Source organism: Acidovorax sp. JHL-9 (assembly GCF_000426205.1).
Classification (GTDB): domain Bacteria; phylum Pseudomonadota; class Gammaproteobacteria; order Burkholderiales; family Burkholderiaceae_C; genus Acidovorax; species Acidovorax soli.
This window is the reverse complement of sequence record NZ_AUEX01000001.1, coordinates 283235-336709: the sequence shown is the minus strand read 5'-3', so window position 1 is coordinate 336709 and position 53475 is coordinate 283235. Positions and strand designations below refer to the sequence as shown.

64 protein-coding genes (1 of these 64 running past the window's edge) are annotated in these 53475 nt (G+C 66.1%); 43 read left to right on the top strand and 21 right to left on the bottom strand.

The window, feature by feature from the left end:
* The 11 genes in view from trbB to K225_RS0101525 are tightly spaced (at most 30 nt apart) and all read left to right on the top strand, a layout consistent with a single transcriptional unit that may run on beyond the window.
* Positions 1-525, top strand: partial view of a P-type conjugative transfer ATPase TrbB gene (gene trbB / locus K225_RS0101575; protein ID WP_026434774.1) — the 3' end only. Its footprint begins 528 nt before the window's first position; the window shows 525 of its 1053 coding nt (coding positions 529-1053); the start codon falls outside the window, past its left edge; it ends in the stop codon at positions 523-525.
* A complete protein-coding gene (locus tag K225_RS0101570) occupies positions 522-914 on the top strand; it encodes a TrbC/VirB2 family protein (protein ID WP_026434773.1) in 393 nt (130 codons plus the stop codon). Before trbB ends, K225_RS0101570 begins: the two co-directional genes overlap by 4 nt.
* Entirely contained in the window at positions 911-1207 is a 297-nt protein-coding gene (locus K225_RS0101565) for a VirB3 family type IV secretion system protein (RefSeq protein WP_026434772.1), read from the top strand. Before K225_RS0101570 ends, K225_RS0101565 begins: the two co-directional genes overlap by 4 nt.
* Positions 1208-1219: 12 nt before the next feature.
* Positions 1220-3706, top strand: coding sequence for a conjugal transfer protein TrbE (trbE, locus tag K225_RS0101560; protein WP_026434771.1), 2487 nt, complete (start codon positions 1220-1222; stop codon positions 3704-3706).
* Positions 3703-4458 (top strand): P-type conjugative transfer protein TrbJ, encoded by a 756-nt coding sequence (gene trbJ / locus K225_RS0101555; protein ID WP_026434770.1) that lies wholly within the window; start codon positions 3703-3705, stop codon positions 4456-4458. The genes trbE and trbJ overlap by 4 nt, the downstream gene beginning before the upstream one ends.
* A gap of 11 nt (positions 4459-4469) precedes the next feature.
* Positions 4470-4769 (top strand): hypothetical protein, encoded by a 300-nt coding sequence (locus K225_RS0101550; protein WP_026434769.1) that lies wholly within the window; start codon positions 4470-4472, stop codon positions 4767-4769.
* The gene (gene trbL / locus K225_RS0101545; protein ID WP_026434768.1) at positions 4766-6115 is read left to right on the top strand and encodes a P-type conjugative transfer protein TrbL; all 1350 of its coding nucleotides are present in this window, start codon (positions 4766-4768) and stop codon (positions 6113-6115) included. The genes K225_RS0101550 and trbL overlap by 4 nt, the downstream gene beginning before the upstream one ends.
* Positions 6116-6145: 30 nt before the next feature.
* Positions 6146-6850, top strand: coding sequence for a conjugal transfer protein TrbF (trbF, locus tag K225_RS0101540; RefSeq protein WP_026434767.1), 705 nt, complete (start codon positions 6146-6148; stop codon positions 6848-6850).
* Positions 6847-7851: a P-type conjugative transfer protein TrbG gene (gene trbG, locus K225_RS0101535; protein ID WP_026434766.1), complete on the top strand. Its 1005-nt coding sequence runs from the start codon at positions 6847-6849 to the stop codon at positions 7849-7851. Before trbF ends, trbG begins: the two co-directional genes overlap by 4 nt.
* Before the next feature lie 2 nt (positions 7852-7853).
* Positions 7854-9110, top strand: coding sequence for a TrbI/VirB10 family protein (locus K225_RS0101530; protein ID WP_026434765.1), 1257 nt, complete (start codon positions 7854-7856; stop codon positions 9108-9110).
* Entirely contained in the window at positions 9107-9352 is a 246-nt protein-coding gene (locus tag K225_RS0101525; RefSeq protein ID WP_026434764.1) for a DUF2274 domain-containing protein, read from the top strand. The genes K225_RS0101530 and K225_RS0101525 overlap by 4 nt, the downstream gene beginning before the upstream one ends.
* A 446-nt stretch (positions 9353-9798) precedes the next feature.
* On the opposite strand, the gene K225_RS0101520 is transcribed toward K225_RS0101525, so the two are convergent.
* Positions 9799-10233, bottom strand: coding sequence for a DUF1841 family protein (locus K225_RS0101520; protein WP_026434763.1), 435 nt, complete (start codon positions 10231-10233; stop codon positions 9799-9801).
* 172 nt (positions 10234-10405) lie between these two features.
* Here K225_RS0101520 and K225_RS0101515 point away from each other — a divergent pair, with 172 nt between their 5' ends.
* Positions 10406-10627: a hypothetical protein gene (locus K225_RS0101515; RefSeq protein WP_026434762.1), complete on the top strand. Its 222-nt coding sequence runs from the start codon at positions 10406-10408 to the stop codon at positions 10625-10627.
* Between the two features lie 36 nt (positions 10628-10663).
* Here K225_RS0101515 and K225_RS0101510 read toward each other — a convergent pair whose 3' ends face one another.
* A complete protein-coding gene (locus K225_RS0101510; protein ID WP_026434761.1) occupies positions 10664-11461 on the bottom strand; it encodes an IclR family transcriptional regulator C-terminal domain-containing protein in 798 nt (265 codons plus the stop codon).
* Positions 11462-11553: 92 nt separating this feature from the next.
* On the opposite strand from K225_RS0101510, the gene K225_RS0101505 reads away from it, so the two are divergent.
* From K225_RS0101505 to K225_RS0101475, 6 genes are all read left to right on the top strand, one after another.
* Complete coding sequence (locus K225_RS0101505) at positions 11554-12255, top strand: 3-oxoacid CoA-transferase subunit A (RefSeq protein WP_026434760.1); 702 nt, start codon at positions 11554-11556, stop codon at positions 12253-12255.
* Positions 12256-12284: 29 nt separating this feature from the next.
* Complete coding sequence (locus tag K225_RS0101500; protein WP_026434759.1) at positions 12285-12929, top strand: 3-oxoacid CoA-transferase subunit B; 645 nt, start codon at positions 12285-12287, stop codon at positions 12927-12929.
* 29 nt (positions 12930-12958) lie between these two features.
* Positions 12959-14161: a 3-oxoadipyl-CoA thiolase gene (gene pcaF / locus K225_RS0101495; RefSeq protein ID WP_026434758.1), complete on the top strand. Its 1203-nt coding sequence runs from the start codon at positions 12959-12961 to the stop codon at positions 14159-14161.
* A 10-nt stretch (positions 14162-14171) separates the two neighbouring features.
* A complete protein-coding gene (gene pcaD, locus K225_RS0101490; protein WP_369794829.1) occupies positions 14172-14966 on the top strand; it encodes a 3-oxoadipate enol-lactonase in 795 nt (264 codons plus the stop codon).
* 34 nt (positions 14967-15000) lie between these two features.
* The gene (locus K225_RS0101485; RefSeq protein WP_034711491.1) at positions 15001-15741 is read left to right on the top strand and encodes an SDR family oxidoreductase; all 741 of its coding nucleotides are present in this window, start codon (positions 15001-15003) and stop codon (positions 15739-15741) included.
* 196 nt (positions 15742-15937) lie between these two features.
* Positions 15938-16948 carry a tripartite tricarboxylate transporter substrate binding protein gene (locus tag K225_RS0101475; RefSeq protein ID WP_026434755.1) on the top strand — a complete coding sequence of 337 codons (1011 nt, stop codon included), beginning with the start codon at positions 15938-15940 and terminating at the stop codon, positions 16946-16948.
* A gap of 100 nt (positions 16949-17048) precedes the next feature.
* Here the strand turns inward: K225_RS0101475 and K225_RS0101470 are convergent, their stop codons facing one another.
* Positions 17049-17690: a trimeric intracellular cation channel family protein gene (locus K225_RS0101470; protein WP_026434754.1), complete on the bottom strand. Its 642-nt coding sequence runs from the start codon at positions 17688-17690 to the stop codon at positions 17049-17051.
* Between the two features lie 73 nt (positions 17691-17763).
* Positions 17764-19635, bottom strand: coding sequence for a glutathione-regulated potassium-efflux system protein KefC (gene kefC, locus K225_RS20135; protein ID WP_051248563.1), 1872 nt, complete (start codon positions 19633-19635; stop codon positions 17764-17766).
* A gap of 205 nt (positions 19636-19840) precedes the next feature.
* On the opposite strand from kefC, the gene K225_RS0101460 reads away from it, so the two are divergent.
* From K225_RS0101460 to K225_RS0101450, 3 genes are all read left to right on the top strand, one after another.
* Positions 19841-20479 carry a LysE family transporter gene (locus K225_RS0101460; RefSeq protein WP_026434753.1) on the top strand — a complete coding sequence of 213 codons (639 nt, stop codon included), beginning with the start codon at positions 19841-19843 and terminating at the stop codon, positions 20477-20479.
* 103 nt (positions 20480-20582) lie between these two features.
* A complete protein-coding gene (locus K225_RS0101455) occupies positions 20583-21200 on the top strand; it encodes a ParA family protein (RefSeq protein WP_026434752.1) in 618 nt (205 codons plus the stop codon).
* A gap of 78 nt (positions 21201-21278) precedes the next feature.
* Positions 21279-21743: a MaoC family dehydratase gene (locus K225_RS0101450; protein WP_026434751.1), complete on the top strand. Its 465-nt coding sequence runs from the start codon at positions 21279-21281 to the stop codon at positions 21741-21743.
* Positions 21744-21909: 166 nt separating this feature from the next.
* Here K225_RS0101450 and K225_RS0101445 read toward each other — a convergent pair whose 3' ends face one another.
* The gene (locus K225_RS0101445; protein ID WP_026434750.1) at positions 21910-22209 is read right to left on the bottom strand and encodes a DUF4148 domain-containing protein; all 300 of its coding nucleotides are present in this window, start codon (positions 22207-22209) and stop codon (positions 21910-21912) included.
* A 209-nt stretch (positions 22210-22418) separates the two neighbouring features.
* On the opposite strand from K225_RS0101445, the gene K225_RS0101440 reads away from it, so the two are divergent.
* The gene (locus K225_RS0101440; protein WP_026434749.1) at positions 22419-23372 is read left to right on the top strand and encodes a LysR family transcriptional regulator; all 954 of its coding nucleotides are present in this window, start codon (positions 22419-22421) and stop codon (positions 23370-23372) included.
* On the opposite strand, the gene K225_RS20130 is transcribed toward K225_RS0101440, so the two are convergent.
* The gene (locus K225_RS20130) at positions 23361-23864 is read right to left on the bottom strand and encodes a tRNA (cytidine(34)-2'-O)-methyltransferase (protein WP_034711488.1); all 504 of its coding nucleotides are present in this window, start codon (positions 23862-23864) and stop codon (positions 23361-23363) included. The two genes, K225_RS0101440 and K225_RS20130, sit on opposite strands and share 12 nt — an antisense overlap.
* 57 nt (positions 23865-23921) lie before the next feature.
* Positions 23922-24644, bottom strand: a complete 723-nt coding sequence (locus K225_RS0101430; RefSeq protein ID WP_026434748.1) for a ComF family protein — start codon at positions 24642-24644, stop codon at positions 23922-23924.
* Positions 24645-24679: 35 nt separating this feature from the next.
* On the opposite strand from K225_RS0101430, the gene K225_RS0101425 reads away from it, so the two are divergent.
* The 8 genes from K225_RS0101425 to K225_RS0101390 all read left to right on the top strand — a co-directional run bounded on the left by K225_RS0101425 (position 24680) and on the right by K225_RS0101390 (position 30937).
* Positions 24680-25582, top strand: coding sequence for a hypothetical protein (locus tag K225_RS0101425; protein ID WP_026434747.1), 903 nt, complete (start codon positions 24680-24682; stop codon positions 25580-25582).
* 69 nt (positions 25583-25651) lie between these two features.
* Positions 25652-26158 carry a DUF2244 domain-containing protein gene (locus K225_RS0101420; protein WP_238323157.1) on the top strand — a complete coding sequence of 169 codons (507 nt, stop codon included), beginning with the start codon at positions 25652-25654 and terminating at the stop codon, positions 26156-26158.
* A gap of 58 nt (positions 26159-26216) precedes the next feature.
* On the top strand, positions 26217-27386 hold the full coding sequence (gene coxB, locus K225_RS0101415) for a cytochrome c oxidase subunit II (RefSeq protein WP_026434745.1): 1170 nt from the start codon (positions 26217-26219) through the stop codon (positions 27384-27386).
* 30 nt (positions 27387-27416) lie between these two features.
* Complete coding sequence (gene ctaD, locus K225_RS0101410; RefSeq protein WP_026434744.1) at positions 27417-29036, top strand: cytochrome c oxidase subunit I; 1620 nt, start codon at positions 27417-27419, stop codon at positions 29034-29036.
* 11 nt (positions 29037-29047) lie between these two features.
* Positions 29048-29158, top strand: a complete 111-nt coding sequence (locus tag K225_RS22505) for a cytochrome oxidase small assembly protein (RefSeq protein WP_208859679.1) — start codon at positions 29048-29050, stop codon at positions 29156-29158.
* A gap of 10 nt (positions 29159-29168) precedes the next feature.
* Positions 29169-29786, top strand: a complete 618-nt coding sequence (locus K225_RS0101400; RefSeq protein WP_026434743.1) for a cytochrome c oxidase assembly protein — start codon at positions 29169-29171, stop codon at positions 29784-29786.
* Positions 29783-30001: a DUF2970 domain-containing protein gene (locus K225_RS0101395; protein WP_026434742.1), complete on the top strand. Its 219-nt coding sequence runs from the start codon at positions 29783-29785 to the stop codon at positions 29999-30001. The genes K225_RS0101400 and K225_RS0101395 overlap by 4 nt, the downstream gene beginning before the upstream one ends.
* Before the next feature lie 54 nt (positions 30002-30055).
* On the top strand, positions 30056-30937 hold the full coding sequence (locus tag K225_RS0101390; RefSeq protein ID WP_026434741.1) for a cytochrome c oxidase subunit 3: 882 nt from the start codon (positions 30056-30058) through the stop codon (positions 30935-30937).
* Between the two features lie 62 nt (positions 30938-30999).
* Here K225_RS0101390 and K225_RS0101385 read toward each other — a convergent pair whose 3' ends face one another.
* On the bottom strand, positions 31000-31221 hold the full coding sequence (locus tag K225_RS0101385) for a twin transmembrane helix small protein (protein WP_026434740.1): 222 nt from the start codon (positions 31219-31221) through the stop codon (positions 31000-31002).
* Between the two features lie 15 nt (positions 31222-31236).
* Between K225_RS0101385 and K225_RS0101380 the strand changes: the two genes are divergently transcribed.
* Genes K225_RS0101380 through K225_RS0101360 form a run of 5 tightly spaced genes read left to right on the top strand, consistent with a single transcriptional unit; the run spans position 31237 to position 35383 of the window.
* Complete coding sequence (locus K225_RS0101380) at positions 31237-32007, top strand: SURF1 family protein (RefSeq protein WP_026434739.1); 771 nt, start codon at positions 31237-31239, stop codon at positions 32005-32007.
* Positions 31949-32692 carry a hypothetical protein gene (locus tag K225_RS0101375; RefSeq protein ID WP_034711485.1) on the top strand — a complete coding sequence of 248 codons (744 nt, stop codon included), beginning with the start codon at positions 31949-31951 and terminating at the stop codon, positions 32690-32692. Before K225_RS0101380 ends, K225_RS0101375 begins: the two co-directional genes overlap by 59 nt.
* The gene (locus K225_RS0101370; protein WP_026434737.1) at positions 32692-33873 is read left to right on the top strand and encodes a heme A synthase; all 1182 of its coding nucleotides are present in this window, start codon (positions 32692-32694) and stop codon (positions 33871-33873) included. The genes K225_RS0101375 and K225_RS0101370 overlap by 1 nt, the downstream gene beginning before the upstream one ends.
* Complete coding sequence (gene cyoE, locus K225_RS0101365) at positions 33870-34766, top strand: heme o synthase (protein ID WP_026434736.1); 897 nt, start codon at positions 33870-33872, stop codon at positions 34764-34766. The genes K225_RS0101370 and cyoE overlap by 4 nt, the downstream gene beginning before the upstream one ends.
* Positions 34767-34771: 5 nt before the next feature.
* Entirely contained in the window at positions 34772-35383 is a 612-nt protein-coding gene (locus K225_RS0101360) for an SCO family protein (protein ID WP_081679572.1), read from the top strand.
* Positions 35384-35427: 44 nt separating this feature from the next.
* Here the strand turns inward: K225_RS0101360 and K225_RS0101355 are convergent, their stop codons facing one another.
* Together K225_RS0101355 and rpoH are read right to left on the bottom strand one after the other, a co-directional pair.
* Positions 35428-36423, bottom strand: a complete 996-nt coding sequence (locus K225_RS0101355; RefSeq protein ID WP_026434734.1) for a tripartite tricarboxylate transporter substrate binding protein — start codon at positions 36421-36423, stop codon at positions 35428-35430.
* A 118-nt stretch (positions 36424-36541) separates the two neighbouring features.
* On the bottom strand, positions 36542-37483 hold the full coding sequence (rpoH, locus tag K225_RS0101350) for an RNA polymerase sigma factor RpoH (RefSeq protein ID WP_026434733.1): 942 nt from the start codon (positions 37481-37483) through the stop codon (positions 36542-36544).
* Positions 37484-37702: 219 nt separating this feature from the next.
* On the opposite strand from rpoH, the gene cutA reads away from it, so the two are divergent.
* The gene (gene cutA, locus K225_RS0101345; RefSeq protein ID WP_026434732.1) at positions 37703-38041 is read left to right on the top strand and encodes a divalent-cation tolerance protein CutA; all 339 of its coding nucleotides are present in this window, start codon (positions 37703-37705) and stop codon (positions 38039-38041) included.
* A gap of 3 nt (positions 38042-38044) precedes the next feature.
* On the opposite strand, the gene ftsY is transcribed toward cutA, so the two are convergent.
* Complete coding sequence (ftsY, locus tag K225_RS0101340; RefSeq protein WP_026434731.1) at positions 38045-39373, bottom strand: signal recognition particle-docking protein FtsY; 1329 nt, start codon at positions 39371-39373, stop codon at positions 38045-38047.
* A 28-nt stretch (positions 39374-39401) separates the two neighbouring features.
* On the opposite strand from ftsY, the gene K225_RS0101335 reads away from it, so the two are divergent.
* The 4 genes from K225_RS0101335 to coaD all read left to right on the top strand — a co-directional run bounded on the left by K225_RS0101335 (position 39402) and on the right by coaD (position 43656).
* The gene (locus tag K225_RS0101335; protein WP_026434730.1) at positions 39402-40850 is read left to right on the top strand and encodes a pitrilysin family protein; all 1449 of its coding nucleotides are present in this window, start codon (positions 39402-39404) and stop codon (positions 40848-40850) included.
* Between the two features lie 21 nt (positions 40851-40871).
* Entirely contained in the window at positions 40872-42245 is a 1374-nt protein-coding gene (locus K225_RS0101330) for a pitrilysin family protein (RefSeq protein WP_026434729.1), read from the top strand.
* Positions 42242-42952 carry a 16S rRNA (guanine(966)-N(2))-methyltransferase RsmD gene (gene rsmD / locus K225_RS0101325; protein ID WP_026434728.1) on the top strand — a complete coding sequence of 237 codons (711 nt, stop codon included), beginning with the start codon at positions 42242-42244 and terminating at the stop codon, positions 42950-42952. Before K225_RS0101330 ends, rsmD begins: the two co-directional genes overlap by 4 nt.
* Before the next feature lie 203 nt (positions 42953-43155).
* Positions 43156-43656, top strand: a complete 501-nt coding sequence (gene coaD, locus K225_RS0101320; RefSeq protein ID WP_026434727.1) for a pantetheine-phosphate adenylyltransferase — start codon at positions 43156-43158, stop codon at positions 43654-43656.
* Between the two features lie 5 nt (positions 43657-43661).
* Here coaD and K225_RS0101315 read toward each other — a convergent pair whose 3' ends face one another.
* From K225_RS0101315 to K225_RS0101290, 6 genes are all read right to left on the bottom strand, one after another.
* On the bottom strand, positions 43662-44744 hold the full coding sequence (locus K225_RS0101315) for a putative zinc-binding metallopeptidase (protein WP_026434726.1): 1083 nt from the start codon (positions 44742-44744) through the stop codon (positions 43662-43664).
* Positions 44745-44917: 173 nt separating this feature from the next.
* The gene (locus K225_RS0101310; protein WP_026434725.1) at positions 44918-45235 is read right to left on the bottom strand and encodes a BON domain-containing protein; all 318 of its coding nucleotides are present in this window, start codon (positions 45233-45235) and stop codon (positions 44918-44920) included.
* A gap of 105 nt (positions 45236-45340) precedes the next feature.
* Positions 45341-45895, bottom strand: coding sequence for a bacterioferritin (locus K225_RS0101305; protein WP_026434724.1), 555 nt, complete (start codon positions 45893-45895; stop codon positions 45341-45343).
* A 38-nt stretch (positions 45896-45933) separates the two neighbouring features.
* Positions 45934-46323, bottom strand: coding sequence for a hypothetical protein (locus tag K225_RS0101300; protein ID WP_026434723.1), 390 nt, complete (start codon positions 46321-46323; stop codon positions 45934-45936).
* 68 nt (positions 46324-46391) lie between these two features.
* The gene (locus K225_RS21530) at positions 46392-46556 is read right to left on the bottom strand and encodes a DUF1328 domain-containing protein (protein ID WP_026434722.1); all 165 of its coding nucleotides are present in this window, start codon (positions 46554-46556) and stop codon (positions 46392-46394) included.
* A gap of 220 nt (positions 46557-46776) precedes the next feature.
* A complete protein-coding gene (locus K225_RS0101290) occupies positions 46777-48141 on the bottom strand; it encodes a CHASE3 domain-containing protein (RefSeq protein ID WP_026434721.1) in 1365 nt (454 codons plus the stop codon).
* A gap of 120 nt (positions 48142-48261) precedes the next feature.
* Here K225_RS0101290 and K225_RS0101285 point away from each other — a divergent pair, with 120 nt between their 5' ends.
* The gene (locus K225_RS0101285) at positions 48262-48894 is read left to right on the top strand and encodes a response regulator transcription factor (protein WP_026434720.1); all 633 of its coding nucleotides are present in this window, start codon (positions 48262-48264) and stop codon (positions 48892-48894) included.
* A gap of 95 nt (positions 48895-48989) precedes the next feature.
* Here K225_RS0101285 and K225_RS0101280 read toward each other — a convergent pair whose 3' ends face one another.
* From K225_RS0101280 to gpmA, 4 genes are all read right to left on the bottom strand, one after another.
* Entirely contained in the window at positions 48990-49406 is a 417-nt protein-coding gene (locus K225_RS0101280; protein ID WP_026434719.1) for a response regulator, read from the bottom strand.
* Positions 49407-49520: 114 nt separating this feature from the next.
* Positions 49521-50273 carry a HesA/MoeB/ThiF family protein gene (locus tag K225_RS0101275; RefSeq protein ID WP_026434718.1) on the bottom strand — a complete coding sequence of 251 codons (753 nt, stop codon included), beginning with the start codon at positions 50271-50273 and terminating at the stop codon, positions 49521-49523.
* A gap of 76 nt (positions 50274-50349) precedes the next feature.
* Entirely contained in the window at positions 50350-51786 is a 1437-nt protein-coding gene (locus K225_RS0101270; protein ID WP_026434717.1) for a S41 family peptidase, read from the bottom strand.
* A gap of 121 nt (positions 51787-51907) precedes the next feature.
* Positions 51908-52651 carry a 2,3-diphosphoglycerate-dependent phosphoglycerate mutase gene (gene gpmA / locus K225_RS0101265; protein WP_026434716.1) on the bottom strand — a complete coding sequence of 248 codons (744 nt, stop codon included), beginning with the start codon at positions 52649-52651 and terminating at the stop codon, positions 51908-51910.
* Between the two features lie 72 nt (positions 52652-52723).
* Between gpmA and K225_RS0101260 the strand changes: the two genes are divergently transcribed.
* Together K225_RS0101260 and grxC are read left to right on the top strand one after the other, a co-directional pair.
* The gene (locus K225_RS0101260) at positions 52724-53131 is read left to right on the top strand and encodes a rhodanese-like domain-containing protein (protein WP_026434715.1); all 408 of its coding nucleotides are present in this window, start codon (positions 52724-52726) and stop codon (positions 53129-53131) included.
* A 78-nt stretch (positions 53132-53209) separates the two neighbouring features.
* Positions 53210-53470, top strand: a complete 261-nt coding sequence (gene grxC / locus K225_RS0101255) for a glutaredoxin 3 (protein ID WP_026434714.1) — start codon at positions 53210-53212, stop codon at positions 53468-53470.
* The last annotated feature ends 5 nt before the right edge of the window (positions 53471-53475 follow it).

The following is a 53475-nucleotide window of genomic DNA, read 5'->3' as shown; positions in this document are numbered from 1 at the left end:
GCCACCGGCGACCGGGTGCTGGTGCTCGAAGACACGGTGGAGCTGCAATGCGCGGCCCGCGACCACGTACCGCTGCGCACGCGCCAGGGCGTGGTGTCCATGACAGAGCTGGTGCGCTCCTCCATGCGCCTGCGGCCCGACCGCGTGGTGGTCGGCGAAGTGCGTGGGGCCGAGGCGCTGGATCTCATCAAGGTGTGGGGCACCGGCCATCCCGGCGGCATCGCCACGATCCACGCCGGCTCCGCCCTGGGCGCGCTGCTGCGCCTGGAGCAATTGATTCTCGAAGTGGCGGTGAACCCACCCCGTGCGCTGATCGCCGAGGCGGTCAACGTGGTCATCCACATCGCCGGGCGTGGGCGCAAGCGCCGCATCGAGAGCATCGCCCGCGTCGTCGGCTTCGACGGCGCGGGCTACCACTTGGTGGACGCGCTGGAAACGCCGTTTCCGGAGCTACCGCCGGTGTCCCCCGCAGCGCCTGCCGCTGCGTCTTCCCCATCCCTTGACCAACCTGGAGAACTGCCATGACGCAGATGATCGTTCCTGCTTTCCGTATTTACGCAAATCCGCTTCGCCGCCGTTCCAGCACTACACGGCTGGACAGCCTGGCTCGCCCAGCCCTGCAGGGCCTGATGCTTGCGGCGCTGATGCTGCTGCTCGCGGGCACCGCGCAGGCCGCGGGCTCCTCGATGCCGTGGGAAGGCCCCTTGCAGTCCATCTTGGAGTCAATCCAAGGGCCGGTGGCACGCATCGTGGCCGTCATCATCATCATTGCCACGGGCCTCGCGCTTGCGTTCGGCGACACGAGCGGGGGCTTTCGCAAGCTGATTCAGATCGTGTTCGGTCTGTCCATCGCCTTCGCGGCTTCGAGCTTCTTCCTGTCCTTCTTCAGCTTCTCGGGCGGGGCCGTCGTATGAACGCGGCCCACGATGGAATGCAGGGCTCCGCCGCTGGCTTTGCCAGCGGCTTCGAGATTCCGCTGCATCGGTCTTTGACCGAACCGATTCTGCTGGGCGGCGCGCCGCGCACCGAGGCGATTGCCAACGGCACGCTGGCCGCTGCCGTGGGCCTGGGCCTGCAACTGTGGATTCCGGGCGTGGTGCTCTGGATCGCCGGCCATGCGCTGGCGGTCTGGGGCGCGCGCGTCGATCCGCAGTTCATGCAGGTCTTCGCCCGCCACATCAAGCACCGACCGCTGCTGGACGTGTAGGGGAATGCCGTCATGCTGAACCTTGCTGAATACCGCCAGCGGCCCGCGCTGCTGGCCGACTGGCTACCGTGGGCCGGGCTGGTCGCGCCGGGCGTCGTCTTGAACAAGGACGGCAGCTTCCAGCGCACGGCGCGGTTCCGCGGGCCTGACCTCGACAGCGCCACGCAGGGCGAGCTGATCGCCACGTCGGCGCGCTTGAACAACGCGCTGCGTCGGCTGGGCTCGGGCTGGGCCTTGTTCATCGAGGCCGAGCGCCGGCCTGCCGCTGACTATCCGCACTCGGATTTCCCGGAACCCTTGTCCTGGCTGGTGGACGAGGAACGCCGGGCCGCCTTCGAGGAATCGGGCAACCACTTCGAGAGCAGCTACCACCTGACGCTGCAATACCTGCCTGCGGAGGAATCCCGCGCCCGCGCGGCGGGCCTGCTGTACGAGAACAAGCCGACCGAAGGCGTGGACTGGCGTGAGCGCCTAACGGCCTTCACCGCGGAAACGGATCGCGTCTTCGACTTGCTCGATGGCGTGATGCCGGAGATCGCGTGGCTCGATGACGGCCAAACGTTGACCTACTTGCACGCAACGGTTTCCACGCGGCGCTATCGCGTGGCCGTGCCGGAAGTGCCGTTCCACCTCGACGCGTTGCTGGCCGATGCGCCGTTGATCGGCGGCCTGGCGCCGATGCTGGGCGACCAGCACCTGCGCGTGGCAACGGTGCGGGGCTTCCCGACCTCGACCTGGCCGGGGATTCTGGACGACCTCAACCACCTCGGCTTTGCCTATCGCTGGTCAACCCGGTTCCTGTGCCTCGACAAATCCGAGGCGGAGCGGGAGTTGGGGCGTTTGCGCCGCCAGTGGTTCGCCAAGCGCAAGAACGTCATCGCGCTGCTGCGCGAAACCATCTTCCAGCAGGAAAGCCCGTTGGTCGATACCGACGCCAGCAACAAGGCGACCGACGCCGATGCCGCCCTGCAGGAGCTGGGAAGCGATCAGGTGGCCTTCGGCTATCTGACGGCGACCGTGGTCGTCATGGACGCGGATGCGGCTGTGGCCGACGAGAAGCTGCGCATGGTGGAGCGTGTGATCCAGGGGCGTGGCTTCGTCACCATTTCTGAAACGCTCAACGCCGTGGATGCCTGGCTCTCGTCCATTCCGGGCCACGCCTACGCGAACGTGCGCCAGCCCATCGTCTCGACGCTGAACCTGGCGCACCTGATGCCGGTGTCCGCCGTGTGGGCAGGGCCGGAGAAGAACGCGCACCTCGACGGCTCGCCGCTGATTGTGACCCGCACCGAAGGCGCGACGCCGTTCCGGTTGGTCACGCATATTGGCGACGTGGGCCACACGCTGGTGGCCGGCCCGACTGGCATGGGCAAGTCGGTCTTGCTCGCCACCTTGGCCATGCAGTTCCGGCGCTATCGCGGTTCGCGCATCTTCGCCTTCGACATGGGGCGCTCCATGCGCGCCACGGTCCTCGGACTGAGTGGCGAGCACTACGACCTGGGCAAGAGTGTGGAGGAGGGGGGCGACATCGCCTTCCAGCCGCTCGCCCGCATCGACCGCGAGGGCTACCGCACCTGGGCCGCCGAATGGATCGAGGGCCGCTTGCGCCATGAAGGGGTGGCCGTTGGCCCCGAAGAGAAGGTCGCGATCTGGTCGGCACTCGGGAGCCTGGCTGGTGCCCCCGTTGAGCAGCGAACGATGACCGGTCTGTCGGTGCTGCTGCAGTCGAATGCACTGCGCCAGGCGCTGGCGCCCTATGTGCTCGGCGGCGCGAACGGCAAGCTGCTGGACGCGGACCACGACCGTCTGGGCATGGCCGACGTGCAGTGCTTCGAGATGGAAGAGCTGATGCACAGCAAGGCTGCCGTCATGGCCGTGCTGCATTACCTCTTTGCGCGCTTCGAGGATCGATTCGACGGTGCGCCCACGCTGCTGATCCTCGATGAAGCCTGGCTGTTCCTGGATGACCCGGTGTTTGCCGCGCGTATCCGCCAGTGGCTCAAGACGCTGCGCAAGAAGAACGTCAGCGTCATCTTCGCCACGCAGTCGCTGGCCGACATCAAGGATTCGAGCATCGCGCCCGCGATCATCGAGAGCTGCGCAAGCCGCATCTTCCTGCCGAACCCACAGGCGACCGAGCCGCAGATTCGCACGATCTACGAAGGCTTCGGCCTCAACAGCCGCCAGATCGAGATCGTCGCCACCGCGCAGCCCAAGCGCGACTACTACTACCAATCCCGTCTCGGCAACCGCTTGTTCGACCTTGACCTGGGGCCGGCGACGCTGGCCTTCGCGGGCGCTTCCACGCCGCAAGACCAGCGCGACATGGACGCGGTGCTCGCCGCAGTCGATGCCAGCTCCGCAGCGTCTTCCCCGTTCGCAGCCGCCTGGCTGCGTCATCGCGGCCTCGATTGGGCGGCCGACCTGCTGCCCTCATTCCCCGGCCTCGCGCCGGGCTCCGTCCGTACCGCCAACCACTCACAGGAGAACCAGCCATGAAACTGCATACCCCCAAGCTCGCCGCATTGACCGCAGCCTGCGTGCTCGCCTTCGGCATCGCCCAGCCCGCGCACGCGCTGTTCGGCGTCGGCGACATCGTGCTCGACCCGACCAATCTGGTGCAGAACACGCTCACTGCCGTTCGCACCTTGGAACAGATCAACAACCAGATCCGCCAGCTCCAGAACGAAGCGCAGATGCTCATCAACCAGGCGCGAAACCTAGCCAGCCTGCCGTCCAGCGTAGTGGGCCAGTTGCGCGCGAACCTGGCGACCACCCAGCGGCTTATCGCGCAGGCCAAGGGCCTGGCCTACGACGTGACGAGCATCGACCGCGAGTTTGCGCGCCTGTATCCCGAGAAGTACGCCGCCACGGTGAGCGGCAATCAGATGTACCTCGATGCGCAGGAGCGTTGGAAGAACACGCTCAACGGCTTGCAGACCACCATGCAGATGCAGGCCCAGGCATCGCAGAACCTGAGCGACGACGAAAGCGTGCTGGCCGACCTCGTGGGCAAGAGCCAGTCGGCGGAAGGCGCGTTGCAGGCGATGCAGGCCATGAACCAGTTGCTCGCCTTGCAGGCCAAGCAGTCGATCCAGACGCAGCGGCTCCAGATCACGCAAGACCGGGCCGCTTCGCTGGAGTTGGCGCGGCAGGCCGCGGCCACGGAACGCGGACGCGAGGTGACGCGCCGCTTCGTGGGTGACGGCACGCCGTACACGCCGCAGCCCGTCAACTTCTACAACCGCTGACGGGGACGGCCATGAAGAACGCGCCCGTCCTGTTCGCTCTCACGTCCCTGTTGGCCGGCTGCGACCGGCCGCCTGCGGTGGATACGCTGGCCGCCGATCCGTCCCGGCTGCACACGCTGCGCGCGCAGTGCCGTGCGGGCGAGCACGGCGGCGCGTTCTGCGCGCAGGTGGCGCAAGCCGACCTGCGCCGCTTTCTCTCTGGCAAGGCCGGCCCCGGCGAATACCAGACGCTCGCCGACCTGCCGCCGATTCCGCCCAGCTTCGATGAGCCCGCCGATGACAACGGGCCTGGGCAGGAGGACTCGCCATGAATGACGTAACCATCATTGACCGCTTCCTCGATACGTTCTCGCGCTACATCGACTCGGGCTTTGGCCTGCTGCATGGCGAGGTGGCGTTTCTCACGGCCACGCTGATCGTCATCGACATGACGATCGCCGGCCTGTTCTGGGCGATGGGCCACGCCACCGGCCAGGGCGAGGACGTGATCGCCAAGCTGATCCGCAAGGTGCTGTACGTCGGCGCCTTCGCCTACATCATCGGCAACTTCAACTGGCTGGCCGGCATCGTGTTCCGTTCGTTCGCGGGCCTGGGCCTGACGGCCAGCGGCTCGACCTTGAGCATGGAGAACTTCCTGCAACCGGGCAGGCTGGCCAAGGTCGGCATCGACGCCGGGGCGCCAATCCTCAAGCAGATCGGCGACATGGCGGGATTCCCCGAGGTGTTCGTGAACATCACGCCCATCGTCGTGATGTTCCTCGCCTGGCTGATCGTCCTGCTGTGCTTCTTCGTGCTGGCGATCCAGCTTTTTATCACGCTGATCGAGTTCAAGCTGACGACGCTCGCGGGCTTCGTGCTGGTGCCGTTCGCGCTGTGGAACAAGACGGCGTTTCTCGCTGAGAAGGTGCTGGGCAACGTGGTGTCGTCAGGCATCAAGGTGCTGGTGCTGGCCGTCATCGTGGGCATCGGCTCGGGCCTGTTTGCCGAGTTCCAGGTACAGCCGGCCGAGCCGTCCATCGACCATTCGGTCGTCGTCATGCTGACCTCGCTGACCCTGCTGGCGCTGGGCATCTTCGGGCCGGGCATTGCGACCGGGCTGGTGTCGGGCGGCCCGCAGCTCGGCGCGGGCGCGATGGCCGGTGCCGCGCTGGGCGCGGCCGGCGCTGCGGTTGCCGTGGGCGCGGCGGCCACGGGCGTCGGTGGCGCCGTCGCTGCCGGCGCGCGCATGGCCCCTGCTGCGGCCAAGCTGGCCGGCAGCGGTGCGCGTGCCGCTGCCGGGGCGGCCAGCAGCGCGAAGTCGGCGTTCCAAGCCGGCTCCGCGTCCGCTGGCGGTGGCCTCAAAGGCGCAGCCGCCGGAGTGGGCAACGTCGCTAAGACCGGCGCGCAGGCGGCCGGGCAGAAGGTGGCGCAAGGCGCACGCTCGATCCGCGAACGCGCTACCGCAGCGTTCAGCGCTGACGCGCCCGCATCCGCAGGTGGCGGCACCCCCAGCGGCGATGCGCCTCCCGCCGCTCCGCAGGAGCAACCGGCCTGGGCCAAGCGCCTGCACCGACGACAGCAGCTCACCCACGCTGCGACGACCGCCGCCCACACGCTGCGCGGTGGTGATGGCGGCGGCTCGGGCCAAGGGCCGAGCCTGCGCAACCCCGATGAATGAAGCGATTCCTGATCCTCAAGGAGAACACCCATGCGATTCAAACGCCCGCAGGTGCGCTATGCCGACACCCCGCAGCCTGCTACCCCTTATCAATCTGCAGCCCAAGTGTGGGACGAGCGCATCGGCTCGTCCCGCGTGCAGGCGAAGAACTGGCGCTTGATGGCCTTCGGCTGCCTCGCGCTCGCGTTGCTGATGGCCGGCGGCCTGGTCTGGCGCTCGGCGCAATCCATCGTCACGCCCTACGTGGTGGAGGTGGACAACGCGGGCCAGGTGCGCGCCGTGGGCGAAGCCGCCACGCCATACCGGCCCAGCGATGCCCAGGTGGCCTACCACCTGGGCCGCTTCATCGGCCTGGTGCGCTCGCTGTCCATCGACCCCATCGTGGTGCGGCAGAACTGGCTAGATGCCTACGACTACACCACCGACAAGGGCGCGGTGGTGCTCAACGACTACGCCCGCGTGAACGATCCATTCGCGCGCATCGGCAAGGAGTCGGTGACGGTGCAGATCATTTCCGTTACCCGCGCCAGCGACACGTCTTTCAACGTGCGCTGGACGGAGACGCGCTACGTCAACGGCGCACTGGATCGCACCGAACGCTGGAACGCAGTGATTTCCATCGTGCAGCAGACCCCGCGCACCGAGCAGCGCCTGCGCAAGAACCCCTTGGGCATCTACGTCAACGGACTGTCGTGGAGCCGCGAACTGGAAGGAAACGAAGGAGCAAAACCATGAATGCGATTTTCCGTAAATCCGTCTTACCGGTGATCCTGCTGGCATCCAGCGTTTTGTTCTCGGGCTGCGCCACGCAGGGCAAGCCGCCGCCGGCCATCTCGCTCGACGAGCCTGTGCAAGCTCAGCTGCTGCCCGAGGCGCCGAAGCCGGTGGAGGTCGTGACCGTGCCCGAGGTGCTGCCGATGCCGGCGCAGATGAAGCCTTTACCGGACGCCAAGCCTGCGGCGGAACCCGCCGATGAAACGGTGCGCGTGGCACGCGCCAATGCCGAGGCGCGCATCGCGCCCACGCGCGAGGGCTACGTCAACGCGATCCAAGTCTGGCCTTTCACCGATGGCGCGCTGTATCAGGTCTATGCGGCCGTGGGCCGCGTGACCGTGATCGCGCTCCAGCCCGGCGAGGAGCTGGTGACGGTCGCCGCTGGCGACACTGTGCGCTGGATCGTCGGCGACACATCGAGCGGCAGCGGCGAGGCGCTGCGCGTCAATGTGATGGTCAAGCCCATCCGCTCGGGCTTGAAAACCAATCTGGTCATCACCACGAACCGGCGTACCTATCTGCTGGAGCTGACCTCGACCGAGAAGACGTGGATGGCTTCCGTGTCGTGGGAATACCCGAAGGACGAGATGCTGGCCCTGCAGCGCCAGGCGCAGGCGGCGAGCAGCGCGGCACCCGTCGATACCGGGCTATCGCTGGAGAAGATCCGTTTCCGCTACGCGGTCAGCGGCAGCAATCCGCCGTGGAAGCCGCTGCGCGCCTTCGATGACGGCGAAAAGGTCTACATCCAGTTCCCGCCGGGCATTGCCCAAGGCGAGCTGCCGCCGCTGTTCGTGATCGGCGCGCAGGGTGACGGGCAGTTGGTGAACTACCGATTCCGCTCCCCGTACTACATCGTGGATCGGCTGTTCGGCGCTGCCGAACTGCGCTTGGGTGGTGACAAGGGCGACGTGGTGCGGATCGAGCGCACCGACGGGGTTTCGGGTGGCACGCGGAGGAACTGACCATGAGCCAGGACGATATTTCCGACCATGCCGCGCCGCAGGCTGGCAAGGTGGCGCCTGAGACGATGGCGCTGCGCGCGCAGCCGCGCCCGGTCACGCGCCTGAACCGGCGCACGCTGGCCATCCTCACCGGCGGCCTGTCGGTCGCCGTACTCGGCGCCACGATCTGGTCGTTGCAGCCGCACCGGCGCGGCGCGGGCGAGCAGACCGAGCTTTACAACGTCGATCGCGTGAGCAAGTCTGAAGGGCTGGACGGCCTGCCGGCCGACTACTCCAAGCTGCAGGTGCCCGAGCTGGGGCCGCCGCTGCCGGGCGATCTTGGCCCGGCCATCGTGAACTCGCAGCAGCCGATGACACCGACCTATGCGCCGCCTGGGCATGACCCCGAGGACGCCTTGCGCAAAGAGGCGGACGCGGCGGCGGCCTCGGCGGTGTTCTTCCGCTCGGGTCAGCAGGGCAAGGCCGCAGCGCCTGCCACAGCCCAAGCCGCTGCGGCTGCGCCGGGCAGCGCCTTCGACCCACTGGCGGCCGGGCCGGCCTCGACGGCGGCCCAGCCTGCCGACCCGACCGCGACGCAGAACCGGCAAGACCAGAAGGAGGCGTTCCTGAAAGGCGGTTCCACGGAAACCCGCAATTCCGGCAGCTTGCAGATGCCGGCCTCGCCGTATCAAGTCATGGCCGGCACGGTGATCGCCGGGGCGCTCGTCACGGGCATCAAGTCGGACTTGCCGGGCGACGTGATCGCCACGGTGACGGAGCCGGTCTATGACTCGGCCACGGGCAAGTTCCTGCTGATCCCGCAAGGCTCGCGCATCCTCGGCAAATACAACAGCCAGGTCAGCTACGGGCAGAGCCGGGTTCAAGTGGTATGGAACCGGATCATCCTGCCGGACACGTCTTCGCTGACCATCGACAACCTTGTGGGCACCGACCCGGCCGGCTATTCCGGCCTCGAAGATGGCGTGGACTACCACTGGGGCCGTATCGTCGCCGGCGCGGCGCTGACGACGCTGCTGGGCGTGGGTGCCGAGCTGGCCGCGCCAGAGAACCGGCAGGACGGCAACCGCATCGTGATCGCGGGGCGCGACAGCGCGCAGGACAGCATCAATCAGGTCGGCCAGGAGATCACCAGGCGCAACATGAACATCCAGCCGACCTTGACCGAACGGCCCGGACTGCCGGTTCGCATCATCGTCAACCGCGATTTAGTGCTGCGGCCGTACCAGCCGCTTTTCTTCAACAGGGGAGCGATGCGATGAGCACGATCAAGAAACTGCGGCTGGGGCCGCTGCCAAAGCTGGAGTCCACGAAGCTGACCTTCGCGTGTCCGGCCAGCTTGAAAGCCGATCTCGACCGCTACGCCGCGCTGCACGCGCAGACCTACGGCGAGGCGGTCGATGCGGCGACGCTGATTCCGCACATGCTGGAGGCATTCATGGCGGGGGATCGGGGATTCAGGAAAGGAACGAGCGCCAAGGTCGTCCCGCAGAAACAGACCTGACGATCTTGCCGCGACTTCAACGACAAAGCGCAGCCCGAGGCTGCGCTTTGTCGTTCCGGGGGCAGTTGGGCTACTATGGAGAAAGGCAAGTCGGCCTGCTGTTGGGAAACGTACCCGATGCAACGCGCCCCGGCTTTCTCCCTCGTCGCTCTTATGTGGCACCTAGCCCAGAACGCAGCAGTCAATCCAAACTGCCCGAAACAGAGCTAACCTAGCGTCCCATATAGAGTTTCAAGCCCTGGGCAATTTTCACCCAGGGCTTGACACGAGCAATTTTTTGTTTCTGCCGGCAGGCCTGGCGTTGGCCACAGCAGGTGCCGGCTTATCTGGCCCGCTGTGCGGGAGCGCGCGCGCCGCAAGATGCTGCCGCTGGCCACCGCTTGTGGACGGGCGGCGCCCAAGTGTGCGGTTTCCGATGTGTCTGCCTGGCGCCTTGGCTGGCGCGCTCAGTCCCGCGTGGCGCGGCGCTGCACGCAGGCGATGTAGGCATCGCCGTCCGGCGGGCGGCCGGCGCGCTGGCTTTCCCACAGCATCTGGCCCAGGCAGTCCATGGTGGCGTGGTGGGCGTCGTGCAGGGAATCCAGCCGTGCTGTGAGCAGCTCGACCGCCTGGCGGATGCCGCGCGGCTGGTCGATGCTGCACTGCTCGCTGATCGACAGGTGCATCGACAGGTGCAGGAACGGGTTGGTCTGCTCAGGTGTCTCGTCGTAGTTGCGGGCCACGGCGGCGTCGGCATCGGCCAGCTCGGCGTGGTATTCGGGGTGCTCGGCGATCCACAGGCTGGCCAGGGTTTCGATGGCCTCCATGGGCTGGCCGGTCTGGGTCTTGGCGTGCACTGCGCAGAGGAAGCGGCGCACATCGGCTTGGGACGGGTTGAACATGGCGCTGAGCGTAGCACGCAGACAAGCCGGCAGCAGGGCGCCGGCGCTCGCCCTTGCGGTGGCGTCCTACACGCGCTGCAGCTGCGCGAGCCTACAGTGGCCGGGCGCTGGCAGGGAAACCGGGGTCTTTGCCGAGCCTTTTTCCAACAACCCCGGATATGGGAGATAAGCCATGAACGCACTGCGTCTGACCGGAGTGGTCCTGATCGTGCTGGGGCTGGCCGGGTTTTTTACCGGCGGTTTCAGCTTTACCAAGGAAACCACACAGGCCAAGCTCGGCCCGCTGGAACTGACCGTGAAGGATAAAGAGACGGTGAACGTGCCCCAGTGGCTGAGCCTGGGTTCGATTGCGCTGGGGGCCGTGGTGCTGGTGCTGGGCTTTCGCAAGCCTTGAACAGGCTCTAAGGGGCGCCAGTCCACAGTGCGGGGGTCAGCTGTGCTGGGTGCCCAGCATGCGCGAGATGGCCTGCGCGGCCTGCAGCAGGGCGGGCAGCATGGTGGCCTGCATGACCTCGGCACTGGAGCGGTTGGCCTGGCCGCTGATATTGAGCGCGGCCACGGTCTGGCCGGCGCGGTTGGTCAGTGGTGCGGCAATCGAAATCAACCCTTCTTCGAGTTCCTGATTGATCAGGCACCAGCCCTGTGTGCGTGCCTGGCGGATGCGCTCCAGCAGGGTGGGCATGTCCATCACGGTGTGCTGGGTGAAGCGCTGCGGGGTCAGGCCCTGCAGCCGCGCCTGCAGCGCGTCGTCGGGCAGGCCGGCCAGCAGCACGCGCCCCATCGATGTCCAGGCGGCAGGCAGGCGCGAACCCACGCCCAGGTTGGTGCGCATGATCTTGTGGGTGGGCAGCCGCAGCACATAGACGATGTCGAGGCCGTCGAGTACGGCCGCCGAGCACGACTCGCGCACCTGTTCCACCAGCGCTTCCATGACCGGTTCGGCCAGGTCCCAGATGGGCATGGACGACAGGTAGGCAAAGCCGAGATCGAGGATGCGCGGGGTGAGGCGAAACAGCCGGCCATCGCTTTCCACATAACCCAGCGTCTGCAGCGTGAGCAGGATGCGCCGCGCGCCCGCGCGGGTCAGCCCGGTCTGTGCGGCCACCTCGCTCAGGGTCTGCTGCGGCGTGGCGGCGCTGAACGAGCGGATCACTTCCAGGCCGCGCGCGAAGGACTGCACGTAGCTGTCGCCGGGTCTGGGGCTGGCAGGAGGGGTATTGGTGTTCATGGAGTGCCCGGTTTATAATTCTTTATGCGAACATTTGTTCATTATACGAACGAATGCGGGCAATTTTTTTGCTACTTCCCGGAAGACTTTCCATGATCAACAAGATAGCGGACTCGGTGGCGCAGGCCCTCTCGGGTGTGAAGGACGGGGCCACCGTGCTGATTGGCGGATTTGGCACGGCGGGCATTCCCGACGAGCTGATCGAGGGGCTGATGGCCCACGGCGCACGCGACCTGACCATCGTCAACAACAACGCCGGCAACGCCGAACAGGGTGTGGCGGCACTGCTCAAGGCGGGCCAGGTGCGCAAGGTCATCTGCAGCTTTCCGCGCCAGGCCGACAGCTATGTGTTCGATGACCTCTACCGCAGCGGCAAGCTCGAACTGGAGCTGGTGCCGCAGGGCAACCTGGCCGAGCGCATCCGCGCCGCCGGTGCCGGCATTGGTGCTTTCTTCTGCCCCACGGCCTATGGCACGGAACTGGCCAAGGGCAAGGAAACCCGCGAAATCAACGGCAAGCACTACGTGCTGGAGTTCCCCATCCATGGCGACGTGGCGCTGATCAAGGCCGAAAAAGGCGATCGCTGGGGCAATCTCACCTACCGCATGTCGGCGCGCAACTTCGGTCCGGTGATGGCCACCGCCGCCAAGACCACGATCGCCACGGTGCACGAGGTGGTGGAACTGGGCGCGCTTGACCCCGAAACCATCGTCACGCCGGGCATCTATGTGAGCCACGTCGTGAAGATCGCCCGCGTTGCCACGCAGGCCGGTGGTTTCAAGAAATCTGCATGAAGTGGGCCTCTGGCGCACAAGGAGAAAGCGTGAGCAGCTATCAAAAACGTAGTAAAGAAGAGTTGGCCAAGCGGGTGGCGCAAGACATCCACGACGGCGCCTATGTCAACCTGGGCATCGGCCAGCCGACCCTGGTGGCCAACCACATCCCGGCGGGCCGCGAGGTCATCCTGCAAAGCGAGAACGGCATCCTGGGCATGGGCCCGGCGCCGGCCGCGGGCAGCGAAGACTACGACCTCATCAACGCCGGCAAGCAGCCCGTCACCCTGCTGCCGGGCGGCGCGTTCTTCCACCATGCCGACAGCTTCGCCATGATGCGCGGCGGCCACCTCGACATCTGTGTGCTGGGCGCCTTCCAGGTGTCGGCCACGGGCGACCTGGCCAACTGGAGCACAGGCGAGCCCGGTGCCATTCCCGCCGTGGGCGGCGCCATGGACCTGGCCATCGGCGCCAAGCAGACCTGGGTGATGATGGACCTGCTCACCAAGCAGGGCGCCAGCAAGATCGTCGAGCGCTGCACCTACCCGCTCACCGGCATCGGCTGCGTCAAGCGCATCTATTCCGACCTCGCCACGCTGGCCTGCACGCCGCAGGGGCTCCAGCTCATCGACAAGGTCGAGGGGCTGGAACACGCCGAACTCGAACGCCTGGTCGGCTTGCCCATCCAGGCCTGAATCTTCCCTCCACATCACCGAACATTGCCATGACCCAAGCCTATATCTGCGACGCCATCCGCACCCCCTTCGGCCGCTACGGCGGCGCGCTGTCGAGCGTGCGCACCGACGACCTGGGCGCCATCCCGCTCAAGGCGCTGATGGAGCGCAACCCCGGCGTGGACTGGGCTGCGGTGACCGATGTGCTCTACGGCAACGCCAACCAGGCCGGTGAAGACAACCGCAACGTGGCGCGCATGTCCAGCCTGCTGGCGGGCCTGCCGCTCGAAGTGCCGGGTGCCACCATCAACCGCCTGTGCGGTTCGGGCCTGGATGCCGTGGGCACGGCCGCGCGCGCCATCAAGTCGGGTGAAGCCGGGCTCATGATTGCCGGCGGTGTGGAAAGCATGAGCCGCGCCCCGTTCGTGATGCCCAAGGCCGAGACCGCCTTCAGCCGCAACAACGCGGTGTATGACACCACGATCGGCTGGCGCTTCGTCAACAAGCTGATGAAGGCGCAGTACGGCGTGGATTCGATGCCCGAAACCGCCGAGAACGTGGCCACCGATTTCGGTATCGAGCGCGAGGCACAGGATCGCATGGCGCTGCGCAGCCAGCTCAGCGCCGTGGCTGCCATCCAGGCTGGCCACCTGGCACGCGAGATCGTGCCCGTGACCATCCCCCAGAAGAAGGGCGACGCGATCGTCGTCAGCCAGGACGAGCACCCGCGCGAGACCAGCCTGGAAGCGCTGGCCAGGCTCAAGGGCGTGGTGCGGCCGGACGGCACCGTGACCGCCGGCAACGCCTCGGGGGTGAACGACGGCGCCTGCGCCCTGCTGCTGGCCGACGAGGCCAGCGCCGCCCGCTACCGCCTGACCCCGCGCGCCCGCGTGGTGGGCATGGCCACGGCCGGCGTGGCGCCGCGCATCATGGGCTTCGGCCCCACGCCCGCCACGCTGAAGGTGCTGGCCCAGACCGGCCTGACCATCGACCACATGGACGTGATCGAGCTCAACGAAGCCTTTGCCGCCCAGGGCCTGGCCGTGCTGCGCGCCCTCGGCCTGAAGGACGACGACGCCCGCGTGAACGCCTGGGGCGGCGCCATTGCGCTGGGCCACCCGCTGGGTGCCAGCGGCGCCCGCCTGGTGACCACCGCCGTGAACCGCCTGCACGAGCATGGCGGCAAATACGCGCTGTGCACCATGTGCATCGGCGTGGGGCAGGGCATTGCCGTCATCCTCGAACGGGTCTGAAGCCATGTCGATGCAAACCATTGACACCGCGGCTGGACACTTTCGCGTTGCCCTGGACGGCCCAGCCGATGCGCCGGTGCTGGTGTTTTCGAACTCGCTGGGCACGACGCTGGAGATGTGGGATGCGCAGGCACAGCACTTCGCCCAAACGCACCGCGTGCTGCGCTACGACACGCGCGGCCACGGTGGCAGCGTGGTGTCGCCCGGCCCTTACCGCTTCGACCAGCTCGGCGGCGATGTGCTGGCGCTGCTGGACGCGCTGGGCATTGCCAGGGCCAGCTTTTGCGGCATCTCCATGGGCGGCCTCACCGGGCTGTGGCTGGGCGTGCATGCGGGCGAGCGCCTGAACCACCTGGTGGTGTGCAACAGCGCCGCCAAGATTGGCACGGCCGAAGGCTGGCAAACCCGCGCCGCGCTGGTGCGCGACAAAGGTACGGCGGCCATGGCCGAGCTGGCCGCCTCGTCGCCCGGCCGCTGGTTCACCGAGCCCTTCATCGCGGCCCAACCCGCACTGGTGGCCCGTGCGCAGGGCTGGATTGCCGGCATTCCCCCCGAAGGCTACGCCGCCTGCTGCGAAGCCCTGGCGCAGGCCGATTTGCGAAGCGCCATCAGCGCCATCCGCGTGCCCACCCTGTTGATTGCCGGCGCCAGCGACCCGGTCACCACCGTGGCTGACGCCCAGGCCATGCAGCGCGCCATCGCCGGCGCGCACCTGGCCGAGCTGCCTGCATCGCACCTGTCCAACTTGGAGGCGCCCGCCGCGTTCGACGCCGCGCTGGCGGCCTTTCTGGCCCCGGGGGCCTGAGCCACCCGCGCACTCGCAACCGATCGGAACCAGCATGAGCACCCCCCCAACAAACCCCGCAGGCGCGCCCGAGCGCGTGCTGATCACCGGTGGCGGTGCCGGCATCGGCGCCGCCATTGCCGAGCGCTGCCGCGCCGAAGGCTACCTGCCAGTGGTCATCGACCGCTTGGTGGATGGCGTGCCTGGCGGCATCCGCGCCGACCTGTCGGACGCGGCAGACACCGCGCGGGCCTTGCAGGAGGCACTGGCCGGCGGCCCCGTCACCCGCTTGGTCAACAACGTGGGCGTGGTGGTACCGGCCGATGCCGAGCACCAGACCATGGCCGAGTTCGACCTGGCCGTGTCGCTGAACCTGCGCTGCGCTTTCCAGTGCATGCAGGCGCTGCTGCCGAGCATGAAAGCGGCCGGCTTTGGGCGCATCGTCAACATGTCCTCGCGCGCTGCGCTGGGCAAGGAGTTGCGCACGGCCTACGCCGCCACCAAGGCCGGCCTGATCGGCATGACGCGCGTGTGGGCGCTGGAGCTGGGCCAGCATGGCATCACGGCCAACGCCATCGGCCCCGGCCCCATCCGCACCGAGCTGTTCGACCGCGCCAACCCGCCCGACGCACCGCGCACCCGCGCCATCGTCGAGTCCGTGCCCGTCAAGCGCATCGGCACGCCCGAGGATGTGGCCCATGCCGCCAGCTACCTGCTGGACGCGCGCAGCGGCTTCATCACGGGGCAGGTCCTGTACGTCTGTGGCGGCATGACCGTCGGCGTGGCAGGGGTCTGACCGCATGGCAGCGCTTGCTGTCGAAGAACACCATGGGCTGCACCCTGGTGAACCCGTTCCTGGTGGACGCGATCTGCATCGCGGCCATCCTGATCCGGCCCCATCTGTGAGGCCTTGACCCTGCCTGTTGCGCCGGGGCGCGCACACGCCCCTTGCAGCAGGCCCCATTCTCCCGAGCAAGACAGAGGAAACCACCATGACCCATTCCACCCACAGCACCTTCCTGGCCGGCCGCCGCCAGGCCCTGGCTGTCCTGGCCAGCCTGGCCGCCGGCACGGCCGCCCTGCCGGGCGCCGCCCTGGCGCAGGCCTACCCCACCAAGCCCATCTCTATCGTTGTGCCTTTCTCGGCCGGCGGCACGACCGACATCCTGGCACGACTGGTGGGTCAATACCTTTCGACTGAGCTGGGCCAGCCAGTGGTGGTGGAAAACAAGGCCGGTGCAGGCGGCAACATCGGCGGACAATATGCTGCCAAGGCCGCAGCCGATGGCTACACCCTGTTCATGGGCACCGTGGGCACGCACGCGATCAACGCCAGCCTGTACAAGAAGATGCCCTTTGATCCCATCAAGGACTTCGCACCGCTGACGCGCGTGGCCAATGTGCCCAACCTGCTGGTGGTCAACCCCAAGCAACCGTTCAAGACGGTGCCCGAAATGATCGCCTATGCCAAGGCCAACCCCGGCAAGATCAACTTCGGTTCCCCCGGCAACGGCGCTTCGCCGCACCTCTCGGGTGAGCTGTTCAAGTCGTTGGCCAAGGTGGATCTCACGCACATCCCCTACAAGGGCAGCGCACCGGCTGTGACCGATCTGCTGGGTAACCAGATCGCCATCATGTTTGACAACATGCCATCGGTGATCCCTCATGTGCGTTCGGGCAAGCTGCACGCCATTGCCATCACCACTTCCAAGCGCTCGGCGGAGTTGCCCGATGTACCGACCATCGCCGAAGCCGGTGTGCCAGGCTATGAGGCCATGTCGTGGTTTGGCATGTTTGCGCCAGCCGCCACGCCCAAGCCGGTGCTGGACAAGCTCACCGGCGCGCTGGCCAAGGTGCTGGCCAACCCCGAGGTGAAGAAAAAGATTGCTGACCAGGGTGGCGAGCCCGTCAATGAGACCCCGGCCCAGTTTGCCACCTTCATCAAGTCGGAATCGGCGAAGTGGGGCAAGGTGGTCAAGGAGTCGGGCGCAAGTCTGGACTGACCGCAACCCGGTTGCTTTGAAATGGATAGCTGCTGGCGCACATGCATGGTGCGCCAGCAGCTATTTTTGTTTCAAAACGCCTGGCGCACGCGCCGCGCGCTCACACCCGCCACGCCGGCAGCTGCCAGTTGCGCCACAGCGCCAGAGCGCGCAGCCCGGCCGTCACCAGCACGCAGGCCAAGAGCGCGGCCCACTCGGGCGCCTGGAACTGGCGCAGCGCCACATCGACCCAGCCGCCGGCAAAGGCGCACAGCGCATAGGGGCGGTGGTCGCTGAAGGCCTGGGGCACCTTGTTGCACAGCACGTCACGCAGCACGCCGCCGAACACCCCGGTGATCAGCCCCATCATGACGGCAATGAGCGGCGGCATGCCCAACGCCATGGCCGCATCCACACCGATGGCGGCAAACAGGCCCAGGCCAATCGCATCGGGCAGCAGCATGGCGCGCTCGGTGGGCTGGAAGTGGCGCTGGCGCATGAACAGCATGGTGCCCACGCACAGTGCCAGGATCCCCCAGACATAGCCCGTGTGACGCACCCAGAAGAAGGGCCGCTGGTCCAGCAGCAGGTCGCGCAGCGTGCCGCCGCCAAAGGCGGCCACGAAGGCCACCACGCACACCCCTACCGCATCCATGCGCTGGCGCGCGGCGGCGATCATGCCCGACAGCGCAAAAGCGACGGTGGCCGCGACTTCCAGCACAAAGCGCAGGGTGTGTATCCACGGGGTTTCTGGCAGGTCCATGGGGATGGCGCGGTGGCGGTCCTGAATGAATTAGCTATTGAATATATAGCTGTCGGCGCTTTTTTCGAAAGCGTCAGAGGCCATCTTGGCTTGAATTCCGTGGCAAACCCTCAGGGGCTGGGCCTTCGGCCGGGGTGGCGTCGGGCGTGTGGCGCTCCTGGCGCTCCTTGGCCATCTGATCGGCCAGCTGGCTGCGCCCTTCGCGGGCCACGGCGATGTATTTGGTGCGGTCCTTGTGGTGGGGGTACATGCGGTCGACCAGCGCGATGTTGTGGGTGCGAAAGCGCTGGGTGATGGCCGTGGCCTCCGAGGGGGGCAGGCCCATCAGCTCCAGCACCGTGTGGGCGCTTTGCAGGCTCGACTCGAACAGCTCGCGCTGCACCAGCGTCACGCCTGCGTCGCGCAGATTGTTCCAATGGGTGATGTCGCGCGCGCGGGCCACGATTTGAAGGTGTGGGAAATGCCCGCGCGCCAGCTTGGCGATCTTGAGGGACTGCTCGGGGTCATCCACCGCCACCACCAGGATGCGTGCGTGTTCGGCGCCGGCAATGCGCAGCAAATCAAGGCGTGTGGCGTCGCCATAGAACACGCGGTAGCCAAAGGTGCGGGCCACTTCCAGCATCTCCACGCTGTGGTCCAGCACGGTGGTGGGAATGCCCTGGGCCAGCAGCACGCGCGAGACGATCTGCCCGTAGCGGCCAAAGCCCGCGATGATGATGGGCGCTTCCTGTGGTTCGGAGATTTCCTCTGCTGCCGGGGCCTTGACATGTGCGTGGCGGCGCAGCAGCGCGCGGTCCAGCAGCACCAGCAGCAGCGGGCTGATCAGCATCGACAGCGCCACGGCGCCAATGAGCAGCGAGGCGGTTTCGGCCGCGAAGATCTTGGCACCCGCCGCGGCCTGGAACACCACGAACGCAAACTCGCCGCCCTGCGCCAGCAGCAGCGTGAACACCGGGCGCTCCTGGTAGGGAATGTGGACGAGCTTGGCCAGCGTGTAGATGGCAACGGCCTTGGCCGCCAGGAAGCCGGCCAGGATGGCCGCCATGAGCCCGGGCGAGCGCAGGATCACGCCGAAGTCGATGCCCATGCCCACGGCGATGAAGAACAGCCCCAGCAGCAGGCCCTTGAAGGGCTTGATGTCGGCCTCCAGCTCGCGCCGGTATTCGCTGTCGGCCAGCAGCACGCCTGCCAGAAATGCGCCCAGCGCCATCGACAGCCCCACCAGCACCATCAGGTAGGCCATGCCCACCACCAGCAGCAGCGCGGCGGCGGTGAAGATCTCGGGCGTCTTGCTCTTGGCGATCCAGCGCAGCACGGGGCGCAGCAGCAGGCGCCCGCCGAGGATGATGGCCCCGATCACGCCGACAATCTTGAGGGCCTCCAGCGCCAGATCGCCGGGGGGGTGCGTGGCGTCGGCAGCCCCGGCCGCGCCCAGCAGCGGCAGCAGGGCCAGGATGGGGATGGCCGCCACGTCCTGGAACAGCAGGATGGAAAACCCCGCCTGCCCGCCGGCTGTGCGCAGCAGGTTGCGCTCGGCCAGCGACTGCAGCGCAATCGCCGTGGACGACAGCGCCAGGCCCAAGGCGCCCACCAGGCTCACGCGCCAGGGCAGGCCGGCCAGCGCACCCAGCGCAAACAGCAAGGCCGTACAGCCCAGCACCTGCGCGCTGCCCGTGCCAAAGATGGGGCGACGCAGCGCCCACAGCCGGCTGGGCTGCAGCTCCAGCCCCACCAGAAAGAGCATCAGCACCACACCGAATTCGGCAAAGTGCAGGATGTCCTGCACATTGCTGACCAGCGCCAGGCCCCAGGGGCCGATGGCGATGCCCGCCGCCAGGTAGCCAATGATGGTGCCCAGCCCGAGCGCCTGGGCAATGGGAACGGCCAGCACCGCAGCGCCCAGGTACAGAAAGCCGTAGGTGAGCCAGGTGGGTGCGTGTTCCATGGGGTGTGTATGGTGGCAGCGCTGCCAGCGCAGAGTGTGGTGCTGATTCTGGCACCGGTGTTGATTGCTATTGTTATGGTGGCTTTGGGTGCGTGGTTGGTAAGGGCGGATTCAAGTCCAGGCGCTGGTGCGTATTTCCGTTCATGTTCTTGGCGCCGTGTGGCCGGTTGCTAAGATGCTGGCCCTTCTTGAGTGGGTTTTTTTCATGGACTTGCAGATCTGGTTGGCATTTTTTGCGGCATCGTGCCTGATAGCGGTGTCGCCGGGCTCGGGGGCTGTGCTGTCGATGAGCCATGGCCTGTCGTATGGCGTGCGCAAGACCGGCGCCACCATCGCCGGGCTGCAGGTCGGGCTGCTGATGATCTTGCTGATTGCTGGTGCGGGCGTGGGATCGCTGCTGCTGGCGTCGGAGCTGGCCTTCAGTGTGGTGAAGGTGCTGGGCGCCTGCTATCTGATCTATGTGGGCTGGAGCCAGTGGCGCGCGGGCGAGGCCTCGCCGCTGCGCGGGGACGACGCAGCACCGGCAGGCCCGTGGCAAAAGCGCTTTCTGACGGGTTTTCTGACCAACGCCACCAATCCCAAGGGCATCATCTTCATGGTGGCCGTGCTGCCCCAGTTCATGACCGACGGCCGCCCGCTGTGGATGCAGCTGCTGGTCATGGCCGCCACCACCGTGGCGGTGGACGTGACGGTGATGCACGGCTACGCTGCCGGGGCCAGCGCGCTGCGCCGCCTGATGCGCAGCGCCAGCGCGGTGCGCACGCAGAACCGCGTTTTTGGCGGGCTGCTGATGGCGGTGGGTGCGGGGCTGTTCTTCGTCAAGCGCGGCGGACAGCATGCCTGAGTGGAGCGATCGCTTGGATGTTGATCGCTGTTCGCGCGGGATGCATGAGCGCTAGCGGCATTTTTCAGATTTTGTTCAACCTGTGATCCCGGGAGGATGTGCCATGCCAGTGGTCGTTGTCGCCAATCCCAAGGGCGGCGTGGGCAAGTCCACGCTGTCCACCAATGTGGCCGGCTATTACGCCCGGCGGGGGCATCCGGTGATTCTGGGCGACACCGACCGCCAGCAGTCCGCCCGCCTGTGGCTGGGCCTGCGCCCGGCCGCCGCCCGCCCCATAGGCGCCTGGGACGCCAGTGCCGACGAGATCACCAAGCCGCCCAAGGGCCGCACGCACGCGGTGCTCGACACCCCGGCAGGCCTGCATGGCCGGCGGCTGAGCGATGTGCTCAAGCTGGCCGACCGCATCGTCGTGCCGCTGCAGCCCAGCGTGTTCGACATCTTTGCCACGCGCGCTTTTCTGGACCAGCTGGCCGAGCACCGCCATGGCGCGGGCGTGCAGGTGGGCATCGTCGGCATGCGGGTGGACGCCCGCACCAAGGCCGCGGAACAGTTGCACCACTTTGTCGACAGCCTGGGCTTTCCCGTGCTGGGCTACCTGCGCGACACGCAGAACTATGTGCACCTGGCGGCGCACGGGCTCACGCTGTTCGATGTGGCGCCCGCGCGCGTGGCGCGCGATCTGGAGCAGTGGCAGGGGATCTGTTCCTGGCTGGATGCCTGAAAGCCAGCCCACAGCGGCGGTGCCCTGCTGTCGCTTGTCCGACAGGCCCGGCGCGGGCCGCGGCGCTACATTGGCTGCATGAAAACCTTCCGCTCCTACTCCGAAGTCAGCGCCTGCGTGGGCCAGGAGGTCGCCGTGACCGACTGGATCACCATCACGCAGGAGCAGGTCAACCTGTTTGCCCAGGCCACGGGCGACCACCAATGGATCCATGTGGACCCCGAGCGTGCCCGGGCCGGGCCGTTTGGCGCGCCGATTGCGCATGGCTTTCTCACGCTGTCGCTGATTCCGCGTTTTTTGGAGCAGGGGCTGCGCATCGAAGGTGCACGCATGGGGGTGAACTACGGCCTGAACCGGGTGCGCTTCACGGCGCCTGTGCCGGTGGGCAGCCGCTTGCGCGCGCGCCTGGTGCTGCAGGCCACCGAAGCCCTGGCGCCTGACGGGCTGCAGATGGCCTGGCTGGTGACAGTGGAGCGCGAGGGCGGGGACAAGCCGGCGTGCGTGGCCGAATCATTGGCGCGCAGCTACGGCGCAGCGCCTTGAGGTGGTTCCACCGCCGGTAATTTGGCGCTGCCCTCAGAGCCTGACACGATCCCCTGCGAGATTGCGAACAGGCGCTCAGAGAACAAGGCCTGCCGGTGCGCGCCTGCAGGCCTGCGTTGCTGGGCGCAGCGCGGCGGACGGCCGGCAGTCTTGCCGCGCCATGGCGTCACTGGTTGCCGGTGACAACGGAGTTGGTCGTCGCTGCGGGCATCGCCCCTGCCTGCACGGGGCCCGGGGGGGTGCCCAGTGGAGCGGGTATGTTGTACCACTCGCGATCACTAGGCATCGTGCCTGCCTTGCGGGCGGCCACCAGCTCGGCAATCACGGTCTCACGGGTCAGTGTGCTCGTGGTGGTCAAGGGATAGTTGGACCATTCGCTATCGCCGGGCAGTGCGGAGTCCGCCTGGGCGGCCAGCGCGCCGACGGCCAGGGCGGCGGCGATGGGCAGGGTGGGGTGTGCATTCATGACGTTTCCTTCAAAAATGGAGCCATTTGCTGCGGGCCAGGCCGGGTTTTGCCCCGGTCTTGTCCGGCCTCGGTGAGTGCCTGCGCATGTACAACCGATCGATGAAGGAGACTGTATAGAGGGATATCTCTTGGTGAAACGGCAATGCGGGCAATGAACAGTTCTTAAAAATGAAATAATCAATGCCTGAATAACATTTTGTTGCCGAAATGGACAGATTGTTGACCATGCGTGTGTTCCAGGCCGTTGTCGAAGAGGGGGGCTTTGCTGCTGCGGCACGGTTGATGGAGTTGTCGCCTCCCGTCGTGACCAGGCTGGTGGCCGATCTGGAGCAGCACCTGGGCACGCGGCTGTTGCAGCGCACCACCCGCAAGCTGGCCTTGACCGATGCCGGCGAGGCCTATCTGCAGCGGGTGCGCGCCATCCTGCACGAAATCGAGGACGCCGAGGCCGCCGCCACGTCAAGCACCCGCGACCTGCACGGCACCATTCGCGTGCTGGCGGCCCCCTTGCTGGCCACGCACTTTCTTGCACCGCTGCTGGCGTCGTGGCATGTGCTGTATCCCACGCTCATGGTCGATATCCTGGTGGATGCGTTGCCTGCGTCGCGGGTGGACGAGTTTGATGTCACTTTCATGGTGGCTGGGGAGGACTACGATGGCAATATCGTGGCCCGGCCCATGGCCCATTGGGAGGCCATCGTCATTGCTGCACCCGCCTATCTGCAGCGCATGGGCGTGCCTGCCGAGCCCGGCGATCTGCAGCACCACGAATACCTGCGTTACTCAGGCCAGCTGGTCCGCTCCCAGAGCGGCACCGCGCAACGGTTGCGGCTGCGGCCCGTGCAGGGCGCGGGCGCGGCGCAGGAGGTGAAGGTGCCTGTGGTGCTGCAGTCCGTCAGCGCTGGCGTGCTGCTGCGCGCCGCGGTGGACGGCATGGGCGTGGCCGTGATGTCGCGGTTGCTGGCGGCCCCCCATCTGGCCAGCGGTGCGCTCGTGCATGTATTGCCCGACTGGATTTTTTCCCGCTATGCCGTGTATGCCGCGCTGCCGTCGCGCCGCATGGTGCCGGCCCGCACCAAGGTGTTTCTTGATTTTGTCAGCGAGCATGCGCAGCATCTGGCGTCCTCGCGCCCTGAAGGCGGCAGGGTGTCAGAGCAATGATTCCAGCGCGGCTGCGGCCGTCACGCCGGGCATGCCGAAGCTGTTCTGGCGCCAGGCTTCGAACACGGTCACTGCGACGGCGTTGGAGAGATTCAGGCTGCGTTGCCCGGCCACCATGGGCAGGCGCACGCGCTGCGCGGGCGGGAAGGTTTCGCGCAACTCGGGGGGCAGGCCCCGCGTTTCCGCGCCAAACACCAGCCAGTCGCCGGGGAGAAAGCAGGTGTCAAAAGCGCTCTGGCTGCCGTGTGTGGTCAGGGCGAACATGCGCGTGAAGTCGGGCTGGGCGCTGCGCAGGAAGGCAGTCCACCCCGGATGCCGTTGCACCTGGGTGTATTCGTGGTAATCCAGCCCGGCGCGGCGCATCAGCCGGTCTTCCATCGAAAAACCCAGGGGCTCGATCAGATGCAACGTGCAACCCGTGTTGGCCGCCAGGCGAATCACATTGCCGGTGTTGGGTGGTATCTCGGGTTCGACCAGGACGATATGGAACATGGCCTGTATTGTCCTGCGGACACACGGATCTGCGCAGCGCCCTCGTAAACAAAGGTTTCAGGCCTGTTCGGTGCGTGCCACCACCAGGGCCGTGATGTGTGCCGCGCCCGCCTGGCGCAGTGCGTGGGCGGCCGCATTCAGCGTGGCACCGGTCGTCATCACATCGTCGAGCAGAACAATGCGCTGTCCTTGCAGGGTGGCCGCGCGGGCGGGCTCGATGGCAAACGCACCCTGCAGGTTGCGCAGGCGCTGGCTGCGCGGCAGGCCACTTTGCGCCTCGGTGGCGCGCAGCCGCAGCAGCAGCATGGCATCCACCTTGGGATCGGCGAGGTGACGGGCCAGCAGGGTGGCCTGGTTGAAGCCACGTTCTTGCAGGCGCTCTCGCGACAGGGGCACCGGCAGTACCCGGTCGGCGGCTTCCAGCGCCGGCTCCACCCAGGGCGTGCTGCGCAGCAGCGTGGCCAGTGCCGCGGCCCAGCCTGGATCGCCGCGGAACTTGAATTCGGCGATGGCGCCGGCCCAGGGGTAGGCATAGTCCACTGCGGCCAGACAGGCATCCAGCGCTGGTGGCTCGCGCAGGCAGGCGCCGCATTCCGCAACGCCTTCGGGCACCGGCAAGGCGCAGCGCGTGCAGCGTGCGCGGGGCTGCGCAAACCGGGCGGCACAACCATCGCACACGCGCCGGGCCGGCCAGGCGTGGCACACGGCGCACTGGCTGGGCAGGTGCTCGACCAGCGCGCCGATGCGCCGTGATGTCCCTGCCAGCATCTTGTAAAGCATGGGGTCAATATACTCGTCTGCCCATCTTTGCCACCATGTCCACCGAGCATCCTCCCACCATCGATCCCGTTGCGGCCGCCCGCTGGCACGCCGCAGCGCCGGCCCAATCTCCCTGGCTGCATGAAGAGGTGGCCCGGCGCATGGACGACCGCTTGCAGTGGATTCGCCTGGCTCCCGCCGCCTGGTGCCATTGGGATGCGGTGCGCGGGGGGCTGCAAGGCCATGCCCTGGTCAGTGCCCGTTATCCCCAGGCGCTTTGCCAGGTGACGGAAACATCACCGCACTGCGTTCCCGCCGCAATGCAGGCACTGGCCCGGCCCTGGTGGAGTCCGACGCGATGGAGTGCGGGGCGCCCGCGTTTCGGCTTGCCACAGGAGGGGAGCGTGCAGATGCTCTGGGCCAACATGGCACTGCACATGGCGAGTGATCCGCAGGCCCTCATCGCCCAATGGCATCGCGCGCTGGCCGTGGATGGCTATCTGATGTTCTCGTGCCTGGGGCCGGACACGGCCAAGGAGCTGCACGCGGTGTATGCCGCGCTCGGCTGGCCGCCCGCCGGCCATGCCTTCACCGACATGCACGACTGGGGCGACATGCTGGTGCAGGCCGGCTTTGCCGAGCCGGTGATGGACATGGAGCGCATCCGGCTGACCTTTGCGACGCCGCAGCGCCTGTTGCAGGAGCTGGCGGAACTGGGGTGCAACCTGCATCCTCAGCGTTTCCCTGCGTTGCGCGGACGCCACTGGCGCAGCCGCCTGCACGAAGTCTTGCAGGAGCAGCTGGGGGATGCGGAACACGATGGGCAACTGGCGCTGACGTTCGAAATCATCTATGGCCATGCCTACAAACCCAGGCCCAGGGTGCGGGTGAGTGCCAGCAGCGCAGTCTCCCTGGAGGACATGCGCTCCATGCTGCGTGAAGGCGGCATGAGGAGTTGATTCGTCACTTCTTGTCAATGATCTGGCGCAAGGGGCGCTACAATTCTCGACGTTTGAGGATTGGTGTCCTTGGCGCGCCGTATCGGTGCCGTGGCCATTTGCAGGGCGGTTGCGTTGACAAGTCTGATTTTTCGTTTTGCTACGGTGTCTGGCCAGCGAATTGACTGGCAACTGGCCCGCAATGGTTTGGCGGAACGTGAACGGATGTGGCAGGGGGCCTTGTTGCTGGCAATGGTCCTGCTTTTCTGGATGGTTGGCAACCGGTGGGGCATGCCTTTGGGTTGGTTTGCCGCTGTCGCGGCAGGAGCGGTCTTCGTCCGGTACGGCCGCCATGCGGCGGATGGCGACAGGATTTGGCTGCAAGGCTCACGCCTGGTGGTGGAGAGGGAGACAGCAGGCAGGCTGGAGCGCGCCGAGTTTGACCGGAGCCGGGTTCGGGTCGAGCCCAGAACCGCAGACCGTTCGCTGATCAGGCTGTCTGCGCAGGGTCGGTCGGTCGATGTGGGGCGCTTCGTGCGCCCCGAGCTTCGCCAGGCCCTGGCATCGGAGATCCGCATGGCCTTGCGCGCTGCCTGACCTCAAGCAGGTGCGCCAAGTGATTGGTTAAATTGAGGCTTAGAAGTAAGTGAGAACTATGAAGAGCATTTCCAACAAGCTGGCTTCTCTGCTGCTGACTGCCGGTGCATGGATGGGCACCGCTGCCCATGCCGTTCAAGACCTGCCCGGCGGCCCTGCGGTCAATCAGCTGAACCTGCATCCCCCTGTCACCAAGATCGCCGAAGAGCAGCATTTCCTGCACTGGATGATGCTGATCATCTGCACGGTGATCTTTGTTGCGGTGTTTGCCGTGATGTTCTATTCGATCTGGAAGCACCGCAAATCCCGGGGTGCCAAGTCGGCCAATTTCCACGAGTCCGTCACGGTGGAAGTGGTCTGGACCGTCATTCCTTTCATCATCGTGATCCTCATGGCCCTGCCGGCCACGAAGGTCCTGGTGGCGCAGAAGGACACCACCAACGCCGACCTGACCATCAAGGCCACCGGATACCAGTGGAAATGGGGCTACGACTACATCACGGGCGAAGGCGAGGGCCTGGCTTTCATCTCCACGCTGGACAGCAGCCACCGCGCCATGTCCGACAGCGGCAACGTGAGCGAAGCACCTGCCAACTACCTGCTCAAGGTGGATAACCCGATGGTGGTGCCGGTGGGCAAGAAGATCCGCATCATCACCACCGCCAACGATGTGATCCATGCCTTCATGGTTCCGGCTTTCGGTATCAAGCAGGATGCGATCCCCGGTTTCGTGCGCGACACCTGGTTCCGCGCCGAGAAGGTCGGTGACTACTACGGCCAGTGCGCCGAGCTGTGTGGCAAGGAGCATGCCTACATGCCCATCCATGTGAAGGTGTTGTCTGCCGAGGATTACAGCCAGTGGGTGGCCGACCAGAAGAAGAAGGCGGCTTCCAAGCTCGACGACCCTGCCAAGGTGTGGGCACTGGACGACATGCTCAAGCGTGGTGAAAAGGTCTATGCCGCCAATTGCGCAGCCTGCCACCAGGCCAACGGCAAGGGCGCTGGCGCCATCAAGCCTCTGGATGGTTCCGCCATCGTGCTGGATGCCGACCATGCCAAACAGATCCAGGTGCTGCTCAAGGGTGTGAACAACGGTGCCATGCCCGCGTGGACGCAACTGAGCGATACCGATATCGCTGCGGTGGTCACCTACACCAAGAACAACTGGTCCAACAAGACCGGACAGCTGGTGCAGCCAGCGGAAATCGTGGCCCAGCGTGGCAAGTAATCACCGCCCCAGAGCATTGAGGAATTCAAAATGAGCGCAGTTCTCGACAACCACGGGCACGCACACGACAGCCACGACCACCATGCACCGTCCGGCTGGCGCCGTTGGGTGTATGCCACCAACCACAAGGACATCGGTACGCTGTACCTGCTGTTCTCGTTCACCATGCTGATGATCGGTGGCGTTCTCGCGCTGCTGATCCGCGCCGAGCTGTTCCAGCCCGGCCTGCAACTGGTCAACCCCGAGCTGTTCAACCAGCTCACCACCATGCATGGCCTGATCATGGTGTTCGGCGCCATCATGCCGGCCTTCGTGGGCTTCGCGAACTGGATGATCCCGCTGCAGATCGGAGCGTCCGACATGGCCTTCGCGCGCATGAACAACTTCAGCTTCTGGCTGATGATTCCTGCCGCGCTGATGCTGGTCAGCTCGTTCTTCATGCCCGGCGGCGCACCCGCTGCCGGCTGGACGCTGTATGCGCCGCTGACGCTGCAGATGGGCCCCTCGATGGACGCCGGCATTTTCGCCATGCACATCCTGGGTGCCAGCTCCATCATGGGTTCGATCAACATCATCGTGACCATCCTGAACATGCGCGCACCCGGCATGACGCTGATGAAGATGCCCATGTTCGCCTGGACCTGGCTGATCACCGCCTACCTGCTGATCGCCGTGATGCCCGTGCTCGCTGGCGCCATCACCATGACGCTGACCGACCGCCACTTCGGCACCAGCTTCTTCAACCCCGCCGGTGGCGGTGACCCGGTGATGTACCAGCACATCTTCTGGTTCTTCGGCCACCCCGAGGTGTACATCATGATCTTGCCGGCCTTCGGCATCATCAGCCAGATCGTGCCCGCTTTTGCGCGCAAGAAACTGTTCGGCTACGCCTCCATGGTGTATGCCACCTCGTCGATTGCCATCCTGTCGTTCATCGTGTGGGCGCACCACATGTTCACGACCGGCATGCCCGTGACCGGCCAGCTGTTCTTCATGTACGCCACCATGCTGATCTCCGTGCCCACGGCCGTGAAGATCTTCAACTGGGTGGCCACCATGTGGCGCGGTTCCATGACGTTTGAAACCCCCATGCTGTTTGCCGTGGGTTTCATCTTCGTGTTCACCATGGGCGGCTTCACCGGCCTGATCCTGGCCATGGCGCCTATCGACATCCAGCTGCAGGACACCTACTACGTGGTGGCCCACTTCCACTACGTGCTGGTGGCCGGTTCGCTGTTCTCCATGTTTGCCGGTGTGTACTATTGGCTGCCCAAGTGGACGGGCGTGATGTATTCCGAAACCCGCGGCCAGATCCACTTCTGGGCTTCGCTGATTTTCTTCAACATCACTTTCTTCCCCATGCACTTCCTGGGCCTGGCCGGCATGCCACGCCGTTACGCCGATTACCCCATGCAGTTTGCTGATTTCAACGCCATCGCATCGGTGGGCGCCTTGGGTTTTGGTTTGGCACAGGTGTATTTCTTCCTTGCCGTGATCGTTCCTGCCATGCGTGGCAAGGGTGCAAAGGCCCCCGCCAAGCCCTGGGACGGCGCGGAAGGCCTGGAGTGGGAAGTCCCTTCGCCAGCACCGTTCCACACCTTTGAAAATCCGCCCAAGCTGGACGCCACGGCAACCCGCGTGATCGGCTGAAAGGCATGTCCATGACCCCCGAGCAAAAAAAGAGCAATCTGCGCATGGCGCTGATCCTGGCGTCCGTGGTTGCCGTCTTCTTCGTCGGGTTCATGGTCAAAGTCGTTCTGCTGTCCCGCTGAGCACCACGCCATGAGCATTCACCGCGAAAACGCCAAGATGGTGGGCAAGCTGGCCGTGATAGCGGCGGGCATGTTCGCCTTCGGCTACGCGTTGATTCCGATCTACAAGCACATCTGCGAGCTGACCGGCATCAATATCCTGTCGCTGTCCGAGCGGCAGGTGCCGGGCAACGGCGTGGCGGGCAAGGACGTGAAGGTGCCCGCCAACACGCAGGTGGACACGAGCCGTACCATCACCGTGGAGTTCGATGCCAATGCACGCGGGCCTTGGGATTTCAAGCCGGCCCAGCGTTCGGTGAAGGTGCATCCCGGCGAGCTGACGACGGTGATGTACGAGTTCCAGAACGTGCAGAACCGCCGCATGGCCGCGCAGGCGATTCCCAGTTACGCTCCACGGCAGGCGGCGGCGCACTTCAACAAACTCGAGTGCTTCTGCTTCAACCAGTACATCCTGGAGCCGGGCGAGAAAAAGCAGTGGCCCGTGGCGTTCGTTATCGATCCGCGGCTGTCCAAGGATGTGACAACCATCACGCTGTCCTATACCTTCTTCGAGGTGGGCGGAAAAACCCCGCAGGCACCCGAGTCCACGGCTGCCGTCTCCCTTCAATCCGTGCAGGAGGGATCATGAGTCCCGTCCATCCCTCGGATTCCGGCGTGCAGCGCAAGGGTTCCCTGTTGCGCACGGTGCGTGCGGTGGCCTGGTCACTGATCGGCCTGCGCAAAGGCAGTGAATACCAGCAGGACCTGCAAAAGATCAACCCCCTGCACATCATTGTGGTGGGTTTGCTGGCGATCTTCCTGCTGGTGCTGTCGCTGATCGCGGTGGTGAACTGGGTGGTCTGAGCCATCGCCTGCCTGCCAACCCCATAACAAAGATTTTGAGATCCAGGAGCTGAAATGAGTGCATCAACCCACGGCACAACACCGTACTACTATGTGCCCGCAGAGTCGCGCCATCCCGTGATGGCGGCCGCAGGCCTGTTTTTTGTGATTCTGGGCGCAGCCCAGTGGATCAACGGCCACAACTGGGGCAAGTATTCCCTGGCCGCCGGCCTGGTGTGGTGGCTGTTTGTGCTCTACCAATGGTTCCGCGATGCCGCCCGTGAGAGCGAAGGCGGGCTCTACGGCCACAAGATCGACCTGTCGTATCGCTGGAGCATGAGCTGGTTCATCTTTTCGGAGGTGATGTTCTTCGGTGCCTTCTTCACGGCCCTGTGGTGGGCGCGTGCGCACTCGGTGCCGGCGCTGGGCAGCCTGGACAATGCCATGCTGTGGCCCGACTTCAAGGCGGTGTGGCCCAGCATTGCGGCAGGTGCCACGGCATCCCCTGCCGGCATCGTCGAGCCCTTCCAGACCGTGGGCCCTTTCTGGCTGCCCACGATCAACACGGCATTGCTGCTGAGTTCGGGTGTGACGCTCACCATTGCCCACCATGCGCTGCGTGAAAACCACCGTGGCAAGACCATTGCGTTCATGTGGGCCACTGTGCTGCTGGGCTTTGTCTTCCTGTGCGTGCAGGGCTATGAGTATTTCCACCTCTACACCGACCTGAACCTCAAGCTCAGCTCGGGCGTGTTCGGCTCCACGTTCTTCATGCTGACGGGTTTCCACGGGTTCCACGTGTTCCTGGGCATGCTGATGCTGCTGGTCATCACCTTGCGCCTGCAAAAGGGGCACTTCACGGCCGACAAGCATTTCGGCTTCGAGGGTGCCGCCTGGTATTGGCACTTTGTCGATGTGGTGTGGCTGGGCCTGTACATCCTGGTGTACTGGATGTAAGACGGCCATGCCGTATCCAAAAAAGCGCCGCAAGGCGCTTTTTTGTTGCGCGCAATGGTGTCTTACCGCGTGGCGGGCAGGCCCGTCGGCTGGATGTAGCCCAGTTGCCATGCGAGCAGGATGCAGATGAACAGAACGATCGAGAGCCCCACCCGAAATGCGAGGGCCTTGGCCATGTGGCTGCCCTTGGCCTTGTCGTTGCGTCCGTTACGCATCATGAAAAAAAGGGCAGAGGCCAGACTGGCGAGAATGGCAAGAAACGCCACAGCGACAAGATATTTCATGGAGCACATTATCCCGTGACACCTGTTTCACGCACCTGGGGCCTGCGTTTCTGGCTGATCACCGTCGCTGCCGTGGCCGCCATCCTGGTGACCGCCTCCTTGGGGCGCTGGCAGCTGTCGCGCGCCGCGCAAAAGCAGGACCTGCAGTCGCTGCTGGACCAGCGGGCCGCCCTGGCCCCCATCGACAACCAGCAGCTGCGTGGGCATGCTGGCGGTGCGGATGGCGCGCAGGACCTGGTCCATCGGGCGGTGCTGCTGCAGGGGCGCTGGGTGCCGGAGCACACGGTGTACCTCGACAACCGGCAGATGCAGGGCCGCCCCGGCTTTTTTGTGCTGACACCGCTGCGGCTGGAGGGCAGCGATGCGGTGGTGCTGGTCCAGCGCGGCTGGGTGCCTCGCAACTTCCAGGACCGCCAGCAGCTGCCCCTGGTTCAGACAGCGCCAGGTGCGGTGCAGTTGGCCGGGCGCATCGCACCGCCGCCATCGCGTCTGTACGAGTTCCAGGGTGCCGACAGTTCGCAGGGGTCTTCCCGCATCCGGCAAAATCTCGACTTCACCGCCTTTCGCACCGAGACAGGCCTTGCGCTGATGAATCTGTCGGTGCTGCAGACGGGCCCCGCCAGCGAGGGTCTGCAGCGGGACTGGCCCGTGATCGGTGCCGGTGTCGATAAACACTACGGTTACGCATTCCAATGGTTCGGGCTCAGCGGCCTGATTGCACTTCTCTATGTCTGGTTCCAACTCGTCCGACGCTTCCTTCGCCCGCGCCCCCGGCCTCCCGCCTGAGGCAGGAGGCGATCATCCCCTGGGCCTCACGGTGCATACGCTTCCCGAGGCGGGCAGCGCCGTGGCCCATGCCCAGAACACTCGCCACGGTCGCTGGAAGATGCTGGCGGTGCTGCTGGTCTGCGCCGCCCCGGTGATCGCTTCGTATTTCACGTACTACGTGGTGCGCCCCGAGGGTCGCCGCAATTACGGCGAACTGGTGCAGCCGCAGCGCCCCTTGCCCGATCTGGCCACGGCCGCGCTCGATGGCGCGCCCGGCCAGCTGCCGGCGCTCAAGGGCCAATGGCTGCTGGTGAGCGTGGCAGGCGGGGCCTGCGATGCCCAGTGCCAGCAGCACCTGTATCTGCAGCGGCAACTGCGCGAAAGCGTGGGCAAGGAGAAGGACCGTGTGGACTGGGTCTGGCTGGTGACCGATGCCGCCCCCCTGCCGGCGGACCTTTCTGCGGCCCTGCGAAAGGCCACGGTGCTGCGGGTCGATGGCGGGGCGCTGGCCCAGTGGCTCGAACCCGCAGCGGGACACGCGCTGGCCGAGCACCTCTACCTCGTGGACCCCATGGGCAACTGGATGATGCGTTTTCCGGCAGGCATGGATGCTGCCGGGGCCGCCAAGGCCAAGCGCGACCTGGAGCGCCTGCTGCGCGCATCGTCCTCCTGGGATGAGGCCGGACGGCCAGGGCAACCCTGATGAACGCCCAACCGCTTTACGACCTGGCGCCGCTGGCGCAGGTGATGCTGCTGGGCATCGTGATCGCGCTCGGGCCCCTGGCATGGGTGGCCTGGCGCAACCGCGGCGGCGATCGGGGGCGCCGTCTGCAGGCCTTGACGGTGCTGACGCTGTTCCTGACCTTTGACCTGGTGCTGTTTGGCGCGTTCACCCGGCTCACCGATTCCGGCCTGGGCTGCCCCGACTGGCCGGGATGCTATGGCAGCGCCAGCCCGGTCGGTGCGCGGGCCGATATTGCGGCGGCGCAGCAGGCCATGCCCACCGGACCGGTGACGCACGGCAAGGCCTGGGTGGAAATGATCCACCGCTACCTCGCCACCGGCGTGGGTGTCTTGATCATCGTCCTCACTGTTTCCGCCTGGGTACAGTGGCGGCGGGCCAGGGCCGGCGGCGGTGTGCCGCAGCCCGCGCTGGGCCCATGGTGGCCCACCTTCACCCTGGTCTGGGTGTGCCTGCAGGGTGCATTTGGTGCGCTCACGGTCACGATGAAGCTGTTTCCCGCCATCGTCACGCTGCATCTGGCAGGCGGCCTCGTGCTGCTGGCCCTGCTGTGCGTTCAGGCGGTGTGCCACACGCAGGTGGCCAGGGGCGTGCAGCCCGCCGCGCTGGCCACACCGCTGCGCGTTGGCGTGCTCGTCACCGGCATCCTGGTGGCGTTGCAGATCGTGCTGGGGGGCTGGGTCAGCACCAACTATGCGGTGCTGGCCTGCACGGCCTTTCCCACCTGCCAGGGCAGCTGGTGGCCGGTGATGGATTTCGCGCAGGGGTTCCAGATCTGGCGGCCGCTGGGGCTGCTGCAGGACGGTAGCCACATCAGCTTTGCCGGCCTCACGGCCATCCACTATGCGCACCGCCTGATGGCCTATGTGGTGCTGCTGGCGCTGGCCTGGCTGGCCTGGCGCCTGCACCGGGCCGCTGCGCTGCGCATGCAGGCGCGGTGGCTGGCGGGCCTGGCCCTGCTGCAGCTGGCCACGGGCCTGAGCAATGTGGTGCTGGGATGGCCCCTGCTGGCGGCCGTGCTGCACACGGGGGGCGCCGCTGCCCTGGTGGTGGTGTTGACCTGGGCGGCCGCGTCCAGCCGGACGGCCCGCACACCCCTTGAGTCTTTGGCACCCTCGCGTGCATCGAGAGTTTCCGCATGAGTATTGCCTCCACCCTTACAGCGCCCTCGCGCTTTTCGCAGTTCTACGCGCTGACCAAACCGCGCGTGGTGCAACTCATCGTGTTCTGCGCCCTGATCGGCATGGTGCTGGCTGTGCCGGGCCTGCCCACGCTGCGGCAACTGGGGCAGATGGCGCTGGCCTGTGCCGGCGTGTGGCTGGTGGCGGGTGCTGCCGCGGCCTTCAACTGCATCGTCGAGCAGGGCATTGATGCCCGGATGAAGCGCACCTCCTGGCGACCCACGGCCAAGGGCGAGCTGTCCAACACGCAAACCCTGCTGTTCTCGGCCTTGCTGTGTGCGGCTGGTTCGGCCTTGCTGTATTTCTGGGTCAATCCGCTGACCATGTGGCTTACCTTCGCCACCTTCGTGGGCTATGCGGTGGTGTACACGGTGATCCTCAAGCCGCTGACGCCGCAGAACATCGTGATCGGTGGTGCATCGGGCGCCATGCCTCCCGTGCTGGGCTGGGCGGCCATGACGGGCGATGTGGGTCCTGAGGCGTTGATCCTGTTCCTCATCATCTTCCTGTGGACGCCGCCGCATTTCTGGGCGCTGGCCCTTTACCGGGTGGAGGACTACCGCAAGTCGGGCCTGCCGATGCTGCCGGTGACGCACGGCAACGAGTTCACGCGCCTGCAGGTGTTTCTGTACACGCTGATCCTCTTTGCGGGCTGCCTGATGCCTTTCATCTACGGCATGAGTTCGTGGATCTACCTCGTTGCCGCCGTGCTGCTGAGCGCCGGGTTCTGTGGCTACGGCTTTGCCCTGTGGCGCAATTACTCGGACGCCCTGGCGCGCAAGACCTTTCGTTTTTCCCTCATCCACCTGAGCGTGCTGTTTGCCGCGCTGCTGGTGGACCACTATGCGCTGTGAACACCATGCACAAAAGAAATGCCCTTCAATTCATCGCTATCAGCGCTTTATCCATCGGCGCTGGTGTCCTGTTGACTGCCTGTTCTGAAAAGAAGACGGAGTTTCGCGGGGTGGACATCACCGGGGCTGACTACGCACGCGATATTCCGCTCACCGACCACAACGGCCACAAGCGCAGCCTGCAGGACTTCCGGGGCAAGGTGGTGGTGGTGTTCTTTGGCTACACCCAATGCCCCGACGTGTGCCCCACCTCCATGCAGGAGCTGGCCGAGGTCAAGCAGATGCTGGGCAAGGACGGCGATCGCCTGCAGGGCATCTTTGTCACCGTGGACCCCGCGCGCGACACCCCCGAGGTGCTGAAGGCCTACATGGCCAACTTTGATCCCAGCTTCCTGGCGCTGTCCGGCACGCCCGAGCAGATCGCCGCCGTGGCCAAGGACTTCAAGATCTACTTCAAGCAGGTCGATGGCAAGACCCCCACCAGCTACACCATGGACCATTCGGCTGGCAGCTACGTGTACGACACGGCAGGCCGCCTGCGCGTTTACAACCGCTACGGCAGCGGCGCGCAGGCGCTGGGCGCCGATGTGAAGGCCCTGCTGCAGGAAGCCGGGTAACGGCGCCAGGCGCGCCGCCCGCGCCAATCCCCTGGGTTGGCGCCTTATTCGGCCTTGATGCCTTGTGATTTGATCACTGCGCCCAGCACGCGCGCATCGGTCTGGATGCGTTGGGCGAGCCCTTCGGCGGTGGTGCCGGTCACCTGCCAGCCTTGCTGGAACAGCTTGGCGCGCACGTCCGGGCTGCGGGCGATTTCGCTGAACAGCGCCGACAGGCGCGCCACCACCGGCCGGGGCAGAGACCGCGGGGCGGCCACCGCGTTCCAGATTTCGAGGTTGAAGTCCTTCACGCCTGCTTCGGCCAGACTGGGATATTCAGGCACCAGCGTGCTGCGCCCGCTGGAGGTGATGCCAATCACGCGCAGTTTGCCCGCACGGGCCTGCGCGGCCGCCATGGCCGGGGGCAGCAGGGCCAGCTGGATCTGGCCGCCGATGATGGCGTTGATGACCTGTGGGTTGCCCGGGTAGGGCACATGCACCGGCTGAACACCAGCCTTGCCTTTGAGCAGTTCCATGCCGATGTGGGCCACCGTGCCCACGCCCGGTGTGCCATAGCTCCAGCGGTCGCCGCTGGCGCGTGCGGCCTCAAAAAACTCCTGTGCGGTGGCGCCCGGTGCGTTGGCCGGTGCGGCCAGGGCCAGCGGGGCCGTGGCAAGCAGACTGATCGGGGCCAGGTCCTTGAGCGGGTCGTAGTGGATCTTGGGGTTGATCAGCTTGGCAATCGTCAGGTTGCCGTTGATCATGATGCCCAGGGTGTGGTCATCGCTGGCCTTGGCCACGGCATCGGCGGCGATGTTGCCGCCAGCACCCACCTTGTTTTCCACAATCACCGGCTGCCCCAGGGCCTTGGCCAGCGGCTCGGCCAGGGTACGTGCCACCAGGTCGGGGGATGATCCGCCCGGAAAACCGACCACCAGCTTGACGGGCTTGCTGGGCCAGCCCGGTGTCGCCGGGGCCGCGGTGGATTGTGCAAGGGCGGGGCTGCAGGCCGCGGCAAGGGCCAGTGCCAGTGCGGCGCGGCGCAGGGGGGATGGGGTCATCAAAAGATCCTCCGGTCATGGACAGGCGCACAGGCATTTGCGGGCACCCAAAAAAAAGCGCGCAACCGCAGTCGCGCGCTGAATGATCTCTGCGGTCCGGTCGGCGGACAGCCGCCGTTCAGGCGTAATCGGCCAGCGCGGCCTTCATCTTCTTCATGGCGGCCACTTCGATCTGGCGGATGCGCTCGGCGCTCACGCCATACACGGCGGCCAGCTCGTGCAGCGTCATGCCGCCCGAACCATCATCGTTCACCCTGAGCCAGCGCTCTTCCACGATGCGGCGGCTGCGCTCGTCCAGGCTGGCCAGTGCCGTCGCAATGCCATCGGTGGCCAGCGCATCGCGCTGGCGCGACTCGATCATGGCCGTGGGCTCGTGCGAGGCATCGGCCAGGTAGGCAATGGGGCCAAAGGCTTGCTCGCCATCGTCCGAGGGTGCGGGGTCCAGCAGCACATCGCCACCCGACAGGCGGGTTTCCATCTCGATGACTTCCTCGCGCTTGACATTGAGCTGCGCCGCCACAGAGTCGATTTCGCGGTCCGACAGGGTGTCGCGGAGCGTGCTGGCATCGGCTGCCGCCGCATCGGCCTTGAAACCCTGCTTCATGGACCGCAGATTGAAGAACAGCTTGCGCTGCGCCTTGGTGGTCGCCACCTTCACCATGCGCCAGTTCTTCAGGATGTATTCGTGGATCTCGGCCTTGATCCAGTGCATGGCGTAGCTCACCAGGCGCACGCCCTGGTCGGGGTCGAAGCGCTTGACGGCCTTCATCAGGCCCACGTTGCCTTCCTGGATCAGGTCGCCATGGGGCAGGCCGTAGCCGAGGTACTGGCGTGCAATCGACACCACCAGGCGCAGGTGCGACATCACCAGCCGGCCGGCGGCGTCCACATCGTTGTGCTCGCGCAGCTGGCGGGCGTAGGTCTGCTCTTCTTCATGGGTGAGCAGGGGCAGGCGGTTGACGGCCGAGATATAGGCGTCCAGGTTGCCCAAGGGCGGCACCAGTGCCCATGCATTGGCGGGGGCCAAAGTCGTCGTTGCGGTTCCAGATGGCAATGTCATTCCAGGAATCCTTTCCTCTAAGCCTTCATGTTAGCACTCTGTTGGAGGGAGTGCTAAGCCCGGAGTTCCCGTCCGGTTGTTCCAAAGTGCCTGATTCTAGATACATCTATCAAATTGGCTTTAAACGCAATACCAGAAATATCTTGTAGCTATGAATAGATGAGCGTTTGAAGACCTGTTTACACTGCCCTCTGTTCCTTTTGCAGGGGGGGGAGTTCCATGGCAACAGGCGTTGATCCGGTGGATATCCGCATGGTCACCACCACGGTGGCCAGCGCGGCAGACGCGCGCCGGCTGGCGCAGGCGGTCATGCAGGCGCGGCTGGCGGCCTGTGTGCAGGTGCAGGCCATCACCTCGCACTACCACTGGCAGGGCGCCCTGCACGAAGAATCGGAATGGCGGCTGGACTGCAAGACCATGCCGCGCGCCACCGCTGCATTGCTGGCGCTGCTGCAGGCGCTGCACCCCTATACGCTGCCGCAGCTGGTGGTGCAGGCGCTGCAGGCCACGCCGGCCTATGTGCGCTGGGTGGATGGCGAGGTGGCCGCCGGGGTGTGACGTTCAGGTCAGCAGGGCTTGCGCGAATTCGCGCGCGTTGAAGGTTTCCAGGTCTTCGAGCTTTTCGCCCACACCGATGAAGTACACGGGAATAGGGCGCTCCTGCGCGATGGCGGCCAGCACACCGCCCTTGGCCGTGCCGTCGAGCTTGGTCACGACGAGGCCGGTGAGCTGCAGGGCATCATCGAACGAGCGCACCTGGGCCAGCGCGTTCTGGCCGGTGTTGCCATCGATCACCAGCAGCACCTCGTGGGGCGCCGTGGCGTCGGCCTTGGTGACCACGCGGCGGATCTTCTTCAGCTCTTCCATCAGGTGCAGTTGCGTGGGCAGGCGGCCGGCCGTATCCACCAGCACCACGTCCTTGCCGCGCGCCTTGCCGGCAGTGACGGCATCAAAGCTCACGGCAGCCGGGTCGCCGCCCTCCTGGCTGACGATCTCGACGGTGTTGCGGTCGGCCCATACCCCGAGCTGTTCGCGCGCGGCGGCGCGGAAGGTGTCGGCCGCCGCCAGCAACACGCTGGCCCCCTCGTTGGCCAGGTGCTTGGTGAGCTTGCCGATCGAGGTGGTCTTGCCCGCGCCGTTGACGCCCGCCACCATGATCACGGTGGGCTGGTGCTCGCCAATCACCAGGGCCTTTTCGAGTGGGCGCAGCAGATCGGCCAGTGCGTCGGCCAGCAGGCCCTTGACGGCGGCGGGATCGGTGGTCTTGCTGTCTTTCACGCGGCGTTTGAGGTCATCCAGCAGGTGCTGCGTGGCCTTGACGCCGGTGTCGGCCATCAGCAGGGCTTCTTCCAGCTCTTCATACAGGGCATCGTCGATCTGGGTGCCGGTGAAAACGGTGGCGATGCTGGAGCCCGTCTTGCGCAGTCCGGCCTTGAGGCGGTCGAGCCAGCCCTTGCGTTCGGCGGGCGTGGGCGGCTGCTCGGTGGCGATGGGCGCCAAAGGCAGGGGCGGCGCGGTGACAGCGATGGGCGCGGCCGCCACCATGGGCGCCACGGGGGTGGACACAGGCGCCGGCACCGGCAGCTCGGCTGGCGGCGGTGCAGCCACCGGGACTGCTTCAGGTGCGGGAGCAGGCGTTTTGGCGGCAAACGGGTTGCGCAGCCAGCCAAGGCCACCGCTGGCCGCCGGCGGGGCCGGTGGGGGCAGGGGGGGGACGGAGGGCGTTGGCAATGGCGCGGGCTGCGTGACCGGGGCGGTGGGCGCCTGCTGCACTGCAGGCATTACCGCCGGTGGCGTGGGCGCGGCAGCCGGTGCTGCAGGGGTTGCAGGCGCAGCCGCAGCGGGCTGCGCGGGCGTGGGGGCGGGTTTTTTCTTGAAAAAACTGAACATTGGCGGGTACTTAGAATCACTCCATTCTATGAAACGTGCTTTCACCCTTCTGGGCCTGCTGGCCTGCCTGAGTGCCGGGGCGCAAATCCCGGTGTCCACCGCCCTTTCTGCCACCCCTGCCGCGAACCCGCCAGCGGCCCCCAAGGCCACGGCTTCCGGGGCGCAGCAATTCACGCTGGCCAACGGCATGCAGCTCATCGTGCAGCCCGACCGGCGGGCGCCCACTGCGATGCACATGGTGTGGCTGCGCGTGGGTTCCATGGACGAGGTCGATGGAACCTCGGGCGTGGCCCATGTGCTCGAACACATGATGTTCAAGGGCAGCAAGACCGTGCCGCCGGGCGAGTTTTCGCGCCGCGTGGCGGCCCTGGGCGGACAGGAAAACGCCTTCACCAGCCGCGACTACACGGGCTATTACCAGCAGATTCCCTCCAGCCGGCTCGAAGACGTGATGCGCCTGGAGGCCGACCGCTTCGCGCACAACCAGTGGCCCGACGCCGAGTTCAAGAAAGAGATCGAGGTGGTCAAGGAAGAGCGCCGCATGCGCACCGAAGACCAGCCCCGCGCCGTGCTGGCCGAGCAGCTTTTTGCGACCACTTTCATCGCCTCGCCCTACCGCCGCCCGGTGGTGGGCTGGATGAGCGACCTCGATGCCCTGACGCCCGAGGATGTGCGCCATTTTCACCGCCAGTGGTATGTGCCGGGCAACGCGGCCGTGGTGGTGGCCGGCGATGTGGACGTGGCCCAGGTGCGTGCCCTGGCCGAAAAATACTACGGCCGCCTGCCCGCCCGCGCCGTGCCGACGCGCAAGCCGCGTGCCGAGCCCGTCCAGCAGGGCTTGCGCCGCATTGCCGTCAAGGCACCGGCCGAGCAGGCCTACGTGGCCCTGGCGTTTCGGGTGCCCGGCATGGAGCGCGTCGAGGCGCTCACCGACGGCGACCGCGATGCCCTGGCGCTGATGGTGTTGTCGGCCGTGCTCAGTGGCTACGACGGCGCCCGTCTGGAGCGCGCCCTCAGCCAGGGCCCGCAGCGCGTGGCCGACAGCGCCAGCAGCTCGGCCATGGTGACCGGGCGCGGCCCCAGCCTGTTCCTGCTCAGCGGCGTGCCCGCCGAGGACAAGACGGCGCAGCAGGTCGAAGACGCCCTGCGCGCCGAAGTCGCCCGCGTGGCCCGCGAGGGCGTGAGCGAGGCCGAGCTGTCACGCGTCAAGACCCAGTGGATTGCCTCGACCGTGTACCAGCGCGACTCGGTGCACGGACAGGCCCAGGACCTGGGCAGCAACTGGGTGCAGGGGCTGCCGCTCGATGCGGAAGAGCGCCTGCTGGCCCTGCTGCGCACCGTGACGCCCGAGCAGGTGCAGCAGGTTGCGGCCCGGTATTTTGGTGACGACCAGCTCACGGTGGCCACGCTGCTGCCGCAGCCGCTGGACGCCAAGCCCCGGCGCGCCGCGCCGGCCGCGGGTGCCCCGCGCCACTGAATCCGCACCACCAGGCATTGCATGATGACTATGAAAAAAATAGCTGCCAGCGCTTTATTCATAAGCGCCGGATCCCTTTTTTTTGCCAGTTCAGCCTGGGCGCTGCTGCCCATCCAGCACTGGACCGAAACCAGCGGCGCCCAGGTCTGGCTGGTGGAAAGCACCGTCATCCCCATGGTGGATGTGCAGCTCGACTTTGATGGCGGCAGCCGCCGCGACCCGGCCGATCGGGCGGGCCTGGCCGGCGCCGTGGCCTCCATGGCCTCCAAAGGCGTTCTGGGCATGGCTGGCGGATCGGGTGTTGCCGGCGAGGGCGCACCGCTGGATGAAAACGCGCTGGGCGAGGCCTGGGCCGACCTGGGCGCCAGCTTCGAGGCCAGCGCCGGCAGCGATGGGCTGCACTATTCGCTGCGCTCGCTGACCGACCCCGCGCTACTGCAGCGCGCCGCTTTGCTGGCCGCCCGCCAGATGGGCGAGCCCAGCTGGCCGGCCGATATCTGGCAGCGCGAGCGCGCCCGCTGGAGCGCCAGCATCAAGGAATCCCGGACCCGCCCTGCCACCGTGGCGGGCGAAGCCTTTGCCGCTGCGGTGTACGGCAGCCACCCCTACGGCTACCGCGCCACCGAAGACACGCTGGCACGCATCGAGGTGGCCGACATGCAGGCCTTCCATGTGCGCACCGTGGCCGCCTGCCGGGCGCGCGTGAGCATCGTGGGCGCCGTCAACCGCGCGCAGGCGCAGACCCTGGTGGCCACGCTGCTGTCGCGCCTGCCGGCGCGCACGGCGGCAGAATGCGCGCCGCTGCCGGCCGTGCCCGAGGTGGCCGCGCTCAGCGCACCGGCCGAGCAGCGCATTCCCTTTGCCTCGGCCCAGGCCCATGTGCTGATCGGCCAGCCCGGCTTTGCGCGCCGCGACCCCGACTTTCTGGCGCTGCTGGTGGGCAACCACATCCTGGGCGGCGGGGGCTTCACCTCGCGCCTGACCAACGAGGTGCGCGAAAAGCGCGGCCTGAGCTACAGCGTGTACAGCAGCTTTGCGCCCGGCCTGCATGCGGGCGCGTTCAGCATCGGCCTGCAGACCCGGCCCGACCAGGCAGCGCAGGCCGTGCAGGTCTCGCGCGATGTGCTGGCGCGCTTCGTGCGCGAAGGCCCCACCGAGACCGAGCTGCGCGCCGCCAAGGACAACCTGATCGGCGGCTTCGCGCTGCGCATCGACAGCAACAAGAAGCTGCTGGGCAACGTGGCCAACATCGCCTGGAACGGGCTGCCGCTCGACTACCTGGAGCACTGGGCGGCGCGTGTCGAGGCGCTCACCGTGGCCGACATCCGCGCCGCCATGGCGCGCAAGCTGCAGCCCGAGCGCATGGTCACCGTGGTCGTGGGAGGCCAGCCATGAGCCGCTCCAGCCTGCGCCTGGAAACCCTGCCCGGCGGCCGCCTGGCCCGTCCGGCCAGGAACGTCCCTGCGGCCGAGCCCGACGCTAAGGAGTCCAAGGCAGCCAAAGCGGCCAAGAGCAGCGCCAGGAAAGACGCCGCCCCCCAGGCTGCGGGTGAAATCCGCATCATCGGCGGCCAGTGGAAGCGCACCCGCCTGTCCGTGGCCCAGCGCCCGGGCCTGCGCCCCACGCCCGACCGCGTGCGCGAAACCCTGTTCAACTGGCTGGGCCAGGACCTGACCGGCTGGCATTGCCTGGATGCATTTGCCGGCACCGGCGCGCTGGGGCTGGAGGCGGCTTCGCGCGGCGCTGCCGCCGTGCAGCTGGTGGAAAACGACGCCACCCTGGTGGCCCAGCTGCACAAGCTGCAGGCCCGCCTGGCGGCCACGGCCGTGCATGTGCAGCGCGGCGACGGCATTGCCGCGCTGCGGCAGGCGGCGCCGGCCAGCCTGCACCTGGTGCTGCTCGACCCGCCGTTTGACAGCGCCTGGTTCGAGCCCGCCCTGCAGGCCGCCGCCAAGGCCGTGGCGGCAGATGGCTTTGTTTACCTGGAGGCACCGCAGGCCTGGACCGACGAAGCACTGGCCCCGTTCGGGCTGGTGGTGCACCGCCACCTGAAGGCGGGTGCGGTCCATGCGCACCTGCTCCAGCGGCGCGTGGCGGGTTGACGGTACTGCACTCGATAGCTATAAAAATAATAGCTTGTGGCGCTTTCTGTATAAACGCCAGAGCCTTATTTTCTTTAAAAAAAGGGGGGCGTGCACCGCGCCTCCTGCGCGTTGCAGTGCGCTGCATAATCCGCCCACGCGGCCCGGCCGGCCCCTGAGGGGCCGGGCCCCAAGTCCATCTGCCCACCAGGAGACCCCAGCCCATGGTCCACAACGTGCTCGCCATCTACCCCGGAACCTTCGATCCCATCACGCTGGGCCATGAAGACCTGGTGCGCCGCGCGGCGAAACTGTTCGACCGGGTGATCGTTGCCGTGGCCATTGCCCACCACAAAAAGACCCTGTTCAGCCTGGACGAGCGCATGGACATGGCGCGCGAGGCGCTGCGCGACTGCCCGCAGGTGAGCGTCGAGCCCTTTGACGGCCTGGTGACCGAGTTCACTGCCGCGCGCGGCGGCACGGCCATGCTGCGCGGCCTGCGTTCGGGCACCGATTTCGACTATGAATTCCAGCTGGCGGGCATGAACCGCGCACTGGTGCCGCACATCGAGACGGTGTTCCTCACCCCCAGCAGCCAGCACCAGTTCATCAGCAGCACGCTGGTGCGCGAAATTGCCACATTGGGCGGCGACGTGGCGCAGTTCGTCTCGCCTGGTGTGCACGGGCAACTGATGCGCAAGCTCAATCGTTCAGTGTCGGCTTGAGCGTTTCAGCCCGCGCTGGTCTGCGCCAGCAGATCGTGCACGAAGCGCAGCTTGCGCAGCGCGCCGGGCGACAGGGCAAAGGGGTAGGCGTCGCCCTGCCCCAGGCTGCGGTTCAGGCTGTTGAGCAGCAGGGTCAGGGGCACCCACTGGCGCACCATGCCGTCAAACGCGGGTCGTGGGCTGGCAAAGGGGTCGCTCACCTGGTGGTGCTGGGCGGCATGCGGGTCGGGCACGGACAGGCGGGTCTGGTAGCTGGCCGCCGTTTCGAGCAGGTCCACCATGTGCAGGTAATGCGCCCAGGTTTCGGCCCAGTCTTCCCAGGGGTGCGAGGCCGCGTAGCTGCTCACATGGTGCGGGCGCCAGTCGCCCGCTTCGCTGCCTTTGGCGTAGTGGGCGCGCAGGGCGGTGGCGTAATCGAGGCGCTCATCGCCAAACAGGCGGCGAAAGGCCTCCAGGCGATGGCCGTCGCGCACCAGCTGGTCCCAGTAGAAATGGCCCGATTCATGGCGCAGGTGGCCAATCAGGGTGCGGTAGGGCTCGCCCAGCGCCACGCGCCGCCGCGCGCGCTCGCCGTCGTCGGCTTCGGCTATGTTGAGGGTGATGGTGCCGCCGTGGTGGCCGGTGAGAACAGGTGGCCCGCCGGGCCAGTCCGCCAGAAACTCGAACACCGGCCCGGAGCGGCCTGGCGCGGGCTCCAGCCCCAGGCGGGCCAGCGTGTAGAAAAGCTGGCGCTTGGCTGCTTCGATCTGCTTCCATCGGCCCAGGTTGGCGGGTTGGGAGAGGTCGGGCAGCACGCGCGTCTGGCGGCACGACACACACAGCGGGGAGAGGTCATGGGCCGGCAGGGCGAAATTGCAGGCATCGCAGGCGGAATGGTTGGCGCACAGGCGATAGAGCCGCCCGCTGCAGTCCGCACTGCCGCGCTGCCCCATGCGGCGCCACAGGTCCGGCCCGTCCTGCGGGGCCGGTGCCAACGCCGCCATGCAGAGCAGCTCGGGCACAAAGGCGAGCGTGCTGCCGCAATGCATGCACTGCACGCTGTCAAAAAAAACCAGATGACCGCAATGGTCGCAATTGAAGACCCGCATGGTGTTGCAGCTTACCCCCTGCGGGCGGGCGCGCCGCGGGCATAAGAGAAAGCGTGGCGGCCAGCCAAAAAGGGGCACAAGCGCCGAAGCAGATGGTTCGGCGCTTGTGCCCCTTTTCTGCCACGCCCCGCCGCACGGCTTGCGCCGCTACCGACAGGATCGTGCGCGAACGCTCAGGGGCGCACAACAATGCTGTTGCGCACTTCCTTGACGTTCTTGGTGTTGCGGGCAATGGCTTCCGCCTGGTTCTTCTCGGCTTGCGACTTGGCAAAACCCGACAGCTGAACCGTGCCGTTGAGCGTTTCGACGCTGATGGCGGTGGCCGACACCGTTTTGTCTTCCGCCATCTTGGCCTTGACGGCGGTGGTGATGCCCGCATCGTCGATGTAGGCGCCAGCGGTTTGCTGGTTGCGCGCCACTGCGCAGCCCGTGGCGGTGACGACGGTGATGGCCGTGGCTGCGGCAAAGGCGAGGGCACGTGCGTATTTCATGGTGTATTCCTTCAAAGAGTGGAGACGCGGGTGCGAGGGAAAATCACAGCTTGCCGGCTTGTTGCACCCTCCGTGACCGGCTGGCTGTCGTGGCGCTGAAACGGGCTAGGTTTCCAGCAAATCCTTGAGTTCGTCGGCATGCTCTTCTTCGTCGGCCAGTATGCCTTCGAGCATGCGTTTGGTGGTGGGGTCTTTGTCACCAATCAATGCAATCATCTGGCGGTAGGCCTCCACGGCAATGCGTTCAGCCACCAGGTTGGCCTTCACCATGGCCTGGAGGTCCGACGAGGTGTCGTAGCCGGCATGGCTGCGGGCGAGCAGGGTGTCGGGCGCAAAGTCGGGCTCGCCCCCCAGCTGCACGATGCGCCGGGCGATCAGGTCGGCGTGGGCCGCTTCTTCGGTGGCGCGCACCATGAGCTCCGCCGCAATGGCGGGCGAGGCCATGCCGTGGGCGGTGAAGTGGTGGCGCTTGTAGCGCAGCACGCAGACCAGCTCGGTTGCCAGGGCGTCGTTGAGCAGGCGCACGATGTCGTCGCGATGCGGGCTGAAGGCGGGTGTGACCGCACCGCCATCCAGATGGCTGGTGGCCGCTGCTTTCAGGGCTGCTTCGTCCAGTTCCATGCCGGCCGCATGGGAGGGCAGGGGGCTGAGTTTGTTCATGGAGACACCTTCCATGGGGCGAAAAGCTCCGTGGTCGTTCAGGGGTTGCGGCGGCGTGACATCAGCAGCACGGCGGCTGTCACGGCGGCGCCAGCAGCGGCGGCAATGGCCACGGACTTGCCCGGCTGCTGCGTGACATAGCGTGTGGTGGCGTCGGCGGCCTGCTGGACCTGGTGGCGTGCGCGGGCACTGCTCTCGGCGCAGAAATCGATGCTGCGCGTCGCCAGGTCGTGGGCGCGGGCGGCCAGATCATCGATGACCGGGCTGGCTTCACGGCGCAGTGCACGCACACCGGATTCGGCCTTGTCCAGGGATTCCCTGGCGTTGTCGCGTGTCGTCTGCACGGCGTCCTGGGCGCTTTGCAGCACGTTATCGGCGAGACTGCGCGCCCCGTCTGCGATTTTGGTCGTGGTGGATTCGGTCTTCATGGGTACTCTCCGAAGATGTAAAGGGTTGGGGAACGCAAGGGCTGTCGCAGGGCGGTGGGGTGTGGGGATCAGCCCTGTTTCAGCAGGCCCAGCACGAACGTCACGACGGCCATGATCACGAACACAAAGAACAGGATCTTGGCGATGCCTACGGCGCCTGCCGCAATGCCGCCAAAGCCGAACACAGCGGCGATGAGCGCGATGACCAGAAAGACAACGGTGTAGTGCAGCATTTCCATCTCCTAGAAGGTCGGTGTTGCCGTAAGTGAGGTGGCGCCAGGAGTTAGCGCCTGAGATGTACTGTAGGCAGAGCGGGCCGCCGCGCATGCCGGTGCCTGGCGCTCCCCTTTGTCGGCGCCAGGAGGGCCGCCTTGTAGGACACAGCCGATGGTGCCATCCCGCCTGAACGCCCAGCGCAGGCCGCAGCATGCCGTGGTGCGGGGGGCTGGTGATTCAGCGGGGCTTGGGCAGAACGGCCGACACCAGGGTGCCGTTGCCCGGGCGGGAGGTGATGGTCAGCCGCCCGCCTGCGGCCTCCACCCGATGGCGCATGCCGGCCAGTCCATGCGACGCAATGCCCACGCTGGCCGGGTCGAAGCCTGCGCCATCATCGCGCACCTGTACCGTCACATGGGTGGGATGGTTGTGCACGGTCACCAGCACCTTGGTGGCCTTGGCGTACTTGCTGATGTTGGTGAGGGCTTCCTGCACCAGCCGGTAGATTGTCAGCTGGGTGGCTTCTGTCAGCTGCACGGGCTCCAGGTTGGTCTCGATCTCGATCCCGGCGGTCTCGGCATGTTCGCGGGTCAGGATTTCAAGGGCCGTCGCCAGTCCCAGGTTGGACAGTGAGGAGGGGCGCAGGTCCTCGATGATGCGGCGCTTGAGGGCAATGCCGCTGTTGAGCGTTTCGTTCAGGTGCCGGAGGCGTTCGGCAACTTCGGGGGCCTGGTGGTCGATCTTCGACTTGAGCCGGGCGACGTCGAGCTTGGCGGCGGTCAGCAAGGAGCCCAGTTCGTCGTGCAGCTCGCGCGCCAGGTAGCCACGTTCGTCCTCGCGCACCTGCTGCAGGTGGCTGGCCAGCTCGGACAGCGAGGCGGTGCGTGCGCGTACCAGGCCTTCGAGCCGCTCACGCTCGCGCTCCAGCACCTCCTGTTCGCGCTGGTTCACCTGTTGCAGGGTGCGGGCCTGGCGCAGGTACATGTAGAACGCCAGCAGGCCGACGGCTGTCACGGTCGCAATGCCGATGCGCGACAGCATCAGCGATTGCACAATCTGGCGGCGGCTCTCCTGCACCCTTTGGGCACTGCGATCGATCAGCACATGGGCCTGTTTGCGGATCGACTCCATGTGCTCCTTGCCCACGTCGGTGAACAGGACGAATTTCCAGGCATCCTCGTTGCCCTGCCGGCGCAGGCGCAGGCTCAGTTCCATCTCGGCCAGCTTGCGCGAAATCTCGCGCGACAGGTAGGCGAACTGCTGCAGTTCATCGGGCGACTTCAGATACCGGTTGCGCAACTCGTCCAGATTGGTCTGCACCGTGACAACTGCCTTGTCGTAGGGTTCGAGGTAGGTTTCGTTGCCGGTCAGCAGGTAGCCGCGCTGGCCGGTTTCCGCGTCCAGCATGCTTTGCAGCAGGCGGTTGACCGCATTGCGGGTCTGCTGCCCCTCGTTCATGGCTTCCACGGCTTCCTGCGAGCGCATATGCCCGGCTTCGTTGATGCCGATCAGCACCAGCGCAGCCAGCAAGGCAAAAGGCAGGCTGATGGCCATCGTGCGGCTTTTTCTGAGCCAGTGCCGGGAGTTTTCTTTGAACGTCATGCGGGGTGCTCGGATAATCGCGGGGAACTGCTACGCTGTCGCCTGCGGTGCAGATGGCGGCGCAAGCCTGTGCAACAACAACGACCTGGACGTGGCATGGCCGCTCCCTGAAAGAAGCTCATGATCAAGATCGGTATTGTGGATGACCATGCGATTGTCCGGACCGGGCTGCGGCAGTTTCTGTCGGAGCATGTGGATTTTCGCGTGGAGGGCGAGGCGGGCAATGGCCGCGAGGCCATTGATCTCGTGCGCAACCATGAAATAGACGTGTTGCTGATGGATCTGTCCATGCCGGGCCAGAGCGGGCTGGATGCGCTGGCCATGCTGCGTGCGAAGGCGCCCGACATGGGCATCCTCATCCTGAGTGGCTATCCCGAAGAGCATTACGCCATCAACCTGATCCGCCAGGGTGCCAGCGGTTACCTCAACAAGGAGTGCGAGCCTTCCGAGATCGTCGAGGCCATTCGCACCATCGCGCTGGGGCGGCGCTATCTCACGCCCGCCGTGGCCGAGTTGCTGGCGCAGCAACTGAACCGCAAGGACGATGCGCCGCCGCATGAGCAGTTGTCGGAGCGGGAATTCCAGGTGTTCCTGAAACTGGCCAAGGGTGAAACCGCCGGAGACATCGCCAAGGCCTTGTCGCTGAGCGTGAAGACCGTGAGCACCTACCGCACGCGGCTCATGGAAAAGATGGCGCTCTCGTCCAACAGCGACCTGACCTATTACGCCCTGAAAAACCGGCTGATCGACTGAAGGGCGGGACCCCTGGCCCCGTTGGCTGCGCTGGTCCTGCGTTGGCCGTGCCCTGTCAACGCCGCCCCGGCACGGTTTGCGCAGGGCAAGGGGCCTCACGGCATGTCCGGCCGGGGCTGCTGGTCAGCGGCGCTTTGTGCCTTGCTGCTGTGCTCGATGCAGTAGTCCACCAGGGCGTCGATTTCGTTGGACTTGTCGAACACCGCATCCACGCCAAGCTGTGCGCAGCGCATGCGCACATCGGGGGTGGCGTAGTTGCTCAGGACCACCATTTTCTGGCCCGGCTGGCGGGCGCGGCATGCCGCCAGCACACCGAGGCCACTGCCCTGGCGCAGGAATAGATCCACGATCGCCAGATCCCACTGCGCACTGTGGGCGGTCAGCCATTCCTTGCTTTCGTCTTCGGTGGCGCTGGCGCCGACCGCCTCCACGCAGGCGAGTTCCTCCAGCGTTCCGATCAGATTTTCCCGAATCGTGGCGTTGTCTTCAACAATGTAGGTACGCAGTTTCACAGCCTGATCCATGGAGTGCGACCGGTGCAGATGTGCCGGGGTCGAGCCGTTAATTTAACGGGGGCGGTGCGGCAATTCTGCCAGCCACCACAGGCTGAGGGCGTAGGACGTTTCTTACTTCAACGCTGCGCACACCGGGCAGTGGGGGTGCCGGTTCAGGTGCATGGTGTTCCACTCCATGGCGCGGCCATCGAGCATGAGCAGGCGCCCAGCCAGCGAGGGCCCCGCGCCGGACAGCAGTTTCAGCGCCTCGGCGGCCTGCATGGCCCCCACCACGCCAACCAGCGGTGCAAACACCCCCATGGTCGAGCATTGCACCTCTTCGAAAGCGGCGTCGGGAGGGAACACGCAGGCATAGCATGGCGAGGCTGCATCGCGCGGGTCCACCACGGTGATCTGGCCGTCAAAACGGATCACGGCCCCGGCCACCAGGGGCTTGCCGTGCCGCATGCAGGCGGCGTTGACCGCGTGGCGCGTGGCGTAGTTGTCGCTGCAGTCCAGCACCACGGTGGCCTGCGGCACCAGCATGTCGAGCAGGGCGGCATCCGCGCGTGCCTGCAAGGTTGTCACCCGAACCTCCGGGTTGATGGCCGTGACGGCCTGCGCCGCCGACGCTACCTTGGGCTGCCCCACGCGGGCGGTGGTGTGGGCAATCTGGCGCTGCAGGTTGGTCAGGTCCACCACATCGTTATCGACCAGCGTGATGTGCCCGACACCGGCCGATCCGAGGAACAGCGCCGCCGGCGAGCCCAGTCCACCCGCGCCGATGACCAGGGCATGGCTGGCCAGGATGCGCTCCTGTCCTTCGATGCCCACCTCGTCGAGCAGGATGTGGCGGGAGTAGCGCAGGAGCTGGTCATCGGTCATGGTGTAGGCAGGCGCGTGGCGCGTGAAAAAGGCCGGGCTCCGTGGGAAACCCGGCCTCGGTGGCAGCAGGGCTGTCTCAGTTCTCTTTCTTTTCTTCCTTGCGCTCGGTCTGCGTCTTGCTGACCAGCACGGGGCGGCCCTTGAACCGGTTCAGGGCCTGCGTCAACTGGAAGTCCTTGTCGGTGCCGAACTCGGGGATCTTGCGTTCCGCCACCGGTTTCTTCGCCTCTTCCTCCAGGCGCTTGCGGGCTTCTTCGCGGGCCTTTTCGCGGGCCTCATCCTTTTGTTCCTCGCCCTGGCCGCTGCCCAGGTGCTTTTCGAGATCGGCCTCGCGCATGCGCAGGGCGGCAAACACATTGCCTTCTTCCGATTCGTCGATCATCACGTCGGGCACGATGCCCTTGGCCTGGATCGACTTGCCGCTCGGTGTGTAGTAGCGGGCCGTGGTGAGCTTGAGGCCGGTGTCCGGACCCAGGGGGCGCACGGTCTGCACTGAACCCTTGCCGAAGGTCTGGCTGCCCATGATGGTGGCTCGCTTGTGGTCCTGCAGCGCGCCGGCCACGATCTCGCTGGCCGAGGCAGAGCCTTCGTTCACCAGAACGATCAGCGGCACCGTCTTGAGCGCTGCGGGCAACCGCTTGAGCGGGTCACCGCTGCCGCGGCGCAGGTAGAACTCGGGCGCGGCCTTGTAGGTGGCCTTGCTCTCGGCCAGCTGGCCGTCGGTGCTGACCACGGTGACGTTGGTCGGCAGGAATGCCGCCGAGATGGCGACGGCCGCATCAAGCAGGCCCCCGGGGTCGTTGCGCAGGTCCAGCACCAGGCCCTTGAGCTGCGGGTCCTGCTTGTAGATTTCCTCGACCTTGCGCACGAAGTCATCCACCGTGCGTTCCTGGAACTGCGACAGCCGCACCCAGCCGTAGCCCGGCTCGATGAGCTTGCCCTTGACCGACTGGGTCTTGATTTCTTCGCGCGTGATGGTCACGGGAAAGGTGCGGCTTTCGTCCTTGCGGAAGATGGTGAGCGTGACCTTGGTGGCGGGCTCGCCGCGCATTTTCTTGACGGCGTCGTTGAGCGACAGGCCCTTGACGGCGGTTTCGTCGATCTTGGTGATCAGGTCGTTGGTTTTGAGGCCGGCGCGGAAGGCAGGAGAGCCCTCGATGGGCGAGACGATCTTGATCAGGCCATCTTCCTGCGTGATCTCGATGCCCACGCCCACGAAGCGGCCAGAGGTGCCTTCACGGAATTCCTTGAAGGACTTCTTGTCGAAATACTGGGAATGCGGGTCCAGGCTCGACACCATGCCCGAGATGGCGTCGGTGATGAGCTTCTTGTCGTCCACCGGCTCGACGTAATCGGTCTTGACGAGGCCGAACACGGCAGAAAGCTGCTGGATCTCTTCCAGCGGCAGCGGCGTCATGGCACCGCGCGCCACCGTCTGCAGGGACACCGTGGTCAGCGCTCCAGCCACTACGCCGACTGACACCCACCCTGCAATTTTGAGTTTGTGGCCCATAGAACACCTTTACCGCTTCGTTTCAATATACAACTCTTGGAAGGGCCGCGCCCGCTGCAGTTCCGCGCGGGCACTTGCTTTCGCAGGATTTTTCGGGTTTTGGCCCGGCTTTACGCCGACTTTACGCCTTGCCCTGTGAAGCCACGGCGGCCGCGGCCCTGGCAGCGGCCTCGGCATCGCCCAGATAGTAGTGGCGGATGGGTTGGAGGTCGGCATCCAGCTCATATACCAGCGGAATCCCGTTGGGAATGTTCAGGCCCACGATATCGGTCTCGGAGATGTTGTCCAGGTACTTCACCAGCGCGCGGATGGAGTTGCCGTGCGCCGCCACCACCACCCGTTTGCCCGAGCGGATGGCGGGCGCCATGGCCTCGTTCCAGAACGGCAGCACGCGGGCCACGGTGTCTTTCAGGCACTCGGTCAGGGGCACGCTCTCGGCCGCCACGCCGGCATAGCGGCGGTCGCTGCGCTCGCTGCGGGGGTCGGTGGCTTCCAGCGCGGGCGGGGGCGTGTCATAGCTGCGGCGCCACACCAGCACCTGCTCGTCGCCGTATTGCTTGGCCATGTCGGCCTTGTTCAGGCCCTGCAGGGCGCCATAGTGGCGCTCGTTCAGGCGCCAGTCCTTCACCACGGGCAGCCAGGTGCAGTCCATTTCGTCGAGCGCGTACCACAGGGTGTGGATGGCGCGCTTGAGCACGCTGGTGAAGGCCAGGTCGAATGCGTAGCCTTCGGCCTTGAGCAGTTTGCCGGCGGACATGGCCTGCGACACCCCGGTGGGCGTCAGGTCAACGTCTGTCCAGCCGGTGAAGCGGTTTTCAAGGTTCCAGGTGGATTCGCCGTGTCGGATCAGAACGAGTTTGTGCATGGTGTCCCTAGGGAAAGCGGGTCAAAACCATACATTTTAGAATTACGCGGTTTGCCAACCCAAGGAATCTTCGTGAAATTCGTTATCGACAACTGGTATCTGGTCCTCGTGGCACTCGCTTCGGGCAGCATGTTGCTGTGGCCGCTGCTCAAGAGCGCCGGTGGTGGATCGCTCACGCCCACGCGGGCCGTGCAGCTCATCAACCGGGAGAAAGCCGTGGTCATCGACGTGTGCGAGACCGAAGAGTTCGCTGCCGGCCATGTGGGCGGCGCCAAGAATGTGCCGCTGGGCCAGCTCGAAGAGCGCCTGCCCACGCTGGTGAAGAACAAGGCCCTGCCGCTGGTACTGGTGTGTGCCAGCGGCGCCCGCGCCAACCGTGCCGTGGCCATGGCCAAGAAGCTCGGCTACGACAATGCCCAGGCCATGGCCGGCGGCCTCAAGGCCTGGCGCGAGGCCAGCCTGCCGGTAGAAAAATCCTGAATTGCCCCCAGTTATGCGATAGCCGACAGGCTTTTGACTGGTTTTGTTGCCCTACAGGAAAAAACAGGAAGGACCGCCATGCAACCCGTAAAGATGTACACCACTGCCGTCTGTCCCTATTGCGTCCGCGCCAAGCAGATACTCAAGGCCAAGGGCGTGGAGCAGATCGAAGAGATCCGCATCGATACCGACCCCGCAGCACGCAGCCACATGATGGAGATCACCGGCCGCCGCACGGTGCCCCAGATCTTCATCGGTGACACCCATGTGGGTGGGCACGACGATCTGGTGGCGCTCGACGGCCGCGGCGGGCTGATGCCCCTGCTGGGCGCCGCCTGATCGGT

Excerpts from the sequence above, each read along its gene's own strand:
- K225_RS0101355 (WP_026434734.1), bottom strand. The coding sequence starts at position 36,423 with ATGACCCCATCCCCCCTGCGCCGCGCCGCACTGGCACTGGCCCTTGCC.
- kefC (WP_051248563.1), bottom strand. The coding sequence starts at position 19,635 with ATGGAACACGCACCCACCTGGCTCACCTACGGCTTTCTGTACCTGGGC.
- pcaF (WP_026434758.1), top strand. The coding sequence starts at position 12,959 with ATGACCCAAGCCTATATCTGCGACGCCATCCGCACCCCCTTCGGCCGC.
- K225_RS0101565 (WP_026434772.1), top strand. The coding sequence starts at position 911 with ATGAACGCGGCCCACGATGGAATGCAGGGCTCCGCCGCTGGCTTTGCC.
- trbL (WP_026434768.1), top strand. The coding sequence starts at position 4,766 with ATGAATGACGTAACCATCATTGACCGCTTCCTCGATACGTTCTCGCGC.
- K225_RS20130 (WP_034711488.1), bottom strand. The coding sequence starts at position 23,864 with ATGTTCCATATCGTCCTGGTCGAACCCGAGATACCACCCAACACCGGC.
- K225_RS0101460 (WP_026434753.1), top strand. The coding sequence starts at position 19,841 with ATGGACTTGCAGATCTGGTTGGCATTTTTTGCGGCATCGTGCCTGATA.
- trbG (WP_026434766.1), top strand. The coding sequence starts at position 6,847 with ATGAATGCGATTTTCCGTAAATCCGTCTTACCGGTGATCCTGCTGGCA.
- K225_RS0101440 (WP_026434749.1), top strand. The coding sequence starts at position 22,419 with ATGGACAGATTGTTGACCATGCGTGTGTTCCAGGCCGTTGTCGAAGAG.
- K225_RS0101285 (WP_026434720.1), top strand. The coding sequence starts at position 48,262 with ATGATCAAGATCGGTATTGTGGATGACCATGCGATTGTCCGGACCGGG.
- trbE (WP_026434771.1), top strand. The coding sequence starts at position 1,220 with ATGCTGAACCTTGCTGAATACCGCCAGCGGCCCGCGCTGCTGGCCGAC.
- K225_RS0101390 (WP_026434741.1), top strand. The coding sequence starts at position 30,056 with ATGAGTGCATCAACCCACGGCACAACACCGTACTACTATGTGCCCGCA.
- K225_RS0101315 (WP_026434726.1), bottom strand. The coding sequence starts at position 44,744 with ATGCGGGTCTTCAATTGCGACCATTGCGGTCATCTGGTTTTTTTTGAC.
- K225_RS0101445 (WP_026434750.1), bottom strand. The coding sequence starts at position 22,209 with ATGAATGCACACCCCACCCTGCCCATCGCCGCCGCCCTGGCCGTCGGC.
- K225_RS21530 (WP_026434722.1), bottom strand. The coding sequence starts at position 46,556 with ATGCTGCACTACACCGTTGTCTTTCTGGTCATCGCGCTCATCGCCGCT.
- K225_RS0101570 (WP_026434773.1), top strand. The coding sequence starts at position 522 with ATGACGCAGATGATCGTTCCTGCTTTCCGTATTTACGCAAATCCGCTT.
- pcaD (WP_369794829.1), top strand. The coding sequence starts at position 14,172 with ATGCAAACCATTGACACCGCGGCTGGACACTTTCGCGTTGCCCTGGAC.
- K225_RS0101430 (WP_026434748.1), bottom strand. The coding sequence starts at position 24,644 with ATGCTTTACAAGATGCTGGCAGGGACATCACGGCGCATCGGCGCGCTG.
- coaD (WP_026434727.1), top strand. The coding sequence starts at position 43,156 with ATGGTCCACAACGTGCTCGCCATCTACCCCGGAACCTTCGATCCCATC.
- K225_RS0101550 (WP_026434769.1), top strand. The coding sequence starts at position 4,470 with ATGAAGAACGCGCCCGTCCTGTTCGCTCTCACGTCCCTGTTGGCCGGC.
- ftsY (WP_026434731.1), bottom strand. The coding sequence starts at position 39,373 with ATGTTCAGTTTTTTCAAGAAAAAACCCGCCCCCACGCCCGCGCAGCCC.
- K225_RS0101520 (WP_026434763.1), bottom strand. The coding sequence starts at position 10,233 with ATGTTCAACCCGTCCCAAGCCGATGTGCGCCGCTTCCTCTGCGCAGTG.
- K225_RS0101375 (WP_034711485.1), top strand. The coding sequence starts at position 31,949 with ATGTCTGGTTCCAACTCGTCCGACGCTTCCTTCGCCCGCGCCCCCGGC.
- K225_RS0101290 (WP_026434721.1), bottom strand. The coding sequence starts at position 48,141 with ATGACGTTCAAAGAAAACTCCCGGCACTGGCTCAGAAAAAGCCGCACG.
- grxC (WP_026434714.1), top strand. The coding sequence starts at position 53,210 with ATGCAACCCGTAAAGATGTACACCACTGCCGTCTGTCCCTATTGCGTC.
- K225_RS0101330 (WP_026434729.1), top strand. The coding sequence starts at position 40,872 with ATGATGACTATGAAAAAAATAGCTGCCAGCGCTTTATTCATAAGCGCC.
- K225_RS0101515 (WP_026434762.1), top strand. The coding sequence starts at position 10,406 with ATGAACGCACTGCGTCTGACCGGAGTGGTCCTGATCGTGCTGGGGCTG.
- K225_RS0101450 (WP_026434751.1), top strand. The coding sequence starts at position 21,279 with ATGAAAACCTTCCGCTCCTACTCCGAAGTCAGCGCCTGCGTGGGCCAG.
- cyoE (WP_026434736.1), top strand. The coding sequence starts at position 33,870 with ATGAGTATTGCCTCCACCCTTACAGCGCCCTCGCGCTTTTCGCAGTTC.
- gpmA (WP_026434716.1), bottom strand. The coding sequence starts at position 52,651 with ATGCACAAACTCGTTCTGATCCGACACGGCGAATCCACCTGGAACCTT.
- trbF (WP_026434767.1), top strand. The coding sequence starts at position 6,146 with ATGCGATTCAAACGCCCGCAGGTGCGCTATGCCGACACCCCGCAGCCT.
- K225_RS0101455 (WP_026434752.1), top strand. The coding sequence starts at position 20,583 with ATGCCAGTGGTCGTTGTCGCCAATCCCAAGGGCGGCGTGGGCAAGTCC.
- K225_RS0101525 (WP_026434764.1), top strand. The coding sequence starts at position 9,107 with ATGAGCACGATCAAGAAACTGCGGCTGGGGCCGCTGCCAAAGCTGGAG.
- K225_RS0101385 (WP_026434740.1), bottom strand. The coding sequence starts at position 31,221 with ATGAAATATCTTGTCGCTGTGGCGTTTCTTGCCATTCTCGCCAGTCTG.
- K225_RS0101335 (WP_026434730.1), top strand. The coding sequence starts at position 39,402 with ATGAAACGTGCTTTCACCCTTCTGGGCCTGCTGGCCTGCCTGAGTGCC.
- K225_RS0101530 (WP_026434765.1), top strand. The coding sequence starts at position 7,854 with ATGAGCCAGGACGATATTTCCGACCATGCCGCGCCGCAGGCTGGCAAG.
- K225_RS0101275 (WP_026434718.1), bottom strand. The coding sequence starts at position 50,273 with ATGACCGATGACCAGCTCCTGCGCTACTCCCGCCACATCCTGCTCGAC.
- K225_RS0101485 (WP_034711491.1), top strand. The coding sequence starts at position 15,001 with ATGAGCACCCCCCCAACAAACCCCGCAGGCGCGCCCGAGCGCGTGCTG.
- K225_RS0101475 (WP_026434755.1), top strand. The coding sequence starts at position 15,938 with ATGACCCATTCCACCCACAGCACCTTCCTGGCCGGCCGCCGCCAGGCC.
- K225_RS0101425 (WP_026434747.1), top strand. The coding sequence starts at position 24,680 with ATGTCCACCGAGCATCCTCCCACCATCGATCCCGTTGCGGCCGCCCGC.
- K225_RS0101305 (WP_026434724.1), bottom strand. The coding sequence starts at position 45,895 with ATGAACAAACTCAGCCCCCTGCCCTCCCATGCGGCCGGCATGGAACTG.
- K225_RS0101400 (WP_026434743.1), top strand. The coding sequence starts at position 29,169 with ATGAGCATTCACCGCGAAAACGCCAAGATGGTGGGCAAGCTGGCCGTG.
- K225_RS0101310 (WP_026434725.1), bottom strand. The coding sequence starts at position 45,235 with ATGAAATACGCACGTGCCCTCGCCTTTGCCGCAGCCACGGCCATCACC.
- K225_RS0101300 (WP_026434723.1), bottom strand. The coding sequence starts at position 46,323 with ATGAAGACCGAATCCACCACGACCAAAATCGCAGACGGGGCGCGCAGT.
- K225_RS0101505 (WP_026434760.1), top strand. The coding sequence starts at position 11,554 with ATGATCAACAAGATAGCGGACTCGGTGGCGCAGGCCCTCTCGGGTGTG.
- K225_RS0101270 (WP_026434717.1), bottom strand. The coding sequence starts at position 51,786 with ATGGGCCACAAACTCAAAATTGCAGGGTGGGTGTCAGTCGGCGTAGTG.
- K225_RS0101370 (WP_026434737.1), top strand. The coding sequence starts at position 32,692 with ATGAACGCCCAACCGCTTTACGACCTGGCGCCGCTGGCGCAGGTGATG.
- K225_RS0101360 (WP_081679572.1), top strand. The coding sequence starts at position 34,772 with ATGCACAAAAGAAATGCCCTTCAATTCATCGCTATCAGCGCTTTATCC.
- rsmD (WP_026434728.1), top strand. The coding sequence starts at position 42,242 with ATGAGCCGCTCCAGCCTGCGCCTGGAAACCCTGCCCGGCGGCCGCCTG.
- cutA (WP_026434732.1), top strand. The coding sequence starts at position 37,703 with ATGGCAACAGGCGTTGATCCGGTGGATATCCGCATGGTCACCACCACG.
- trbJ (WP_026434770.1), top strand. The coding sequence starts at position 3,703 with ATGAAACTGCATACCCCCAAGCTCGCCGCATTGACCGCAGCCTGCGTG.
- rpoH (WP_026434733.1), bottom strand. The coding sequence starts at position 37,483 with ATGACATTGCCATCTGGAACCGCAACGACGACTTTGGCCCCCGCCAAT.
- K225_RS0101510 (WP_026434761.1), bottom strand. The coding sequence starts at position 11,461 with ATGAACACCAATACCCCTCCTGCCAGCCCCAGACCCGGCGACAGCTAC.
- K225_RS22505 (WP_208859679.1), top strand. The coding sequence starts at position 29,048 with ATGACCCCCGAGCAAAAAAAGAGCAATCTGCGCATGGCGCTGATCCTG.
- K225_RS0101470 (WP_026434754.1), bottom strand. The coding sequence starts at position 17,690 with ATGGACCTGCCAGAAACCCCGTGGATACACACCCTGCGCTTTGTGCTG.
- coxB (WP_026434745.1), top strand. The coding sequence starts at position 26,217 with ATGAAGAGCATTTCCAACAAGCTGGCTTCTCTGCTGCTGACTGCCGGT.
- ctaD (WP_026434744.1), top strand. The coding sequence starts at position 27,417 with ATGAGCGCAGTTCTCGACAACCACGGGCACGCACACGACAGCCACGAC.
- K225_RS0101395 (WP_026434742.1), top strand. The coding sequence starts at position 29,783 with ATGAGTCCCGTCCATCCCTCGGATTCCGGCGTGCAGCGCAAGGGTTCC.